At 37.9% G+C, this 57,671-nt stretch carries 62 protein-coding genes and 2 riboswitches (2 of these 64 cut by a window edge); of the genes, 18 read left to right on the plus strand and 44 right to left on the minus strand.

Going from position 1 to position 57,671, the window contains the following annotated elements; genetic code table 11:
* From ACP3VS_RS00315 to ACP3VS_RS00330, 4 genes are all read left to right on the plus strand, one after another.
* Positions 1-673, plus strand: the 3' portion of a protein-coding gene (locus ACP3VS_RS00315) for an ABC transporter permease (protein ID WP_426388282.1). It extends 347 nt beyond the left edge of the window; 673 of the gene's 1,020 nt are visible here — the last part of the coding sequence; its start codon lies beyond the left edge, outside the window; it ends in the stop codon at positions 671-673.
* 160 nt (positions 674-833) lie between these two features.
* Positions 834-1,706 (plus strand): ABC transporter ATP-binding protein, encoded by an 873-nt coding sequence (locus ACP3VS_RS00320; RefSeq protein WP_012293459.1) that lies wholly within the window; start codon positions 834-836, stop codon positions 1,704-1,706.
* 18 nt (positions 1,707-1,724) lie between these two features.
* Positions 1,725-2,426, plus strand: coding sequence for an ABC transporter permease (locus ACP3VS_RS00325; RefSeq protein WP_207889725.1), 702 nt, complete (start codon positions 1,725-1,727; stop codon positions 2,424-2,426).
* A gap of 46 nt (positions 2,427-2,472) precedes the next feature.
* The gene (locus ACP3VS_RS00330; protein ID WP_243432658.1) at positions 2,473-2,976 is read left to right on the plus strand and encodes a response regulator; all 504 of its coding nucleotides are present in this window, start codon (positions 2,473-2,475) and stop codon (positions 2,974-2,976) included.
* 112 nt (positions 2,977-3,088) lie between these two features.
* On the opposite strand, the gene ACP3VS_RS00335 is transcribed toward ACP3VS_RS00330, so the two are convergent.
* Complete coding sequence (locus ACP3VS_RS00335; protein WP_200991018.1) at positions 3,089-3,847, minus strand: DUF4184 family protein; 759 nt, start codon at positions 3,845-3,847, stop codon at positions 3,089-3,091.
* A 314-nt stretch (positions 3,848-4,161) separates the two neighbouring features.
* Positions 4,162-4,605 carry a DUF523 domain-containing protein gene (locus ACP3VS_RS00340; protein ID WP_036167560.1) on the minus strand — a complete coding sequence of 148 codons (444 nt, stop codon included), beginning with the start codon at positions 4,603-4,605 and terminating at the stop codon, positions 4,162-4,164.
* A gap of 200 nt (positions 4,606-4,805) precedes the next feature.
* On the opposite strand from ACP3VS_RS00340, the gene ACP3VS_RS00345 reads away from it, so the two are divergent.
* Positions 4,806-5,288, plus strand: a complete 483-nt coding sequence (locus ACP3VS_RS00345; protein WP_012293454.1) for an NUDIX hydrolase — start codon at positions 4,806-4,808, stop codon at positions 5,286-5,288.
* Positions 5,289-5,333: 45 nt separating this feature from the next.
* On the opposite strand, the gene ACP3VS_RS00350 is transcribed toward ACP3VS_RS00345, so the two are convergent.
* The 3 genes from ACP3VS_RS00350 to ACP3VS_RS00360 all read right to left on the minus strand — a co-directional run bounded on the left by ACP3VS_RS00350 (position 5,334) and on the right by ACP3VS_RS00360 (position 7,972).
* A complete protein-coding gene (locus tag ACP3VS_RS00350; protein WP_031419145.1) occupies positions 5,334-5,849 on the minus strand; it encodes a DUF6886 family protein in 516 nt (171 codons plus the stop codon).
* Between the two features lie 12 nt (positions 5,850-5,861).
* Positions 5,862-6,602: a class I SAM-dependent methyltransferase gene (locus ACP3VS_RS00355; protein WP_012293452.1), complete on the minus strand. Its 741-nt coding sequence runs from the start codon at positions 6,600-6,602 to the stop codon at positions 5,862-5,864.
* Between the two features lie 185 nt (positions 6,603-6,787).
* Positions 6,788-7,972, minus strand: coding sequence for a YbfB/YjiJ family MFS transporter (locus ACP3VS_RS00360; RefSeq protein ID WP_426388283.1), 1,185 nt, complete (start codon positions 7,970-7,972; stop codon positions 6,788-6,790).
* A 113-nt stretch (positions 7,973-8,085) separates the two neighbouring features.
* Between ACP3VS_RS00360 and ACP3VS_RS00365 the strand changes: the two genes are divergently transcribed.
* From ACP3VS_RS00365 to solA, 4 genes are all read left to right on the plus strand, one after another.
* Positions 8,086-8,976: a LysR substrate-binding domain-containing protein gene (locus ACP3VS_RS00365; RefSeq protein WP_426388284.1), complete on the plus strand. Its 891-nt coding sequence runs from the start codon at positions 8,086-8,088 to the stop codon at positions 8,974-8,976.
* A gap of 200 nt (positions 8,977-9,176) precedes the next feature.
* Positions 9,177-10,544 carry a guanine deaminase gene (gene guaD, locus ACP3VS_RS00370; protein ID WP_012293449.1) on the plus strand — a complete coding sequence of 456 codons (1,368 nt, stop codon included), beginning with the start codon at positions 9,177-9,179 and terminating at the stop codon, positions 10,542-10,544.
* Between the two features lie 53 nt (positions 10,545-10,597).
* Positions 10,598-11,950, plus strand: a complete 1,353-nt coding sequence (locus tag ACP3VS_RS00375) for a uracil-xanthine permease family protein (protein ID WP_426388285.1) — start codon at positions 10,598-10,600, stop codon at positions 11,948-11,950.
* A gap of 126 nt (positions 11,951-12,076) precedes the next feature.
* Positions 12,077-13,195, plus strand: a complete 1,119-nt coding sequence (gene solA, locus ACP3VS_RS00380; protein ID WP_036167556.1) for an N-methyl-L-tryptophan oxidase — start codon at positions 12,077-12,079, stop codon at positions 13,193-13,195.
* 223 nt (positions 13,196-13,418) lie between these two features.
* Here solA and ACP3VS_RS00385 read toward each other — a convergent pair whose 3' ends face one another.
* Genes ACP3VS_RS00385 through ACP3VS_RS00400 form a run of 4 tightly spaced genes read right to left on the minus strand, consistent with a single transcriptional unit; the run spans position 13,419 to position 16,942 of the window.
* Positions 13,419-13,982, minus strand: a complete 564-nt coding sequence (locus ACP3VS_RS00385) for a 5' nucleotidase, NT5C type (protein WP_036167555.1) — start codon at positions 13,980-13,982, stop codon at positions 13,419-13,421.
* An 18-nt stretch (positions 13,983-14,000) separates the two neighbouring features.
* Complete coding sequence (locus ACP3VS_RS00390; RefSeq protein ID WP_031419138.1) at positions 14,001-15,086, minus strand: FAD-dependent monooxygenase; 1,086 nt, start codon at positions 15,084-15,086, stop codon at positions 14,001-14,003.
* Entirely contained in the window at positions 15,083-16,195 is a 1,113-nt protein-coding gene (gene ribD, locus ACP3VS_RS00395; RefSeq protein ID WP_031419136.1) for a bifunctional diaminohydroxyphosphoribosylaminopyrimidine deaminase/5-amino-6-(5-phosphoribosylamino)uracil reductase RibD, read from the minus strand. The genes ACP3VS_RS00390 and ribD overlap by 4 nt, the downstream gene beginning before the upstream one ends.
* A 15-nt stretch (positions 16,196-16,210) precedes the next feature.
* Complete coding sequence (locus ACP3VS_RS00400; protein ID WP_012293444.1) at positions 16,211-16,942, minus strand: GTP cyclohydrolase II; 732 nt, start codon at positions 16,940-16,942, stop codon at positions 16,211-16,213.
* 270 nt (positions 16,943-17,212) lie between these two features.
* Between ACP3VS_RS00400 and ACP3VS_RS00405 the strand changes: the two genes are divergently transcribed.
* From ACP3VS_RS00405 to ACP3VS_RS00420, 4 genes are all read left to right on the plus strand, one after another.
* Complete coding sequence (locus ACP3VS_RS00405) at positions 17,213-17,848, plus strand: TrkA C-terminal domain-containing protein (protein ID WP_031419135.1); 636 nt, start codon at positions 17,213-17,215, stop codon at positions 17,846-17,848.
* Between the two features lie 158 nt (positions 17,849-18,006).
* Entirely contained in the window at positions 18,007-19,206 is a 1,200-nt protein-coding gene (locus ACP3VS_RS00410) for a quaternary amine ABC transporter ATP-binding protein (protein WP_012293442.1), read from the plus strand.
* Positions 19,199-20,053 (plus strand): ABC transporter permease, encoded by an 855-nt coding sequence (locus ACP3VS_RS00415; protein WP_008174570.1) that lies wholly within the window; start codon positions 19,199-19,201, stop codon positions 20,051-20,053. The genes ACP3VS_RS00410 and ACP3VS_RS00415 overlap by 8 nt, the downstream gene beginning before the upstream one ends.
* A gap of 68 nt (positions 20,054-20,121) precedes the next feature.
* Complete coding sequence (locus ACP3VS_RS00420) at positions 20,122-21,000, plus strand: glycine betaine ABC transporter substrate-binding protein (protein WP_325881213.1); 879 nt, start codon at positions 20,122-20,124, stop codon at positions 20,998-21,000.
* Between the two features lie 55 nt (positions 21,001-21,055).
* Here ACP3VS_RS00420 and ACP3VS_RS00425 read toward each other — a convergent pair whose 3' ends face one another.
* The 3 genes from ACP3VS_RS00425 to ACP3VS_RS00435 all read right to left on the minus strand — a co-directional run bounded on the left by ACP3VS_RS00425 (position 21,056) and on the right by ACP3VS_RS00435 (position 23,113).
* The gene (locus ACP3VS_RS00425; RefSeq protein WP_012293440.1) at positions 21,056-21,370 is read right to left on the minus strand and encodes a DMT family transporter; all 315 of its coding nucleotides are present in this window, start codon (positions 21,368-21,370) and stop codon (positions 21,056-21,058) included.
* The gene (locus ACP3VS_RS00430) at positions 21,370-21,711 is read right to left on the minus strand and encodes a DMT family transporter (RefSeq protein ID WP_031419133.1); all 342 of its coding nucleotides are present in this window, start codon (positions 21,709-21,711) and stop codon (positions 21,370-21,372) included. Before ACP3VS_RS00430 ends, ACP3VS_RS00425 begins: the two co-directional genes overlap by 1 nt.
* Before the next feature lie 125 nt (positions 21,712-21,836).
* Positions 21,837-21,933, minus strand: a riboswitch (guanidine-I (ykkC/yxkD leader).
* A 31-nt stretch (positions 21,934-21,964) separates the two neighbouring features.
* On the minus strand, positions 21,965-23,113 hold the full coding sequence (locus ACP3VS_RS00435) for a PstS family phosphate ABC transporter substrate-binding protein (protein ID WP_426388286.1): 1,149 nt from the start codon (positions 23,111-23,113) through the stop codon (positions 21,965-21,967).
* Between the two features lie 213 nt (positions 23,114-23,326).
* Here ACP3VS_RS00435 and ACP3VS_RS00440 point away from each other — a divergent pair, with 213 nt between their 5' ends.
* Positions 23,327-23,800, plus strand: a complete 474-nt coding sequence (locus ACP3VS_RS00440; RefSeq protein WP_012293435.1) for a YbaK/EbsC family protein — start codon at positions 23,327-23,329, stop codon at positions 23,798-23,800.
* Between the two features lie 74 nt (positions 23,801-23,874).
* Here ACP3VS_RS00440 and ACP3VS_RS00445 read toward each other — a convergent pair whose 3' ends face one another.
* On the minus strand, positions 23,875-24,924 hold the full coding sequence (locus tag ACP3VS_RS00445) for a DUF418 domain-containing protein (protein ID WP_031419129.1): 1,050 nt from the start codon (positions 24,922-24,924) through the stop codon (positions 23,875-23,877).
* A 183-nt stretch (positions 24,925-25,107) separates the two neighbouring features.
* Here ACP3VS_RS00445 and ACP3VS_RS00450 point away from each other — a divergent pair, with 183 nt between their 5' ends.
* Positions 25,108-25,371 (plus strand): Parvovirus coat protein VP1-like protein, encoded by a 264-nt coding sequence (locus tag ACP3VS_RS00450; protein ID WP_080695175.1) that lies wholly within the window; start codon positions 25,108-25,110, stop codon positions 25,369-25,371.
* Between the two features lie 35 nt (positions 25,372-25,406).
* On the opposite strand, the gene ACP3VS_RS00455 is transcribed toward ACP3VS_RS00450, so the two are convergent.
* A complete protein-coding gene (locus tag ACP3VS_RS00455; protein ID WP_416277535.1) occupies positions 25,407-26,039 on the minus strand; it encodes a GNAT family N-acetyltransferase in 633 nt (210 codons plus the stop codon).
* A gap of 273 nt (positions 26,040-26,312) precedes the next feature.
* On the opposite strand from ACP3VS_RS00455, the gene ACP3VS_RS00460 reads away from it, so the two are divergent.
* A complete protein-coding gene (locus ACP3VS_RS00460) occupies positions 26,313-26,819 on the plus strand; it encodes a GNAT family N-acetyltransferase (protein WP_036215037.1) in 507 nt (168 codons plus the stop codon).
* A gap of 45 nt (positions 26,820-26,864) precedes the next feature.
* Here ACP3VS_RS00460 and ACP3VS_RS00465 read toward each other — a convergent pair whose 3' ends face one another.
* The 18 genes from ACP3VS_RS00465 to ACP3VS_RS00550 form a co-directional block, all read right to left on the minus strand.
* Positions 26,865-27,035: a hypothetical protein gene (locus ACP3VS_RS00465; protein WP_012293431.1), complete on the minus strand. Its 171-nt coding sequence runs from the start codon at positions 27,033-27,035 to the stop codon at positions 26,865-26,867.
* A gap of 9 nt (positions 27,036-27,044) precedes the next feature.
* Positions 27,045-27,350: a pyridoxamine 5'-phosphate oxidase family protein gene (locus ACP3VS_RS00470; protein ID WP_227256916.1), complete on the minus strand. Its 306-nt coding sequence runs from the start codon at positions 27,348-27,350 to the stop codon at positions 27,045-27,047.
* Positions 27,351-27,528: 178 nt separating this feature from the next.
* The gene (locus ACP3VS_RS00475; RefSeq protein ID WP_426388287.1) at positions 27,529-28,392 is read right to left on the minus strand and encodes an AraC family transcriptional regulator; all 864 of its coding nucleotides are present in this window, start codon (positions 28,390-28,392) and stop codon (positions 27,529-27,531) included.
* Positions 28,393-28,995: 603 nt separating this feature from the next.
* Positions 28,996-29,193, minus strand: coding sequence for a hypothetical protein (locus tag ACP3VS_RS00480; protein ID WP_031419126.1), 198 nt, complete (start codon positions 29,191-29,193; stop codon positions 28,996-28,998).
* Between the two features lie 87 nt (positions 29,194-29,280).
* The gene (glnA, locus tag ACP3VS_RS00485) at positions 29,281-30,615 is read right to left on the minus strand and encodes a type I glutamate--ammonia ligase (protein ID WP_031419125.1); all 1,335 of its coding nucleotides are present in this window, start codon (positions 30,613-30,615) and stop codon (positions 29,281-29,283) included.
* Between the two features lie 200 nt (positions 30,616-30,815).
* A complete protein-coding gene (locus ACP3VS_RS00490; protein ID WP_036161017.1) occupies positions 30,816-32,162 on the minus strand; it encodes a sodium-dependent transporter in 1,347 nt (448 codons plus the stop codon).
* Positions 32,163-32,345: 183 nt separating this feature from the next.
* Entirely contained in the window at positions 32,346-32,933 is a 588-nt protein-coding gene (locus ACP3VS_RS00495) for an ECF transporter S component (protein WP_031419122.1), read from the minus strand.
* A 219-nt stretch (positions 32,934-33,152) separates the two neighbouring features.
* Positions 33,153-33,340, minus strand: a riboswitch (FMN riboswitch).
* Positions 33,341-33,493: 153 nt separating this feature from the next.
* A complete protein-coding gene (locus ACP3VS_RS00500) occupies positions 33,494-34,777 on the minus strand; it encodes a hypothetical protein (RefSeq protein ID WP_012293424.1) in 1,284 nt (427 codons plus the stop codon).
* On the minus strand, positions 34,774-35,307 hold the full coding sequence (sigX, locus tag ACP3VS_RS00505; protein WP_031419120.1) for an RNA polymerase sigma factor SigX: 534 nt from the start codon (positions 35,305-35,307) through the stop codon (positions 34,774-34,776). The genes ACP3VS_RS00500 and sigX overlap by 4 nt, the downstream gene beginning before the upstream one ends.
* Before the next feature lie 79 nt (positions 35,308-35,386).
* A complete protein-coding gene (locus ACP3VS_RS00510) occupies positions 35,387-37,162 on the minus strand; it encodes an ATP-binding protein (protein WP_031419119.1) in 1,776 nt (591 codons plus the stop codon).
* On the minus strand, positions 37,155-37,871 hold the full coding sequence (locus tag ACP3VS_RS00515; RefSeq protein WP_004232215.1) for a response regulator transcription factor: 717 nt from the start codon (positions 37,869-37,871) through the stop codon (positions 37,155-37,157). Before ACP3VS_RS00515 ends, ACP3VS_RS00510 begins: the two co-directional genes overlap by 8 nt.
* 115 nt (positions 37,872-37,986) lie before the next feature.
* Positions 37,987-39,168: a c-type cytochrome biogenesis protein CcsB gene (ccsB, locus tag ACP3VS_RS00520; RefSeq protein WP_012293421.1), complete on the minus strand. Its 1,182-nt coding sequence runs from the start codon at positions 39,166-39,168 to the stop codon at positions 37,987-37,989.
* Positions 39,165-40,841, minus strand: a complete 1,677-nt coding sequence (gene resB, locus ACP3VS_RS00525; RefSeq protein WP_426388289.1) for a cytochrome c biogenesis protein ResB — start codon at positions 40,839-40,841, stop codon at positions 39,165-39,167. Before resB ends, ccsB begins: the two co-directional genes overlap by 4 nt.
* A 13-nt stretch (positions 40,842-40,854) precedes the next feature.
* Entirely contained in the window at positions 40,855-41,388 is a 534-nt protein-coding gene (gene resA / locus ACP3VS_RS00530; RefSeq protein ID WP_012293419.1) for a thiol-disulfide oxidoreductase ResA, read from the minus strand.
* A gap of 327 nt (positions 41,389-41,715) precedes the next feature.
* A complete protein-coding gene (locus ACP3VS_RS00535) occupies positions 41,716-42,447 on the minus strand; it encodes a pseudouridine synthase (protein ID WP_012293418.1) in 732 nt (243 codons plus the stop codon).
* 451 nt (positions 42,448-42,898) lie between these two features.
* Complete coding sequence (locus ACP3VS_RS00540; RefSeq protein WP_426388371.1) at positions 42,899-43,945, minus strand: D-alanyl-D-alanine carboxypeptidase family protein; 1,047 nt, start codon at positions 43,943-43,945, stop codon at positions 42,899-42,901.
* Positions 43,946-44,040: 95 nt separating this feature from the next.
* Positions 44,041-44,634, minus strand: a complete 594-nt coding sequence (gene scpB, locus ACP3VS_RS00545) for an SMC-Scp complex subunit ScpB (RefSeq protein WP_031419117.1) — start codon at positions 44,632-44,634, stop codon at positions 44,041-44,043.
* Entirely contained in the window at positions 44,606-45,385 is a 780-nt protein-coding gene (locus ACP3VS_RS00550) for a segregation/condensation protein A (RefSeq protein ID WP_031419115.1), read from the minus strand. Before ACP3VS_RS00550 ends, scpB begins: the two co-directional genes overlap by 29 nt.
* A 55-nt stretch (positions 45,386-45,440) precedes the next feature.
* Here ACP3VS_RS00550 and ACP3VS_RS00555 point away from each other — a divergent pair, with 55 nt between their 5' ends.
* Positions 45,441-45,944, plus strand: a complete 504-nt coding sequence (locus tag ACP3VS_RS00555; protein WP_031419114.1) for a DUF309 domain-containing protein — start codon at positions 45,441-45,443, stop codon at positions 45,942-45,944.
* Positions 45,945-46,228: 284 nt separating this feature from the next.
* Here the strand turns inward: ACP3VS_RS00555 and ACP3VS_RS00560 are convergent, their stop codons facing one another.
* The 12 genes from ACP3VS_RS00560 to ACP3VS_RS00615 form a co-directional block, all read right to left on the minus strand.
* Positions 46,229-46,600, minus strand: a complete 372-nt coding sequence (locus tag ACP3VS_RS00560; RefSeq protein ID WP_099805078.1) for a GNAT family N-acetyltransferase — start codon at positions 46,598-46,600, stop codon at positions 46,229-46,231.
* 199 nt (positions 46,601-46,799) lie between these two features.
* Positions 46,800-48,119, minus strand: a complete 1,320-nt coding sequence (gene lysA / locus ACP3VS_RS00565; RefSeq protein ID WP_031419110.1) for a diaminopimelate decarboxylase — start codon at positions 48,117-48,119, stop codon at positions 46,800-46,802.
* A 223-nt stretch (positions 48,120-48,342) separates the two neighbouring features.
* The gene (locus tag ACP3VS_RS00570; protein ID WP_012293411.1) at positions 48,343-49,791 is read right to left on the minus strand and encodes a spore germination protein; all 1,449 of its coding nucleotides are present in this window, start codon (positions 49,789-49,791) and stop codon (positions 48,343-48,345) included.
* A gap of 15 nt (positions 49,792-49,806) precedes the next feature.
* Complete coding sequence (sigF, locus tag ACP3VS_RS00575; protein ID WP_206700923.1) at positions 49,807-50,550, minus strand: RNA polymerase sporulation sigma factor SigF; 744 nt, start codon at positions 50,548-50,550, stop codon at positions 49,807-49,809.
* Between the two features lie 58 nt (positions 50,551-50,608).
* Entirely contained in the window at positions 50,609-51,049 is a 441-nt protein-coding gene (spoIIAB, locus tag ACP3VS_RS00580) for an anti-sigma F factor (protein ID WP_031419108.1), read from the minus strand.
* On the minus strand, positions 51,042-51,395 hold the full coding sequence (gene spoIIAA, locus ACP3VS_RS00585; protein WP_025114066.1) for an anti-sigma F factor antagonist: 354 nt from the start codon (positions 51,393-51,395) through the stop codon (positions 51,042-51,044). Before spoIIAA ends, spoIIAB begins: the two co-directional genes overlap by 8 nt.
* 272 nt (positions 51,396-51,667) lie before the next feature.
* Positions 51,668-52,918: a thymidine phosphorylase gene (locus ACP3VS_RS00590; RefSeq protein WP_012293408.1), complete on the minus strand. Its 1,251-nt coding sequence runs from the start codon at positions 52,916-52,918 to the stop codon at positions 51,668-51,670.
* Positions 52,919-52,930: 12 nt separating this feature from the next.
* The gene (deoB, locus tag ACP3VS_RS00595) at positions 52,931-54,112 is read right to left on the minus strand and encodes a phosphopentomutase (protein WP_031419107.1); all 1,182 of its coding nucleotides are present in this window, start codon (positions 54,110-54,112) and stop codon (positions 52,931-52,933) included.
* A 92-nt stretch (positions 54,113-54,204) separates the two neighbouring features.
* Entirely contained in the window at positions 54,205-55,107 is a 903-nt protein-coding gene (gene xerD / locus ACP3VS_RS00600) for a site-specific tyrosine recombinase XerD (protein WP_325881203.1), read from the minus strand.
* 171 nt (positions 55,108-55,278) lie between these two features.
* Positions 55,279-55,743 (minus strand): Fur family transcriptional regulator, encoded by a 465-nt coding sequence (locus ACP3VS_RS00605; RefSeq protein ID WP_008174639.1) that lies wholly within the window; start codon positions 55,741-55,743, stop codon positions 55,279-55,281.
* A gap of 122 nt (positions 55,744-55,865) precedes the next feature.
* The gene (locus ACP3VS_RS00610) at positions 55,866-56,378 is read right to left on the minus strand and encodes a hypothetical protein (protein WP_031419104.1); all 513 of its coding nucleotides are present in this window, start codon (positions 56,376-56,378) and stop codon (positions 55,866-55,868) included.
* Between the two features lie 58 nt (positions 56,379-56,436).
* Positions 56,437-56,988 carry an NUDIX domain-containing protein gene (locus tag ACP3VS_RS00615; protein ID WP_012293404.1) on the minus strand — a complete coding sequence of 184 codons (552 nt, stop codon included), beginning with the start codon at positions 56,986-56,988 and terminating at the stop codon, positions 56,437-56,439.
* 75 nt (positions 56,989-57,063) lie between these two features.
* Between ACP3VS_RS00615 and ACP3VS_RS00620 the strand changes: the two genes are divergently transcribed.
* Positions 57,064-57,671, plus strand: partial view of an aldo/keto reductase gene (locus tag ACP3VS_RS00620; RefSeq protein WP_207889720.1) — the 5' portion only. It continues 292 nt past the right edge of the window; 608 of the gene's 900 nt are visible here — the first part of the coding sequence; its start codon is at positions 57,064-57,066; the stop codon falls past the right edge of the window.

Below are 57,671 nucleotides of genomic sequence, written 5' to 3' on the forward strand. Positions count from 1 at the left end.
AATTTTACAGCCATCTCAAGCCTCAACAATGGGAAGCTTGAAAACAGACTATGTGTATGGTGATGAGGAAACTGCCATTTTTGATATTTTTAGTCCCATGCTCATTGGTTTCTTTATCTTTTTCTTTGTTTTTTTAATTACTGGCATTGCCCTGTTAAAGGAGCGCACCTCTGGAACTTTGGAACGATTACTCGCAACACCCATTAAGCGTTCCGAAATTGTAGCAGGTTATATGATTGGCTATGGTCTATTTGCCTTTCTACAAACGATTATTATCGTGTTGTTTGGCATATATGTACTTGATATTGTCCATGTAGGCTCAATCTGGCTTGTTTTACTTATTAATATGGTAGTCGCTCTTGTATCCTTATCATTAGGTGCGCTATTATCGAGCTTTGCCGCTTCTGAATTTCAAATGATGCAATTTATACCATTAATTATTGTTCCACAAGTATTTTTTTCGGGCATTTTCCCACTTAAGAATATGGCTGAATGGCTTCAAAACATCGGCCGAATCATGCCACTTTACTATGCAGCAGACGCATTGAATGGCGTTATGTATAAAGGTTATACTTTCCCTGATATTATCCTGAATCTCAGCATACTTGCTTGTTTCGCTATTGTTTTTATTACGATAAATATTATCAGTTTAAAAAAATATCGTTCGTTATAATGAAACATTAAAAGTTCTGCTTTATTAGTAGAACTTTTTTATTGCGAGTAAATTAATAGCTAAATACAGGAAAAATATCCAATTTTATTGGAGTGAAAGACCAAATTTCTTTATAATAATTTTATAATCATTATTATCCAAAGAATAAAGGTGAGTGAAGATGGCTACTATTTTGGAAATACAAAACGTTTGTAAACAATACAATGGGAAAACAATTTTAGATCATGCATCGTTTTCGATTGCGGCCAATGAAATTATTGCGCTTGTCGGAAAAAACGGTTCTGGAAAAAGCACTTTACTCAAAATTATTGCGGCGTTTATTAAACCAGACAGCGGTAAAATTGTGGCGCATAAAACCTCTCTAAAAGTCGGTTATGTCCCAGAAGTCACCCCTTCAAATATTTTATTTACACCACAAGAATATCTTTATCATATGGGCCGGATTCGAGGTATGCCAAAAAGGCATCTTTTGCAAAAGATAGAAGAATTGCTTGATATGTTTCAATTAAAAGAGTCGCAAAATACAAGGATCGTCCACTTCTCTAAAGGAATGAGGCAAAAGGTAATGATCATGCAAGCCATGCTAGAAGAAACAGATTTATTAATAATGGATGAGCCATTGTCAGGGCTAGACGCCAAAGCACAAAATGATTTCGAACAAATATTGGCTACAGTAAGAGATAAAGGACTAAGCATCATCCTAACTTGCCATGAAACAAAATTACTCGAAAACCTTGTCGATTCAGTTTTGCTTATTCAAAAAAATCAAATTATTCATGCAAAGGAATTGACTAGCTATCCTGTGAATCGACTACTATTTGACATTGCAAGTTTAGCATTACTAGATGAAATTTTACCTTTGATGGATATTCAACAAAAACGACCTTTAGCGAATGGGCATTTCGAAATAGTAGCAATTGTACAGACAAAGGATTCAGATCAAATATTGCTAAAGCTACTACAAAAAAATGCCTCTATTAAATATTTAACTAATGTACATCACAAAAAAGAACAATTTTCTTCTCATTTTTAATAGGAGGTATTGAAAAGGATGAGCAGTTTATTGCGCTATCAATTGATCAATTATTTAAGAACCTATCAATACGTACCACCTTTTACTATTTTTATCCTATGTCTTGTCGTTAACTATACCTTTGTTCCTAATCCTATATTAGATAGCTATTCATTTACATCACTTATTCTATTCTTTTTAATGGGCTGGTTTACTGTTACGTTATTTCATGCAGAGGATGAGGGACAAAAGATGATTACTACTCTTCATGCCAAAAGTCCAACACATTACAATATGGGAGTTTTCATTATTTGTGGTTTAATTGCTTTTAGCTTAAGCTGCGTTTCTGTCTTCTATCCGATTCTAATTGATGCGTTTTTCGAAACACCCAAACCATTACATATAGTATTAGGTTTCTTGTCACACTTTAGTTTATCGATTCTTGCTATTGCACTCACTGCCTTGTTCACAAGAGAACTTGTAAAAAATAAGCAAAATACTTGGTGGGGTGTCATAAGTATCCTAATTATTTCTGTCGTTATCGCTACTTTAAAAAATAATATACAAGCTAGTCTCCTGTGGCTACTACCACCTGTTCATTTTTCACTAGAAATAATGAGTGTAGGTGATCAACTTGATGTAGTCCCTAACGTATTTTACTGGCACTATGCTTGGATAATCATTTACGCGTCCCTTATCATTACTTTATTTTTCTTCCTCGTTAACCGAAGAAGAAAATGATTCTCACTTTTTATGAAGGAGAGATAGTTTCATAAAGAACATCAATATGCTAATTGTGGAGGACGAAAATGATATTGCCAATATTATAAAGGATTACTTAAGCGTTCATCAGTTCCATTCACATATTGTAAGAGCTGCCCATGAAGCTATCCTTTATTTGCAAGAGTCCGCTCCAGATTTCGTAATCCTTGATCTTTCTCTACCCGATTGTGATGGGATCGACATATGCCGTAAAATCCGTGAACATAGTAATGTGGCGATACTCAGTTTGAGTGCTAGAAGGAGTGTTACCGATAAAGTATTGGGGCTAGGATTCAGTGCGGATGATTATATGACTAAACCATTTTCACTAAGTGAGCTAGTGGCAATTACCAATGCCCTAAAGCATACCTCCACTGGAGATACTATAACTATTACTACTTATATCGAGTATCAAACACTCTATATTCAGGGGTGTTTCCGGAAGAAATGCCCTTTATTTTCGAACGTTATTTTAGAGGTCGCCATTCCGAAAGAGAGTCCGCTATTAAAAACGAAGGAGCGGGGCTAGGGGCTATCTATTTGTCTATTATGAAGGAACAACCATGGTTCCATTTCATAGCAAGCACAGGGAAGGCACTACCTTTATTCTCACACTCCCTATCTCGTAAAAGACTCCCATTTTAGGTAGTCTTTTTATCGTTCATCGTACTTTTCCGATATGCTAAACAGAATGAAAGGGTAAGTACGCTACCAAAAAATGAATCGATGATACGGACAACCCATACTCCATAGCTGCTTAAAGGAATGCCATTGATTAACTGCCAAAGACTTACATAAACAAACGTTAATAGTGCTAGTACACTCCAAAAAGCAATTTTTTTCTGAGGAGATACGGCCGACACTTTTTTATGTTTAATCAAAGATGCCCTGTAATACATATATCCCAAAATAAGCGAAATGCCTAACAATGTACTTCCATGTTGTAAAAATTTATATATGGGAATTGGAAAGCCAAATAAAGTAAATGTTTGAGAAAGAAAACGAAGATTGGTCACCATAAGCCCATTTTGATGTGTAAATGAATCCCATATGACATGGGTTAGCATACCTAGTAATGCTGAATAACTAAAAATAATGATTTTCCAAGTTTTAGTCCCTGCCTTTTGATAGCTATTAAAATCCTGTAAAAATTCTGGTAAATGGCTCATGATTGGCTGATGGATAAACCGTTGATAAATCAAGTAGATTACTAGAACGAGTGGAAGATTGAATAAAAAGAACCCTGTAAATGTATGACCAATCTCCCCTATTGGCCGTCCCCTTAAAAAGTATTCGAAATCTGGAGCCATACTACCTAATACCAAGGCAGAAAAATGAATATATTTACTTTTCCGAGAAAAAGGTAGGACCGCCGCTGGATGAGCAAATGTTAATGGCAAAACTTCCATCTCCTTTTATGACATCTTTCAGATTATTACAACGTTTTTTAGTTGAAAAGGTTACTCCGACTGTATGAATTTATTAATAATTTCATAAGGACCTACTAATCATTACATATAACACTAATGAAAATATATTAAAAGGAGGATTACTATGGAAAAAGAAGTATTGATACGAGCCCCAAATGTATGTAAAACCTATTCAACTGGTAGCGAGCAATGCCATGCCATTAAAAATATGAATATTGATATTTATGCTTGGCCCCTACTCATTAGGGGCTCCTTTTATCGATTTCTGGAGGAACCATACTTCACTAAATATTTTCTTCCGATAGCACGACAATATTATTTCTTCGAAGTAAGGCAGTGGTTACGCCTTCCCCAACTATTTTAGTCCCGTTAAACTCGCCATTATAAATCGCTGTACTACCGCAGGATGGGCTATTTTCCTTTAAGACGACCTGAGTCGCCCCCACCTCTAGCGCTTTCTGTAAGGTCGCATACGCTCCCTTCAGATACAGTTCTGTGACATCACGGCCAGACCTTTCAATAACGGTAGCTTTGCCATCAAGAACATCTTCTCCATTTCCGCCCACAATTTCAGCAGGCTCACGAGGTGTTGAAAATCCTCCCATCAGCTCTGGACAAACGGTGACAGCCTTTTTCTCTAACACTAGCTTTTGTACACTATCATCTAGACAGTTCGTACCGTTATAACGAACATTTAATCCTGCTAAACAAGCACTTATTAAAATCACTGCCTCCCTCTCCCTCCATGATGATCGTCTGTATGAATAACATCATTTTAACATGCGTTCCTGGAAAATGACTAAGTGACCTAGCATTTTCTCTGATACAATACTTATCAAAGCTGTTCTAAAATAGGGATTAACCATCTATTTAACTTTCTAAGAAATTGATAGGGAATTTTAAAATAAAGAAGAAGGAGTAGATTTTCGTGGAATTTACGATTTGTTTTCTAAAAAAAGGGGAGCACATCCTATTACTTAATAGAGATTATCCAACTTGGATGGGCGCATGGAATGGTGTAGGTGGTAAAATTGAACAAAATGAAACACCTTTAGCTGGTGCCCTACGAGAAATTAAAGAAGAGACAGGTATTACGGTTGAGGATATTACATATAAAGGTAAAATAACATGGACCGATGGGGTCATTGATTATGGCTGTATGTATGCGTTTATAGCAGAGATTCCTGATTCATTTACATATATTACACCGATAAAGGTTGCAGAGGGCATTCTTGATTGGAAGGAGCTTTCTTGGATTTTCCACCCTGAAAATGTAGGCATTGCGGATTTAAAGTATTATTTGCCTACAATGCTTAATGAACCAACAAACTACGAATACATCTTTACTTATCAAGACAAAAAATTAGTCAATATCTCTTCAACACCCATTGAACAAACATCTAAAATATAATAAATAAGCCTCGTCATTGTAAAAAGTACATGACGAGGCTTGTTCTTATGGTCTTGTCTGGGCTAATCGCATTCGACACATTGACCAACATAACGTTGTATGCTGTATTTCATCATGGATATCCCATAGACTATCTACTGCTCTCAATTCGACATTACGTTCTAGCAATGCACTACATATATCCTCGATTTCAAATAACGCAATAGGAATTTGAGCTGTTTCGCTAACCAAATAGCCAGCATTTTCATCTTGTAACGTAAACCCTTTTCTCTCAAATTCATATAGGTACAGTCTTGTATTTTTCAATACCTCTAACCACTTGCTTTCAATCACTACTACATGAGGAGCTATTGCGAGATAATGCTGTCTGTCCTGCTCTGTAGTTTGACTCCCAGCATGAAAACAAACACGCGGACAATCTCTGGGAGTTAAATAATTAGGCAAGCATCTCTCGTTAATTGCCCATACAAGACCTTTGCTTGCATCTAAATCTGGTCGCTCAGGTATACGAGGATGGAAAATCGTTATCGTAGGGTCTTCGCTAACATGAAATAATCTCACGGACTCTGCTCCTTATTTTTTCAACTTAAATACAATAAAATCAGCACAATGCAAATCTTCCTCAAATTGAGGATACTTCTCTAGCATCTCTTGTGACGGTCTAGGCTCTACAATTTTTTCTATATGAAAGCCAGCTTCCGTAATCGCTTCCACATAGCTTGTTAATGTGCGATGAAACAATACAATAGGTGGGTCAGCAGCTAGTTGTTGATATACGCCTTCATAAAAGTAACGTTGTACCTTCCAATACTGTTGCTCCAGCTGCTCATGTCTAATCCATCCACTATTTGGTGTAACAAAGCATGGATGCAATATTGAAAAAATAAAAGTACTATTCGGCTTTAAAAGGCGATACATCTCACGTATTGTAGCACGATAATCCTCTAAATCTTGAAGAACCATATTCGAAACGATACGATCAAATTGGTTGTCTGCTAAGAAGGCTAAATTTTCACAATTACCATGAAAAAATTGGACCGGCAACTGCTGCGGTGTTCTTTCCATAGCAATGTCTAGCATTTTTTGTGAAAAATCAACAGCCGTTACGATAGCCCCTTTTTTCACTAGTATTCTACTTAAATATCCTTCGCCACACCCCGCATCTAATATATGCTTTCCATCCACCTCTTCCAGTAAAGAAAAGATAGTAGGGTTTAATAGTACTTCGTGATGAATATCACCATACTCATAATAATTAGCCGTATACCTTTCCGCATATTGATTCCAACGTTCAATGGCTTGCTCTGTATTCATGAAAATACCTCATTTCAGTTTTAAATCGTAACGTTACGTCCCTTGTGCACTTGTCTATTTTTTCATATAAAGAAAAAAATTATAGACTTTTATTTAATTTTTTAATATCATGTAGATAGAGGCACGCCTTCTTTAAGTAAATGACTAAAGCCAGAAATCCATATAGGATTTCTGGCTTTTATGCTTTATATAGAAATGGTATGTTCAGCAACTGTTTCCTTTTTAATGGTTAGCCATCTTCCCACTAACATCACTAGTAACGCCAAAAAGACGATGATACCCGCAAAGACTAGTGCAGCCTTATAGCTATTATAAATATCGACCAACTGTCCGGCGACAATCGGTCCAATTATTTGTCCAAACGCATAAAACGTTGTTAGTAATGATACAACAAATCCACTCTGTGTAGGAAAAAGTTGTCGTGCATAGGATGTAGTCAGTGTCACAATACCTACAAAGGTTAGACCGAATAAAAATGATGATAGCAATACACTCCATACGGTTTGTGAAAATACAGGTAACAAGATGCCTATTACTTGAAGTATGTATGCCACAAACAAAATTTTTATCGCTGAAAACTTCTCTAATAAGATCGTCCACACAGGTGCTGATGGGATGGCGGCTAATCCTACAACGACCCAGCTATACGAGGAGTATGCTTGGAGAGAAGGAATATTGTGAATAATATCAACTAAAAATGTACCCGTGATAATATACCCAAGTCCCTCAAGTCCATAGGACAGGATAAGCCATGACATAAAGCCCTTTGTCATTTTCGTATTCGAAGATTTTGCTCCTTTTAAAGTATCCTGAACCTCTAAACCTCTCCATAAAATGGTAGTAATCAGTAAAAAAACAATTGATAGTATGCCTAGTCCTACCCATGTTCCTTGCCATGCAAGTCTCTCTTCAATAAGAGGAACGCATATACCTGAAATGGCAATCCCTAGCCCTATACCACTAAATACATAGCCCGACCATCGGGATAGTGAGTGTTTCGCCAAATAATCCATGACAATACTAGACGTTAGAACAAAAATGAGTCCACCTGTAATACCAGCGATTAATCGAAGAATTAACCATATACTATACACCTCAATCAAGCCCATTAATCCAACTGATAGGACATTAAAAATAACACTTGCCATTAAAATTTGTTTACGCTGACGATGAATAAAGCCCGCCCATAGTGCCCCAATGAAATAGCCAATATAATTACTTGAAGCTAAAAACCCAGCAACTTCTAAAGAAAATCCTACATCCTGTCGCATAAACGGTAGGATCGGCGTAAAAGCAAATCGACTAATCCCCATAGCGATGACGAGTAATAAAATTCCTCCGAAAACAATCCCCATATGTTGGCGATTCATAGTGTCCCCCCTTTTCCCCTATTGTAATTAAAAGGATACCGAGCAAAAATTAATAAATCTAATATATAATGTATATAAAAGCATAAAAATAATTTATAAAAGGTGTGTCTATCATGAATCTACATGCACTGCGGTTATTTACAAAGGTAGCCGAACTCAATAGTGTTTCCAAAGCTACGCAGGCCCTTATGATTAGTCAGCCCGCTGTAACCATTCAAATTCGAAATTTAGAAAAAGAACTAGGTTTAACATTGCTAGAATCAAAAGGTAGAGGTATTACATTAACTCAAAGCGGCACCTTTTTATATAAGCAAGCACAGCGCTTATTTGATTTAGAAATAGATATCGAAAATAAAGTACAACAGTTAAAAAGTACAGGCCATGAGGAATTACAAATTGCTTCCACACATGTACCCTCTCATTTTTTATTACCTAAATTATTGGCTCATTTTAAACAAGTCTACCCAACTACCCATATTCATTTAAAAACAGCTAATTCACAGCAAGTAATAGAAGAGTTACTCCATTATAAAGCAGATTTAGCCTTTATTGTTAAAGAAGATGGTCATCACCCTGATATTCATTATCAATTTCTGATGAATCTAGATTATTGGTTTATTGTGCCATACAATCATTCATTAGCTGGGCAAACGGTTTCTCTTTCAGAACTCATGCAACAGCCCTTTGTCACAAGAGAAGACGGTAGTTCCACAAAGGAATACTTAAATGCATTATGTAAAGTATATAAGATTCCCCCACCTAAAGTAGGACTACAGCTAGATGGAATCAATGAGTCGATTCATGCTATTGCAGCTGGTTTTGGGACGATGCTAGCTCCATCTATTGCTGCATCCAGCTTTATCCAACAGGAACAAATAGCACGAGTGTTTATTAAAGAGATTGACATTCAGCGTCCAATTTATCTTTGTACACGAAAAAATGAACAACACCATTCAGGTTCTTTTAATCACTTTCTTCATATCATTAATGAAACGATTTCTTAAAGAAAAAGCACTCTAGCATCAAAAAAGAGTGCCTTTTTTTGTATCCTTCAGCGTCCGTAAAAGCTCTAAAAATGTAGGCTAAGACTTGATCTCTCTTCTTACCACTCCATATTATTATTCGTTTTTTTATAGACTTAATAGTTTAAATAGCCTATAATAATCCGTGTTATTATCAATAAACGAACATTAAGGTGGTTTTTATGGCTGAATATACGCAAATTTTTAAAGGAACGGCTTTTACTAGTACATCTGCTACTGAAGTTCAGATTTTAAAAGATTATTTATTTTTCATTAATGCAGATGGCATGATTGAAAAAACAGTCTCTCCTGAACATGCTGATTACCAACAACTATTAACTACATACCAACACCATAAACATTTTCATCAATTAGATGAAGGTCAATATTTCTTACCAGGATTTGTCGACTTGCATGTACATGCACCACAATGGGCGCAATCTGGTACAGCTTTAGACATACCACTTTATGATTGGCTGAACACATATACATTCCCTATCGAATCAAAATTTTCGGATTTAGCATTTGCCCAAGAGGTCTACGAAGATTTAGTGAGCACACTCCTTGCTAACGGCACAACAACATCCTTATATTTCGCGACAGTTCATAAAGAGGCTAGTATTCTTTTAGCAAAAATTTGTGCTGAAAAGGGGCAACGAGGATTAGTCGGAAAAGTGGTGATGGATGACCCTGAACAAAATCCTCATTTTTATCGAGATGCTACTACACAAACAGCGCTTGCTGATACAGAAGCATTCATTTTAGCTGTTAAAGATTTAGCAAAGACAACTAAGCAAGGTGTATACCCAGTTGTCACTCCTCGCTTCATTCCAAGCTGTACCGACAATGCTTTAAAGGGCTTAGGGGAATTAGCAGCAAAATACAATACACATATCCAATCTCACTGTAGCGAAAGCGACTGGGAACATGGCTACGTCAAGGAAAGATTCCATAAAAATGATGCTGAGGCTCTCCATGATTTTGGTTTATTAGGCGAAAAATCTGTTATGGCCCATTGTAATTTCCTAAGCGATGATGATGCACGTTTATTTGCTGAGACAGGCACAGCTATCGGTCATTGCCCGATTTCTAATGCCTATTTTGCAAATAGCGTTATTCCTATTGCCCGCTTCCATGCACTTGGTGTTGATATTGGATTAGGTTCAGATATATCAGGTGGATTTTCCCCTAGCCTTTTCGATAATGCAAGACAGGCAGTCATGTCATCGAGAATGCTTGAAGATGGTGTAGATACAGCAATTGTAGCCAACAAACGTGGTGTTCCAAATTCACGTATTACGATTAATGAAGCCTTTTATCTAGCGACAGCTGGTGGCGGGGAAAGCTTAAGTCTTCCAATTGGCCGTTTACAGGAAAATTATACATGGGATGTACAAATCATTGATACAAAGATCCATTCTGCAAAGCTTCCAATTTTCGATAGCCAAGAAGCATTACACGATATTTTCCAAAAAATAATGTATCTTGTTCGTCCAGAGAATATTCGTGAGGTTTGGGTCCAAGGAAATAAAGTTCATTCAAGGGACTAATGATTTACTAACTGTCTATATTAAAAATTTATTCATATGAGGTGCACATCTTCGTGGAAACGCAACATAGCCAACTAACTAATACAACGAAAAAAACAACACAATTAACCGTACTTCCAGATGAAAAAGTCTCGATTGGTCAATCAGCGCTACTAGGTTTACAGCATGTCATGGCAATGGATGTTTACGTTGTCCCATTTTTAATCGCCATGTTAATTGGCTTACAAACTGGTCAAGCCAGTGCATTAATCCAATCAACCTTTATTGCTGCTGGACTTGCAACTATTATACAAACACATTTCTGTATGAAATTACCGATGGCACAAGGTCCTTCCTATGTTCCGTTAGGAGCCATCGTTGGTATTTACGCTGCAAGTGGCAGTGGTGATTTAGGTTGGAGCACAATATTAGGTGCAAGCTTAATTGGGGCCATTTTAGTGATTATTTTAGGTTACACAGGTATCTTCAATAAAATTGTACAGACATTTATTCCGCCCATTGTAGGGGGAACAATTATTTTTGTTGTTGGTTTATCCTTAATGCCTGTCGGTTTAAGCGATAATATTTTTAATGGGGCAGGTGCATCCATTGAACAAAATATTTATTTAGCGTTAATTTCAGCAGTTGTCCTAATCATTTGTGTAATGTTTGGTACAGTCTTCCATCAAAAGGGTCGCCTATTCCGTATTGGCTCCGTTATTATTGCTTTAATAGTCGGTAGTGTTGCTGCAAATATGATGGGAGTTTTAGAGTTATCAGCTGTATCACAAGCAAAATGGTTTAGTATGCCACAAATTCCATTCGCGGATTTCAGCTTTAGCTTTAATATTTCCGCCATTATTACAATGGTCATTATCTATATTGTCTTAATGGCGGAAACAACTGGCACATGGTTTGCCATTAGTAATGTCATCGACAAACCTTTAACGGATAAGCAAATTAATCGCGGTGTTGTTGGTGAAGGGATTGGCTGTTTTATTGCTTCTTTACTAGGTTCTACACCTGTAACTGGTTACTCTACAAATGCAGGGGTTATCTCCATTACAGGAATTGCTAGTCGTCGCGTATTTATTGCTGCGGGTATTTGGTTTATAGTTTTTGGTTTCTCTGGTAAATTAGCCGCACTCATTTCAGCGATTCCCTCGGCTGTCATTGGAGGAGTGTTTGTCATTGTATGCGGCATCATTGCTATTAGTGGTCTGCAGGTAATGAAAAATGAACCTATTGGCGAAAAGGAAATGTATGTGATTGCTATTCCAGTCATTTTAACGTTAGCGTTGACATTATTGCCAGATGATTTCTTGTATTCATTACCGACAACTGTTCAATATTTATTGGGCTCACCAATTGCCACAGCTGCAATTGTAGCCATTGTCCTCAATAAACTATTACCACGCTCAAAATAATCAACCAATTCATGCACAACCCTCTTTTTACATTGGAAGCGGGGGTTGTGCATATTTAATTTTTCAAAAATTTCTGTTTCATTTTCTAACAATCTGTTATACTTGAGCAAAAAAGTAGGGATTATTATGGTATATGATGTCATTATAGTTGGAGCAGGCTCTATGGGGATGGCGGCAGGTTATTATTTAGCAAAGTCTGGGAAAAGTGTTTTAATGCTGGATGCTTTTGATCCCCCTCATGAGGAAGGGAGCCATCATGGAGAGACAAGAATTATTCGATTTGCCTATGGTGAGGGAGCTAGCTATGTACCTTTCGTTAAACGAGCTGGGGAGCTATGGCAGGAGCTCGAATCTTTAGCAGATGAGAACTTATTTTTACAAACTGGGGTAGTAAATATCGGAGAGCCAAATTGCAGCTTTATTCAAAACGTAAAAGCCAGCGCTACCCTTCATGAATTAGCACTCGAACACTATTCAGCAGCTGAAGCCATGAACAAGTGGCCTGGATTATCTTTACCAGCCAATTTGGTAGCATGCTTTGAGCCGACAGCTGGGGTCCTTCGAGTTGAAGCATGTATTAGAGCCTATAAAAAGCTAGCCTTGCAAGCTGGGGCACGCTTACAGATAAAAGAAAAAGTTGTTGGCATCCAAGCGGGAGAAATTGTGCAAGTTCAAACGGCCAATCAAGTCTATGAGGCAAAGCATTTAATTGTCACTGCTGGGGCATGGGCAACTGAGCTACTTCAAACGCTGGACATCGCCCTTCCTGTTACACCAACGCGAAAAACCTTTGCATGGTTTGAAGCGGATGAACAGCTTTATAGTAATGAGGTCTTTCCAGCCTATTGCTTTGAATTCGCTGATTCCTCTTACTATGGCTTCCCAAGCATTGATGGTGCAGGACTAAAGCTAGGTCGACATGATGGCGGCGAAGAAATAAATCCAAATAAACCTCTTCATCCATTCGATGACCATGATCGTGCAGATTTACAACATTTCATTCAGCAATTTATGCCTCAGCATGGAGCATTAAAATACGGGAAAACGTGCAAATATTCCATGACGCCAGACGAAGATTTCATCATCGATTTCTTACCTACTCATCCAAATATGATAATTGCGGCAGGTTTTTCAGGTCATGGCTTTAAATTTAGCAGTGCCGTTGGAGAAGCTCTCGCAGAATTAACATTACATGGTAAATGCAAGCAGGATTTAACACGCTTCCAGCTTAATCGATTTTATTAGTTTTGAATACATGTAGAAAACAATCAATAGCCGGCATTAAATGGATGCTTCATCATAAAAGCAGAGTGGAACGTAAGGCGGCAATTCCAATTGTGGAAATAAGCGACGTTACTTTATTTCATTCTCTATCAATTTAATATTTTATTTTTATTAACCTAAAAAGAACCCCAAACATGTAACTTTATCAATCACTATAATTTGGGGTTCAACCATATTAAAAATCTTACGCTTCAATCAGTGCTAAAAAATCCTGCCAATGATGCAATCTTGGTAACTCAACATGCTGATTATAAGATTGATTTTTTAAAATTACTTTTGTTTGTATATTGTGAAGTGTCTCCAGTACTGCTGGTTTATCATCTACATAAACATCTAAAGCAAGCTCTTTTATAATCGCTACCTTCTCGGCATCTTGCATCCCACAGAAAAAATGGCCCTCTTTTATCGGAAACCCCTGTGCTTCCATCCATTCTTTTGTTTGCTTACAAAATTGCTTAGGCCGAGAGGTAATGTAGTAAATATCATGACCATGATAAGCTAAAGTTTGCAGCATTTTTAATGACCCTTCAAAAGAAGGACAGTTCGTAAAATAAATCTCTTCTAATGAACTACTCCACATCGCTGCGCCCTCTGCATCTGATAAACCAAAAGGCTCATGAATTTCTACTCTTTTTAGCGTATGAAAAATATCAATCGGAATATTTTTCCCCATTTTTTTATTGTAAATGGCAAAGGCATGTGCCCGTAAATCTATCAGTGTATCATCAATGTCAAAACCAAATTTCATTAGATGTGTTACATCCTTTCATGATGCTCTATTTAGAAAATGAGCAGAAAAAGTTTGTTCTCTCTCTATTTGTACTGCTAAAACATCCTCAATAGCTTGCTCTCGCATATGCTGAAAATCTTGAACATTAAAATGAGCTAATGAATCTTTATTTAATAGAGATGCCAAACAATCCGCATCTTTTAGCGCACTGTTCAAGCCAAATGCTCCTGTTGGTGTCATCGTATGAACCGCATCGCCTAAAAGCACAAGACCCTTCGTGCCCCAACAGTTACAATGACAGCTGAAAACATCTAACAGCACAAAATCTTTCCAAGACCGAATGTGCTCCTTTACAGGCTCAGATAATGCAGGGAATTGCATCGTAAGCTGTTGGATAAAAGGTGTAAATGATTGTTTTCGAAGCTGTGGATAGCTCCCTTGTTCAATATTCCATCCAATTTGAATAAAGCCACCAACTTGCGTGAACAATGATAATTGCTTATCTCCAATTAATGCCATTTTAATAGAAGGCTCCCAGCCTGAAGGTGCAGGAATTTTAGCCCATAGCAAATCAAAGCCATGTTTTTGTTTTTGAACATCAATATGTGCCGCCTTACGAATCGTTGAATAGCGTCCATCAGCACCAATTATTAATTGGCTATCGACCTTTATGGTTGTTCCATCTTTTATAGCGATTACGCCTTTATAATAACCCGACGCGTCCTGGATAAGCTCCGTTACCTTCGTATGTAGCAGACAAGTAAAATGAGAAAATAGCAGCGCTTTTTCTAAAATCCCCTTTAATAAATTAGCTTGAGGAACATGAATTCCTAGATGACCTACTATGTCATTAGGAAAAATGGTTTTAAAGGCCTTACCATCTGCGTAATATTCTAGCTTTTCCATGCGTAATAAGCCAAGCGACTCGACTGCTTCGAAAAGTTGATGACTTTTTAAAACAGCCTCGCCTTCTTCATTTAAATGTTCACCACGAAAAGACTTTCCAAGATCCGCATTTTGTTCTAGTAGGATGACAGATAGCCCTTTTTTGACCAGTAAATAAGATAAAAGTGCACCTGCTGGTCCAGCCCCTACTATACAAACATCCGCTTCATAGTTCAATTTTCTTCACCTTGCTTTGGATAAGCAATAATACATAAATCCTCGCCTATCTTATCAAATGAGGCAAATTCAACCTGCCATGCCTCATTCATTAAGGAGGGATTAGAGCCCGCAAAAGGGGTTAATGATAAATTCCCTCCTAGAACCTTTGGCGCTATATAAATCACATATTTGTCAATGGCACCTTGCTGTAAAAATGAAGCATTCACTTTACTACCACCCTCTAGCAAAATATCTGTAATGCCATGCTCATAAAGTCTTGCAAGCATTTCATCAATATTTAGCCCACGTTCGTCCTTCTCTATCGGTAAAACTGTGAGACCTTTATTTATCAATAAATCGATCTTTTCTTGGCTAACATCATTGCTGCAAACAAGAATTGTTGGGGCTTCTTCCGTATTCAACACATTCGCATCTAGTGGTGTACGTAATAGACTATCCATAATGATACGTGTTGGATTTTTTCCGTAGCCCTCGCTTAATCTTGTTGTTAATGATGGATTGTCAGCGATAACTGTACCAACACCAACTAGAATACCATCTACCTCATGGCGAATACGGTGGACGTCCTCACGTGCAGCCTTACCTGTTACCCATTTAGAATGACCTGTATGCGTAGCAATTTTCCCATCTACAGTCATCGCAAATTTTGAAATAATAAACGGTCTTTTAGTGAGCATGTTATGGATAAAGCGTTCATTTAAACGACGTGCTTGTTGCTCCAAAACACCTACCTCCACTGTTATACCTGCATCACGCAACAATTGAATGCCACGACCTGCTACAGTAGGATTAGGGTCTTGCATCGCAACCACAACTCGACTAACGCCAGAATCCTTCACTAGATTCGCACAAGGAGGCGTTTTACCAAAATGTGAACAAGGTTCAAGCGTAACGTATAGTGTAGCATTCTGTGCATGTTCTCCAGCCATACGAAAAGCATGAACTTCTGCATGTGGTTCGCCTGCTTTTCTGTGTAAACCAGTGCCTACAATAATGTCATTTTTGACAATTACCGCCCCGACAAGTGGATTAGGGTTTGTATTACCTTTTGCACTAGCTGCTAGGTCTAGAGCTAGTTGCATGTATTTTTCGTCTTTAGTAGTCATGGTCGCCACCTCCACTTATTGTTTTTCTCGTAAATGTCCAGATTTTTCAACCTTCGTTTCCAAATAAAAACGATTCGTTTCCGTTAAGCCACCCCATAAAGGAACATGCCCTTCTGCCGCCAAGCCACGAGCCTGTAAAGCAGCCAATTTTTTAGGATTATTTGTAATAAGTGTCACAGGTTTTGCGCGTAGTGTTGCTAATACCGCAAGTGCTTCTTCATATGAACGAGTATCGTCAGGGAAGCCAAGTGCATGGTTTGCTTCTACTGTATCTAGCCCTTCTTCTTGTAATAAATAAGCGAGTGATTTCGAGAATAATCCAATGCCTCGCCCTTCATGATCGGCTAAATAAAAAATAGCTCCACAGCCGTGCTCTACAATCATTTTCATAGATTCATGCAATTGATAGCCACAATCACAGCGCTGACTGCCAAATATGTCACCAGTGTGACAAATACTATGCATGCGGATTAAAGCATCCTCTGAATGGGTAAAATCACCATATACAAGAACTGATGATTGCTGTAAGAAAGCCAAATTGGCTGTAGCTAAGCTATCAATGATTTCTTCTTTTGATACATTCACATCTACTGTAAGCCAGTTATACCACTGAAAAGTAGCAGAAAAGTCACCTTGTTGAACGGGCAAATTGACAGGACCAACTAGGCAAATATTTTCTGTATTCGTGTGCTTTATAACTGTCATTTTATCTTTCACTATGTCCATAATTTTAGTAGTAATTGTCATATTAATCTCCAACCTTCTATAGGAAACAGTTGGTTAAACCACCAACTGAGCACATGTATTTTCACACCACTTACATAACGTAACTTAGTTTATAATAATAACTGAAAAGTGTCAAACAACGGCTACTATCCTATTATTTTTAATAGTAGATACAAAAATTTTAGCATTACTTTTTCATCATATACTACTAGCTTATGGAGATGCTATTTTTTCTGTGCAGGCTAGTCTATAATAAGCTGTGGTACCTGTAATGACGAAAGGAAGTTTAAAATGAACTTAGAAAAAACTGTTCAACTAAAGCAGCCAAAATATCAACAAATTGCTATCGACCTTGCCTCCAAGATCGTCGAAAGAAAATACCGCATCGGCGATAAAATATATGCTAGATCATCTCTTGCAAGTCAATATAATGTGTCTGCTGAGACTGCTAGAAGAGCAATCGCTGTTTTACAAGACTTAGAAATTGTAGAGGCAACGAAAGGTAGCGGTGTCATCATTAAGTCGTATGAAAAAGCAGCTCATTTTGTCCGACAGTTTCATGACGTTCAATCGATTCATGAAATACAAAGTGAGCTTCTGACAAGTATTCAAAAGCAACAGCATGAATTAATAAATTTACAAGACAAAGCAAAGCAGCTAATTAGTCGTACGGAGCATTTCCGTTCAGTAAATCCATTTATCCCTTATCAATTAGAAATGACTGCGGAAAGTCCATGCATTCATCAAACTGTACAAGCCTTAAATTTTTGGCAAAATACATCAAGTACCATCGTCGGTATTCGTCGTGGTAATGAATTATTACTATCACCTGGCCCTTATGTATCATTCGAAGAAGGCGACATTATTTATTTTGTGGGAAATGACGAAAGCTTCGCTAGAGTACAAGGCTTTTTATATCCCAATTAAAAACCGTTTAAGCGCTGATATCACAGCGTTTAAGCGGTTTTTTTCTTATTGGTCGGTTTGACAAAAGTAACAACCCTTTGTTACAGTAAGGTTGTTACTTGTTTATTTTTGGGTATCACTATCCTCATATAGTAATAATCTACGAAAGGAGTGCTTCTATGGAAAAATTAAAAGTAGAACACGTATCGAAAGTGTTTGGCAAACATATTCCCCAAGCACTAGAACTCGTCAAGCAACAAAAAAGTAAGACTGATATCTTAAAAGAAACAGGTGCAACTGTTGGTGTATACGATGCCAGCTTTACAGTAAACGAGGGAGAAATCTTCGTTATCATGGGATTATCAGGAAGCGGTAAATCTACATTAATACGGCTCTTAAACCGCCTTATTGAACCAACGAGCGGAAATATATATATCGATGGAGAAAATATTTCTAAAATGGGTAAAGAAAGTTTACGGACTGTAAGAAGAAATAAAATGAGTATGGTTTTCCAAAACTTCGGTTTATTCCCCCATCGTACATTACTTCAAAACACCGAATATGGCCTTGAAATCCGAGGCATTTCAAAGGAAGAACGCCAAGCAAAAGCAGAGCAGGCTCTTGAAAATGCTGGATTACTCGCTTACAAAGATCAGTATCCAAGTCAATTATCAGGTGGTATGCAGCAACGTGTTGGATTAGCGCGTGCTCTTGCCAATGATCCTGAAATTTTATTAATGGATGAAGCTTTTTCAGCATTAGATCCATTGATTCGAAAAGAAATGCAAGATGAGCTACTTGATCTACAACAAAAGGTCAAAAAAACAATTTTATTTATCACGCATGATTTGAATGAAGCATTACGCATTGGGGATCGCATCGCTATTATGAAGGATGGCTCTATCATTCAGATTGGTACGGGAGAAGAAATATTAACCAACCCAGCAAATGATTATGTCAAAACATTCGTGGAAGATGTGGACCGTTCTAAAGTATTGACGGCTGAAAATGTCATGGTGCGACCAGTGTATGTCAACGTAGATTTAGATGGCCCTAAAGTAGCGCTAAAACGCATGCGACAAGAAGCGGTTAGTTTACTAATGGCGGTCGACAAAAACCGACATTTACAAGGCTTTATTACAGCAGACGACGCATTAGCTTCAGCAAAGAAGCAAGAGCAAACCGTTCACTCCATTGTGCAATCAGAAGTGTTAACAGTTCCACCAGATATGCTATTACAGGATATATTAGGGATGATTTATAATTCACCTACTCCTATTGCCGTTGTAAAAGATGGTCGCTTGCTTGGTGTGCTGATTAGAGGCGTTGTCATCCAAGCACTTTCAACGAGTGATGAGGAGGCGGATGTACATGAATAATTTTTTAGATAATATTCCAACAATACCACTAGCTCCATGGGTAGAATCAGCTATGGACTGGTTGACGAGTAATTTTTCAGCGTTCTTTAACTCGATTCAGCAATTTGGAAAACTACTCATGAATCAGGTCACTGATTTGTTAAATAGTATCCCAGCCATTATTTTAATATTACTTGTCGTTGTTTTTGCCTTTTATGCAACTGGTAAAAAATTCGGACTTGCCTCATTTTCATTAATAGGCTTGTTGTTTATCTATAATCAAGGTCTTTGGACAAATCTGATGGAAACAACCACGCTCGTTATCTTTTCAAGTATTATTTCCATCATCATTGGTATTCCACTTGGGATTCTAATGTCGAAGTCTACAATCGCTGAAAGTATTATTAAACCAATACTCGATTTCATGCAAACAATGCCTGGCTTTGTCTACCTCATCCCAGCCGTTGCCTTTTTCGGCATCGGAATTGTACCTGGTGTCTTCGCATCAGTTATCTTTGCTTTACCTCCAACGGTACGTATGACAAACCTTGGTATTCGTCAGGTACCTAAAGAATTAGTGGAAGCCGCAGACTCTTACGGTAGTACAGCTAGTCAAAAACTATTTAAAGTAGAAATCCCACTTGCTAAATCAACGATTATGGCAGGTATTAACCAAACTGTCATGCTGTCCCTTTCTATGGTAGTCATCGCCTCGATGATTGGTGCTCCAGGTTTAGGACGTGAGGTCTTAACAGCCCTTCAACGTACACAGGTTGGGAATGGTTTCGTTGCAGGTTTAGGTTTAGTTATTTTTGCCATTATTATTGACCGTTTAACACAAAGCTTTAATAAAAAGAAAGCCTTATAAAATTAGTTTATTTTCTTGCCAAGAAGGCAGTTTAATAGATATAAATGATGGACAGAAAGGGAGATTAGATGAAACTGAAAACATTATCGAAATTAGGAATGGCCTTAGGTTTAGGCTTCATGCTCGCTGCATGTAGCGGAGAAGACTCTGGTTCTGGAAAAAATAGTGATTCTAAGGAGGTAAACTTAGCCTATGTAGAGTGGGATACTGAAATCGCCTCCACAAATGTAGTGGGGCAAGTCCTTGAAGATTTAGGCTATGATGTGACATTAACTCCTTTGGATAATGCCATTATGTGGGAAGCAGTTTCTAAAGGCGAGGCAGACGGCATGGTCGCTGCATGGTTACCACATACACATGAATCACAGTATGAAAAATATAAAGATAAATTAGATGAGCTTGGCGAAAACCTTGCTGGCGCCAAAATCGGCTTAGTTGTACCAAGCTATATGAAAGCAAACTCTATTGAAGATTTAACAGATGAAGCTGATCGAACAATTACTGGTATTGAGCCTGGAGCTGGTATAACAGCAGCAACAGAAAAAGCATTAAATGAATATGATAATTTAGCAGATTGGAATTTTGTTACTTCTTCGTCTGGTGCAATGACTACTTCTTTAGCTAAGGCTTTGAAAGATAAGGAAGAAATTATTGTTACGGGTTGGTCACCACACTGGAAATTTGCTAAATATGATCTTAAATATTTAGAAGATCCAAAAGGTGTTTACGGTGGCGAAGAAACCATTAATACTTTTGTTCGTAAAGGGTTAAAAGAGGATTTACCAGAAGTGTATTTAGTGTTAGACAACTTTCACTGGACAGCTGAAGATTTAGAAAGCGTTATGCTAGAAGTTATGGATGGTAAAGATCCAAAAGACGCTGCTAAGGAATGGATTGAAGCAAATCCAGAAAAAGTAGCTGAATGGACAAAAGATGTAAAAAAATAATGTAAACAAATGCACTTCCTTTGTTTCAACGGGAAGTGCATTTGTTATGCTTCTTTTATGACAAAATTTTCAACATGACGGCTGCTCCTAAAACAAGCACTATACAAACAATTCTTCTCCAATCCTTTGATTCATTAAAGAAGAACATTCCTAGCAAGGCTCCTCCAGCCGCACCAATTCCTGTCCAAATTGCATAAGCAGTACCCATCGGTAAGGTTTCCATAGCATACGCAAGTCCTGCAAAGCTTAATGTAAATGCAAATATTAATAATCCTAAGTTTTTTTTATTCTTTTCGTTATTATATTTACTAATCATATAGACACCCATCATCTCACATAGGCCTGCCATTATTAATGCCATCCATGCCATTATTCAGTCACCTCTTTTTCCTTCGGCTCTCCTGTCACAAGCTTTAAGCCTACAACCCCTGCCAATAAAACAACAATACATAGTATTTTTGCTAGCTTCCACGGCTCTCCAAACAGTAAACTATCCGCGCATACTGTGCCGGCTGTCCCCAAACCTACAAAAATCGCATATACCGTACCAACTGGTAAGTGCTCTCCCGCTTTAATTAGTAAATAAAAACTAACATAGATTGCAATTACAGTGCCTATCCATTCCCACACACCCGAAGCATGCTTTAAACCAATGACCCAGCCTACTTCAAAGCAAGCAGCGATAATGACACTTACCCAATGCTTATTCATAAAAAATCCCTCCATCTTATCAGACACGACGAATCACTTGTTGATGACTATCCTTCCTCAGCTTTCGCCAAAACACCTGATTTTAGCCAAACAAAAAAGCCCAGAAGAAACTGTCCTTCAACAGTATCTCCCAGGCTTTTATCCTTCCGTGTCACAAAATCAATTTGTGGTTTTCTCTCGGACCAGACTAGCATCTGCTACGGAACCCTAGAAAACTTTACAATATTTTATTAACCTTAGTATAGCAAACTATTTAATACTTTTCCACTGGAACATAACCGACTTTGGCTACTAATGCTTGACCTTCATCGGTAAGTATCCAATCGATTAGCTTTTGAACATTTTCATTCTCCCCCCCAGCAGTGACCGCATACAACTCAGAGACTAAAGGATAGGTCCCATTTCGAATGTTCTCTTTAGTTGGGGCTATACCATCAATGGATAGTAATTTGATTTTTTTATTACGAACCATCTCTGTCGAATAGTATCTAAACGTAAAGCCCATCGCATTTTTATAATTTCGATATTGAGATACTTCATGGATAATTCCACCCATTCCTGAGGCAATATTTTCAGAGGGTGCCTCCATAATTGGCTTATTATCCATTAAATTTTCTAATGCTATTTGGCTTCCGCTATCCGCTGGACGTTGGAAAGCACGGATGGCTTCATCCTCACCGCCAACATCACGCCAGTTGGTAATTTCACCAGCATATATTTTCTTCACCTGATCCAATGTTACATTATCCACATTGTTTTTATGATGGACGAAAAAAACAAATGCCTCTCGCCCAATCGGTGTCATATTAAACGTAAGTCCTTCTTTTTCTGCTTGCCATTCTTGCTTAATAGATGGTGCTGCCACAAAAATTAAATCCACATTTCCCGCTATTAAATTTTGATAGGCTTCTGGTGTACGGTTAACTTGGACCCTACTCTTATATGGCTGATAGTCTCCCTTAGGATAAGTAGCCTCAACAAAGGCTGCATATAAAGGATACATAGCTGTGGCTCCATCTAATCGTGGTAATGACCCTGTCAATTGTAATGAGACTTTTTCGTCAGGCTTTACCACTTGATTGTCCTGCGTAAATGGTTGATAAGCAGATATATCAATTTCTGCATCAACAGTAGGAATACTCAGCTTATAATAATGTTGAATAGGAGGAATTAAAGCAAATATTATTGTCACACCCAATGCACCCATTACCCATCTCTTTTTCTTTTTTGTATTCATCCAATTAAATATTCCACAAACAAACAATACAAATACACAAACTGGAACCGTATAAACTAGTTGCAGAAAGTGCATATGACCACTCAATATGACAATAAGTACTACCATTAATGTCACTACTGATAAACCAATCATAACGCTCACAATTTGTAAGAATTTAATCAAGCCGCAACCCTCCAGTGTAATTTTACACTTTCAAATTAATCGTACTAAATAAAGCAGATATTCGCAACATTATATTCTGAAAATTATGTTAAAATTAAATTTATCTTGATTCGACATCTGCTTGAAACAAGATAGAGCTTTTGGTGGTTATCCTACATTTAGTAGGGGAAAATTCGCCAAGGCACAACTGGACGGATTAGGAGGATTGTACATATGGCAATAGAAAAAGCACGGAATCATTTAGCCCAATGGCATGTGGAACACAAAATACAAGAATTAGAAGAGAGCTCTGCCACCGTTGAATTAGCAGCACTGGCACTTGGCTGTGAGCCTGCCCGCATAGCAAAATCTTTATCCTTTCTTGTCAATGATAGCGCTATACTAATTGTGGCAGCCGGAGATGCAAAAATCGATAATGCCAAATATAAAGCAGTTTTTGGAACAAAGGCAAAGATGCTAGGTAAAGATAATGTCGAAGCTATGATAGGTCACGATGTCGGTGGAGTTTGTCCCTTTGGCGTTAATGAAGGAGTTGTTATTTATTTAGATGAATCCCTTAAACGGTTTACAACGGTATTTCCTGCATGTGGTAGTAGCAATTCTGCGATAGAGGTCACGATTTCCGAGCTAGAAACCTATACACCGTATGAAGAATGGATTGATGTCTGTAAGGGCTGGAAGGATTAGACAAATAAAAATCGGTAAGACTTTTCAACAGTCTCACCGATTTTTGTTATTTCCCTTATTAATTTATAGAGCTTTTACGATGTCTTTGTCGAAATCTTTTTACCATATGTCATATAGCGCCATACTTTTTCAAATGGTCCAATTGAAAAGAATTTGAACCAAATCATACTAAAGATAATTTGGATGGCAAAAATAATACATGCGATTACTACAATATCTGATGGTGAAACGACTTCTAAGCCCATTAGTGAGATAATTGCCGTGCCAATAAAGCTTTGGGCTAAATAGTTGGTAAATGCCATTTGTCCCACTCGTCCAATCGGCTGAAGCATTTTCACAATAGGACGATTTTCCAAAATTATAAATAAACAAGCTAAATAAAAATATGTTGTCGGAACTACTCCTAAACCAATAATAGATTGTAGCTGTTGGTCATCTGCTTGTGATGCAAACCATATCCACAATGAAAAACCAATAAAGAATGGGCCTGTAACAAAAAGCAGCCATTTTATTTTTTGAATATGTCCCCCAATATGACCAATCCAACCAGCTTTTGCTACTAAAAATCCGCTTAAAAACATGATGAATATAGCGATAGCATCATTGCCTAAAAGTCCTGAAATAGTGGACATTACAGCATGAGTCGGCATATACATTTGACCTAATATAGCAAGAATATGAAGTGTGATGATTGTAAAAAGCCATTTACAAATTGTTGAAATTTTCGCAGAGTAAAATGGTAGCAATAAAAATCCAATGACTGCATAAATGGCTAAAATCGAACCCCAAAACAAGAAAATATGAATGATACCGATTATCAATAATGCAAATAAACGTCTTGCAAAGCGCCATTTTGGTTTATCCCCACGTGCTTCTGCCCGGGAAGCAAAAATATAAAAGCCAACACCGAATAGGAAGGAAAAGATTGAAAAGAATTTCTTTTCAATAAAAATATCAATAAGTGAATCGATCACTCCATTGATGCCACTATAATCAGGTATAGGTCCGCCTTCTATAATGACCTGATAGGCGCCTACATTAATAAATAAAATTCCAAATAATGCTAATCCTCGAATAATATCCAAGGAAAGAATTCGTTCTTTTTTTGTAACGGATGGATTCATGTTCAACTAACTCCTTATCTTTTATGCTATAGCTAGCATAACTCTTCATCCTTACAGCTATTTTTTTTAAAGCTTACAGGAACCTTACAAATCAAAAGATTAACTTAATAGTTTTTTATCCGATTCTCTCGAAAAAAATAACATACTTTATAGTAAGAACATAGCAGAAGAGAGGTTTCTCCCATGAAAAGAAATCGTAAATTTGGTTTTTGTTATCCTGGCTATCGATACTGCGGACCTGGTTGCTCGGGACCAGGTGAGCCCACGAATGCGGTGGATAGCTGCTGTAAACTACATGATGAATGTTATGATCGTTACGGTAGCATAAGATATTGTGATGAACTGTTTCAGCAATGCCTCAGACCTCACATGCATACACCCAATAAGATGGCGAGAGATGCTAGACTATTTTATCAAGTATTCGAACTACGCAATCGTTTCTTTTAACAACGAAGCTCACGGTGTTTTGAAAACAACGTGGGCTATTTTTTTGTATAAATCGCATATTTTAGTGGATCGGTAAAGCCCAGCTTCGTACCTAAGTAAATGGATGCTTTATTTGTAACATCACAATCCCAACAAGGTTTTAGCTCGTTGGCCAAACAATGATTGATAAATGTTGTCGCCATCAAACTAGCCAATCCCTGACCTCTAAAATTCGAATCTGTCATAATATCAATTTCCGCATATTCGTTTGATGTAAAAATAGAGACAGCTTCACTAATGATTTGCTCTTTATGTAATAAACAAAAACCAAATCCATTTGTCAGGAAATTAGCTGTAGAATCCCAATATTCATCATAGTAAGCATGGGTGAACTCCATCGCTTTTTTTATATGATGTCGAGTAATTGACATCACCTCAAAATTCGATACTTTTTGCTCATCTCTACCATCATACAAGCTTTTATTAAATGTAAATGTATAGCGTTCTAGTTTTCTTAGCTGTCCTTTTAGCAGTTGTTCAATTTTAGTATTCCATTGCTCTGAATATGAAAATAAGGTAAAACGCTCCCCTTGCTTTATAGATTGCTCGAGACAGGCGGAAAGCTGACAATCAATTTCACTAGTAGTTGAATTACCATATACAAAATAAATTCCTGATTTTGTATGTATTAATAGCGTTTGAAATAAAGTTGTATTTGTATAAACTGTTCATTCTATTAATTGATCGAGAACACTATAAACAAATGTTGGAGCCCTTTTAATATTTCGTTTAATGCTCGGATAATGATTAACTGTAACTTTTATCACGATGTTTCCCCCTTTTTATTGGCATTATGTACCTTATCTTCTATAATAAAATATAGATCTATTTGAAGGGACTGAATTATGCACAGATAGCAATATTTTTCATCCAACATCATTAAAATCTTGGAGGTAAAAGTATTGATTGAATGTATGAACACGGAAAGATTATTATTACGAAAAGTAGCTAATGCTGACGCTAAAAGTTTATGGTCGATTTGGTCAGATCCTTCTGTGACGAAATTTATGAATATCTCAAGCTTTACACACGAAGAACAGGCGCTAGACATGATTGAATTACTAAATCAATTAGCTAATGAACATCGTGCCATTCGCTATTCCATCATTGAATTGACAAGTAATCATATCATTGGCTCCTGTGGATTTAATAACGTGGATTACGATAATGCTACCGCAGAAATTGGCTATGACTTGGCGAAGACTCATTGGGGCAAAGGCTACGCCACAGAAGGTATCATCGCTTTAATCCATGTAGCTTTTACACATTTGGACATGTCGACAATTATAGCAAAGGTCGATGCGGCGAATATCAATTCCATCAGAGTCTTACAGAAATTGAATTTTATTTTGCAGGGCTACGATAGCACTGAAAAAAATTTACAAGTATATGTACTATGTAAAGAGTAATATAAAAAGCTAAGAATGGTTATCTAATCATTCTTAGCTTTTTGCTTAGTGATACATGCCGTGATTAATTTTCCCCGTTAACTTTTCTATTTGTACTTTGAATAATTCTATTTTAGGCATAATTGGATAGCCCTCTTTTTCAAATATCCATTCAGGATTACCATACTTCTCTAAAAGCGCATCAAAGAACCATTCCTTCTTTGACTCCTCTTCCATTCTTACAACTTATCCAAATAGCACTACACTTTGGTAGACAAGTGCAGATTGGTAAGAATATTTTTTCCCTGGGTGTAAATCGCCCATTTCACTTACTTCTATACTGATTTTAGGGTTTTGTTTAATATTGGACCAAAAATGGCTTTCTAGAATATTACCAATATGCAAATAAAGTTTTCCTTCATACACATAAACAAATAGAATTACATAAGGATATCCTTCCTCATCAACTGTCGCAACATACGCGACTTTCCCCATCTTCCAAAATTGCCGTGCTTCATTTTTAGAAATTTCTACACGTTTGTTTTGAATCATATCTCTTATCGTTAACCCCCTCATCAAAATATAGTACGATAAAAATAAAAACGTTAATCTCAAAACATATATTTCATTTACATCTTTATGGTATCTAAAAAAAGAATAGTTTTCCTTTCGCGCATAAGTAAAGCCAAGAATGCACTCGTTTAGCATTCTTGGCTTTATTACTTTAACGCTATTTAATTGGAATCCAAATTTCTGAGTATGAATCGGGGCTATACGCATCCTCTTCTGGGTACACTTCAAGCTCAGCCGTTCCTGCTGGCTCATATGGATTGGAGGGGAACCACTCTGAATATATTTGTTTCCACGTATTTTGCATAGCATCTGGCATTGGCCCGTGCACCTCAAACACAACCCACTTTGATGCAGGTACTTCCATCGTTAATAGATCCTCTCCCACATCACCTACATGATTTGTAGCAATCCAGTAATCAATGAAGCCCTGTTGTCCTTGGTTTGTATTTGGTACACAAACACCTAATACTCCATTGATGTTGCCATTATTTAATTGATATAGCTGATGATCGAAGCCACTCTCATTGATTTCCTGCCAAAACAATGGAATTTCCCGAGTGTTTTCTCCGTCATGGCAATTGTACGTTCTTTTCACCCCAACAACTTGAAACTTATCTTTTTCTACGATTTTATACTTCATTGGTTCTGCTCCCTTCAAGCTTACCTGAATCACCAGGCGATTGTATGATTTTAGTGGTCCTTGCCTCTTTCTCGCTTCACTCGGCGTTACATAATGCTGTTTACGAAACGCTTTTGTAAAAGCTTCAGGAGTTTCATAGCCATACTTGTAGGCGAGATCGATTATTTTTTGATCTGTATCCATTAATTCCTGAGCCGCTAATGTTAATCTCCTCCGTCGTAGATAATCCGCAATGGACATATCCGTTAAAATCGCAAACGTTCGCTGAAAATGGAAGACAGATGAATTAACCTCCTGTGCAATCTGTTCAATCGTTATGTTTTCTAATAAATGATCTTCCATAAAATTAATGGCTTTTTGAATCGACTCAATCCAACTCATTGCTCTCACTCCCTGATACCATCTTAAAATAGTTAATGCTTTCCAGCCTGTCTTTTTATGCTAACTTTGGACAGGTATGTGTAGAAGCAGTTTTTCATCACTAACACTCCTTCTATTTTCGTTACTTTACATACGATTTTCGCTCTTTCTCCACTAAAATCCATTGTACTAACTATCGAAAAACAACCATTATATTTATAATAACGGACAAGGCCTTTATTGTCCTTAAATCAAGGAGTGTCATCATCGTATCTTACCAAATGAGGAAGAAAAGACTTAGGCTATGCCTTCAGATGAAAAGGGGGCAATGGGAAATTTCCAAGCATGTTGTAATCATGAAGTATACGAAGAATTAGGCTACAGGTAGTATCGATGATAAATCTAATGCAGCTGTAGAAGTCTGTTACTTTGAAGCCATCATAATTGGCGGACAAATGACCCTTCTTAATCTTTGAATAAATTAATGTATGATATTGCATGGAAATCTAAAGATGAGGTCGCACTACTACCATTAACATTCCTAAAAGATCGACCATTTCTCTTATGTTTATGTCAATAAAAAAAGTCACGCCTCTCGACATGACCGATTTTTTTCATATAAAATTATTGGCTGTTCTCTTCTTGATGCTGATAAATAATTAAGGCAGAATGGATGACCGTCTGTTCGCCGATATAGAGGGTATTGTACTTGATATCAAGTATGAAAAAGTAACTCAAATCTAATAAAGCCCGATTAATATCATGTTCAAATTGCACAATATCGTTGTTTTGGATTGTCACAACTTGAGTCGTTTGTGTCATTGCCCACACCCCTTTTCTTTCATGATAGTTCAAAAGGGTATCAAAGTCAGTAAAAAAATATTGGAGCAAAATAAGCTCCAATATTTTTTAGTACATCGTTAAATATTCCTCACGCTCCCAGTTATGGACCCGTGTACGGTATTTATCCCATTCTATTTCTTTGGCTCTATTAAACTTTTCATAAATATGATCACCTAGAGCTTCTCGTACAACTGCATCCATTTCTAATTCAATTAATGCGTGTTCCAATGAAGATGGTAGACTATCAATACCATTTAATTCACGCTCTGGACCTGTCATTTTATAAATATTTCGATCTACCGCTGCTGGAGGCGTTAAATCTTTCCGTATGCCGTCAAGTCCAGATGCTAAGATTACAGCCATTGCTAAATAAGGATTTGCTGCAGGATCAACTGAACGTAACTCAATACGTGTTGATAATCCTCGAGCTGCTGGAATACGAATAAGTGGCGAACGGTTTTGAGCAGACCATGCAACATAGCATGGGGCCTCATAGCCTGGAACTAATCGTTTATAAGAATTAACCAGTGGATTCGTGATAGCAGTAAAGCCATGTACATGCTGGATAATACCTGCCATAAAGCTACGAGCTGTTGCGCTTAATTGAAGTTCTGCGTGTTCGTCATAGAAGGCATTTTTATCCCCTTCAAATAACGATAGGTTAAAATGCATGCCAGAGCCGTTAACTCCAAATAGTGGCTTAGGCATAAATGTTGCATGTAGCCCATGCTGTGCAGCAATCGTTTTTACGACTAATTTAAATGTTTGAATATTATCGCATGCTTCGATGGCGCTAGCATATTTAAAGTCAATTTCATGCTGTCCAGGTGCAACTTCATGGTGAGAAGCTTCAATTTCAAAGCCCATCCCCTCCAGTTCTAAAACAATATCACGGCGACAATTCTCCCCTAAATCTGTCGGAGCTAAGTCAAAATATCCTCCGCTGTCATTTAGTTCAAGTGTCGGATGCCCTTTTTCATCCAGCTTGAAAAGGAAAAATTCTGGCTCTGGTCCCAAGTTAAAGGAAGTGAAGCCTAACTCCTCCATTTCCTTTAAAACGCGCTTCAAATTAGATCGTGGATCCCCTTCAAAAGGTGTTCCATCTGGTCTTGCAATATCGCAAATAAAGCGTGCCACCTTACCTTTTTCAGCTGTCCAAGGAAAAATTACAAATGTATTAAAGTCTGGTCTTAAATACATATCTGATTCCTCTATACGTACAAAACCTTCAATCGAAGAACCATCAAACATGACTTTATTGTCTAATGCCTTTTCTAATTGGCTCACAGGTATCTCTACATTTTTAATCGTACCTAATATATCAGTAAATTGTAGGCGAATAAACTTCACATTTTCTTCCTTCACTCGGCGTATAATACCTTCTTTTGTATAATGTTTCATTTTCCACCACTCCAATGTAAATTTAATTAACACAACTTTTTTATGACTGTTTTAAAAATACATTATTTTTTAAAATTTAGCAACATTCATGTAAGGTTTTATAACATCGTTTTTTTAGAATATATTCATCTTGATTTTCGATACATAAAAAAAGGTATACCCATTAACTAAATGGATACACCTAATTTATATTTTATTTTTTAATATTGTAAAAGCATATTAACGAACACTACCAGAATGACAACAGGTACTATAATCAACATCAACAACCTGTAGGCTGAATAATATCCCTGTCCCATATGACTTCCCATTAACAGTTCTCTTCTTACAAATTCCTTATCCACTACATAGGCAATAAAAATAGCAATAAACAAGTTCCCCAATGGTAGCATTAAGTTTGATACTAAAAAGTCAGTTGCATCAAATATGTTCTTTCCAAAAACCGATACATCAGCTAACAAGCTAGAGGAAAGGGATGCTGGAATGGCTGCGAGAAATACGACTACACCAAGACACGAAGTCCATACAAGACGTGTTTTTTGACTATTTTCCATCAATGCCGCTACAATAATCTCGTATAAACTAAACGAAGACGTTAATGTGGCAAATAAGAACAATAATAAAAACATCGCTAAAAATACTTCCCCAAACGGCATCTGGCTAAATGCTGTTGGTAGCACCATAAATAATAAGCCCGGCCCAGCTGCCGGCTCTAAATCAAAAGCAAAAACAACCGGGAAAATGGCTAGTCCGGCTAAAAATGAAACCAGTACCGTCAGCATAACTACGGAGCCTGCCGAATTCGGAAGACTTACATCTTTTTTGAGGTAGGAACTGTATGTAACAAGACAAGAAAATCCTACTGCTAATCCAAAAAATGATTGCCCCAAAGCTTCTAATATAGATTTCCCTGTAATATTCGAGAAATCAGGCCATAAAAAGAATTTTATCCCTTCCATGGCGCCATCTAATGTGACAGCACGTATCACAAGGACAATGAACATAATAAAGAGCAATGGCATCATCCATTTATTTGCCTTTTCAATACCATTTTGGACTCCTAATGAAATAACAAGTACATTTGCTAATGTAAACAAAGCTAAACCTACAAGCGTAATCCAAGGTGTACCAATTATTTTTCCAAATAGCTCTGCAGGATCAATAGCTGGGTCAATGACAGCACCTGTTAATCCTAGCCCACTATAAATAAAAATCCAGCCCCCGACAACGCTATAAAATGTTAGTAATAAAAAACATCCGAGAACACCCATTCGGCCAATCCATGCCCACCCCTGCTTTGTAGGAGCAATTTTTTTATAGGCAGTGATTGCCTCAGACTGCGTACCTCGCCCTAATATATATTCAGATAATAGCATCGGGAGCCCAATTAATAATGTAAATAGCACAAATATTAAGAAAAACGCGCCTCCACCACTTTGCCCAGTTACATACGGGAGCTTCCAAATCGCTCCTAGTCCAATTGCAGCACCCGCTGATGCTAAAATAAATCCTAACTTACTAGACCACTGTCCTTTTTTTCCACTCATCTCTTCAAACTCCTCAAACATTCTAAACTCATCTCTAATTCTACATGAAAATAGAGTTCTCGACTAGGTATTACTAAAAAAGAACTAGTGATATCTCGACAACCTATTACCTTTTTCTATTTTCCTTCCACCATTTCATCTCAAAAAAAAACCTCGAGTTCTTCACTCGAGGTTTAGTACAATTTATTTTGTTATATACATAGAACGCTGGCGGTCAATCCATTTACGCATTGTTGTAAATAATAACGCCATAATACCCGTTAATAAAATTCCTTTGACAATATTAAATGGTAAAATACCAGCGACAATCATTTTATATAGTGAATCACCTACAACAGGCTCCATTCCTAAAAAGTAAGTGTACATTGGTAAAAATACAGCATAGTTTAAAATACTCATTCCTACTGCCATCACAACTGTTCCCGTTGCTAAACCTCCAACAAGACCAGCAATTGTTTTAAAGCGATTAAAAATAAAGCTTACTGGCAATATAAATAAAATACCTGTTACAAAATTAGCCATATGCCCTACGGGAACGCCTGTTGGAGTGCCTGAGAAAATCCAATCCAACACATTTTTAAACAACTCTACTAAAATACCAGCTACAGGTCCCATCGTGATTGCTGCAAGTAAGGCAGGCATATCACTGAAATCCACTTCTAAAAATGCTGGGAATGGTGGAATTGGGAAATTAAAAAGCATTAATAAAAACGAAATACTGCTCAGCATGCCAATCGTAATAAACGATTGAAGTTTGACATTTTTCTTCATAGAAAGCTCTCTCCTCTTTGCTGATTCAATCTCGCAAGAAGAAAGGTGACGATCTTTCAATTGTTTCATGAAAAAACCCTTATGCGTTTAATAAAGCATAAGGGAGAAAGGCATAACGAATAAACGTCCTCATCAACTAATTTTTGAGCACCGTTAAATAAGCCATACAAAAAAGCGCTCGGTCATAGTTTATTTCATGACAATGAATGACGATCGTACCTTCATCTTCTCCCATCCAGACTTTAACTGTCGGCCTTGGAATTCCACCAAGTCAGCCATGCGAAAATTCGCACAGGTCGCGGGCTGAAGAGTTAAAAATAAATCAATCGAGCTAATGAATAAATTCACTAGCGATTTACCACTCTATTACCGCCGGTCGGGATTTTCACCCTGCCCCGAAGATGAATCATATTATTTTATACTACAGCTTTACTATAATGAATTATGAAGTAAAAGTAAATAGTTCTGCTCAAAAAAATCCGATTAAATTGCTATGTTTTATAAACAGTAAAGGCATTCCCGCTATATGGGAATGCCTCTCTTTTTTATTCTTCCTTCGACTATGGTAAAAATTGTTTATTTGGTCCCACTGGCTTTGGTAAATAACCCTTCAAATCAAACCCTTCCCAGCTTTCTTGCACAACATTATCTAAAAGTAGCTGCTGATTAAAGCTAGCAGCAGTCAACATCATGGCCTCAATTAATTGAGTTGCTCGTATTGGCTCCATAGATGTTAAATCAAGCGGAATATCAAAGGTAACAACTACACCTTCCTCTTGTTCTTTGACTGTGTATGTCACATTTTCAGGCACAACGGATGTATAGACATCATCATTTTTATTTTTCATCTGTGTAAGTGCTTCTGTAACTGTCTCAAAAGTTTGACGGAAATCTGGCGATAAATATTCTGCACCATTAGTATCTTGGTACAAGTAATAATTATAACGCTTGGCATTAGTTAAAGACATCGCTTGATTTGGCTCACCTTCTTGAGAAAACTCATAGGGTGTTCCATCTTCATTTTGTATTTCTACTTCGGAATATTCAGAGTCCGAGAAGGTATCTTCCATTGTGCCTTTGTATTCATTAACTGTAGCAGAGGCAACATCATAGTCATTTTCCTTTGGCAAGACATGGATGAGCTTATCATCCTTCTCCTTCAGCTCACCTTTATAAGGATGATACTCTGTAAACCCTTTAGCCTCCTCGTCAATTTGCGGAGCATACTTTTCATACATCCGTAAGGTAGAAGGCTTCTCTCCTCCAAAATCAGTAGCCACACGTTCATTTGGGATAACATACGTCATAGGAACACTTTCCGCATCGCGTCCTGCCAAACCAATACGGAAAACGACAGCATCCTTTACATCCTCCTCGTAGACAGAGGTACGTAAAGATAAAATGCGCTCATGCTCCGCGACAATACTTTTGGAATCCAGCATTTCATCCTGCGTTGCCGCTTCCTTTGCCGCTGAATCCTCTTGCATCGTAGAATACTGAGCTGTTTCAGGCATACTCGCTTGATCTTTTTGTTCACCTTGATTATTCTTCCATACTGTGCCAACGAGTATTGTTAGCACAAAGACTGCGGCTACACTCATAAAAATCTGCATATTACGTACCTTCGATTTTGTCGCAGGCTTTTTAATGATAGGATCTTCCTGTTGAGATGGTTCATCTTCTATAGGTTCTTGCATAGCTTCTTGAAGGTGGATATTATCTTGCAAGCGAGCATCTGCCATTAACCGATTTAATATATCTTCTTTCGAACGGTGGTCAGAAAGCTTAGGGGCATTGTTCAGTACATGTTCAAGCTGCTCATCATCAAATGGCTTATGTGTCATTGCCGTTTCGCCTCCTGTTCTCTGATCGGCTGTAGCTGTTGCCTTAAAAATTTAATGGCTCGATGCTGGGTTGTTTTTACCTTTGCTTCTGTCCAATCAAGTATTTGCGCCGTTTCTGCTATCGATAAATCCTGGAAATAACGCATAATAATGACCATTTTTTGGTCGCCAGTACAGTTTTCTAATACTGACGCTACTTGCATAAATTCATCACTGGCCTGTAGCATTTCCTCCGGTGATGGTGTGTTTGAATGGAGCTGTTCCGTTTCCCAGTCAAAGAAATCAAGCGAATGCTTCTGACGAACAGCTTGCTTTCTAAAATGATCAATCGCAACATTTTTGGCTATTGCAAAAAGCCATGTTTTCTCACTACTATTGCCTGCAAATTGATCATATGAGCGCAATACTCTTACATAAACCTCATGCGCTAAATCCTCAGCAAGTGTACGGTTTTTTACTAGATAGATTAGAAACTGGAACACGTCTTGATGATAGGCATCGTAAAGTCGATGGAACACGGAGTCATTCAATGCACTCCACCCCCGTTCTATATTATTTGTCGTCTTACTTTCGCAGAAGTTACAGCCAACTAATAACAAAACCCTGTTATTAATCGAACGGTAAATAAAATGTGAAGGTTGTACCTTCCTTAAGCACACTATCTACCATAATATTTCCTGAGTGTGCCTTTACAATATTTCGTGCAATGGCTAAGCCAAGTCCCGTACCACCCTTAGATCGAGTACGTGCCTTATCCGCTTTATAAAAGCGTTCAAAGACATAAGGTAAATCATCTTGAGGAATACCATGTCCTGTATCTTGAACAGAAATTTTAGCAAATGTTGGCTCCTTTTCTACTTTTACCGTGACAGACCCCTCATCTGTATGTCTTAATGCATTGTCGACTAAATTCGTGAGTACTTGCTCGATACGATCCTCATCTATATTAATCATAGCGTCGTCATTAAATTCACTATCGAATAGTAGATGAACATGCTTCTCTTTTGCCACCTGTGCAAATTTTTGAGTAATACGTTCAAATGTAGAATTAATCGGTAATTCATCTTTATAGAGCGTCATATGCCCCGATTCCATGCGTGCTAAATCTAATAAATCAGTGACAAGGCGACCCATTCGTTTGGATTCATCATAAATAATTTTTGTAATTTCATTACGTTCTTCCTGATCTTGAATAAAATCATCATCCATCAATGCTTCAGAATAACCTTGAAGCATGGCGATAGGAGTACGCAATTCATGAGAGACGTTCGCAATAAAATCAGATCTAAGTTTTTCTAGGCGATGTTGTTCTGTCATATCACGAATAACCGCGACTGCCCCTCGAATGATTTCTCCACTATAAAGAGGGCTAATTGTAAAAGTATAATAATTTCCATCCATTTCAATTTCCTCTTCTAGCTTATCCTCAAACATGAGTACATGGTCCAGCATATGATAAAGCTCTGGCGGTATTGGTTTAGCACTTTGTGAGCCTTTATTTACAAACCATTTTTGCATTAGACGTTCTGCTGGTGGATTACTTAATAATATTGTACGGTCACGATTAAACGTAATCACTGCATCTGTCATGGATGTCAAAATATTTGATAGCTGTTCATTTTCTTGATTGATAACCTCTAAATTATGCTTTAATTGACGACCCATTTGGTTGAAGGCAACTGCCAGCTGTCCAATTTCATCATTTTGAGTGGTAGGCATTTTTGCTTCAAAATTCCCCTTTGCAATTTCAAATGCCAGTTCACGCATTTTTCTAAGTGGTGAAGTTATACGAGAAGACAAGAAGAACGCAAAAAATGTCGTCAAGACAAATGCTATGAAAGCTGCCAAAAAGACAATTTTCGTCGTTTCCTTGGACGTTTTATGTAGAGCATCGGGGCTCTGATAGATGAAAACTGCTCCATGTACAGCATTTTCTACATTCAAGGGGAAGCCTAGCACTACATAAGATTCCATTTTCTCTGGATCTGTAGAGGAGGGCATCATCATTTCTTTAATAATGGGTTCGTCTGATTGAAAGACTTCACGGAAAGATTTATTCGCCAAAATGGTATCTTGAATTTTCTTTTTATTGACACCCTCTTGCATGGCAAAGGATACCTCTACATGGCTAATTGCAATTAGTGCATTGGTGCCTTTAGGTAAAATATCTTTTAATAGTTCCGAAGTCGATTCAGCTGTTTCATTGTCATCCACTATACTTGCCACAGTGGCAGCCGTTTGACGTAAAGATATTTCTGCTTGCTGCATGTGGTAGTTTTGAAGAAATTCAAGCATTAATACCGTGAAAACAAATAATACAAATGAAACGAGAAGCAATATGGTTACCCATAGCTTCCCGACAACACTATTCCATATTCTATTCATTGACAACCTCAAATTTATAACCAACGCCCCAAACTGTCACAATCATTTTAGCAGCGTTTTCAGAAACACGGTTGAGCTTTTCGCGTAAACGTTTTACGTGTGTGTCAACTGTACGTAAATCACCAAAGAAATCATAATGCCAAACTTCTTTTAGTAGTTGTTCACGGTCAAATACTTTGTCTGGCGATTTCGCTAAGAAGTAAAGTAATTCATACTCTTTTGGTGTTAAATTAACCTCAATGCCCTCAGCCGTTACACGGTGTGCATCATGATCGATCATCAAATGCTGGAACACCACTAAATCTTTTGAAGAGGATGCATTTGTCGTAGGTGAGAATGCCTGTGAACGACGTAAAATAGCCTTCACACGTAACACAACCTCACGAGGACTAAATGGTTTTACAATATAATCATCTGCTCCTAGTTCGAAGCCTTGAACACGATTAGCTTCCTCACCTTTAGCAGTTAATAAAATAATAGGTGTTGCTGCTCGTTCACGAATTTCTGCACACACTTCTAGCCCATCTTTTTCAGGCATCATAATATCAAGTAAAATACAGTGATATTCTTTTTCTAAAGATTTTTCGATCGCTTGTTCACCATTTTCTGCCTCGTCAACAAGGTAACCTTCTCGCTCCAGATACATTTTTAATAAGCGGCGAATACGATCCTCGTCATCTACTACTAATACTGAAATATTTTCTGACACTTTCACGATCCCTCTCTTCCAATCTTTCTCTAACTTCTATTGTACATGGTGTGACACATATTGAAAAGAAAAGAAAGCCTCTTCGCTACAGCGAAAAGGCTTGTTGTTTCACAGGTTATGCGTAGGAGTGTAAACCTGCAAGAATTAAGTTAACAGCAATTAAGTTAAATAAAATAATGCCGAAACCAATTAATGCTAACCAAGCAGATTTTTGACCTTCCCAGCCTTTTGATAAACGTAAATGTAGGAATGCCGCATAGAATAACCATGTAATAAGAGCCCATACTTCCTTAGGATCCCAACCCCAGAAGCGACTCCAAGCAATTTGCGCCCAAATCATCGCAAAGATTAAAGCGCCTAGGGTGAATACAGGGAAACCAATTAGCACTGAACGATAACCAATTTCATCAAGTAATTGTAAGTTAACACGCTTCACAAGTGGTTGGAAAATAGCACTTATTCGACGACGTGCAATTAAGCGAATTAATAAATAAAATACTGACCCTACTAATAATGACCAGAAGACAGTTGTTAATTTCTTCGCATTAATTAATGCTGGCATTTCTACGATTGGTGACATGCCATGCTCTTCAACCACCTCATACTCATTCATACCGAATACAGGTGGTAAATTGTAAATAATTTTACGCGTAGTTCCTTCTTTATCCACATAATTGTAGCTAGATTCATAATCCATTGCACTGAATGTAGATGTCACAGCGACAAACCCAACAACTACTACAAGACAGTACATAACGGCTTCTAACCAAAATCGCTGTTTAGAAGGCTTCGTTAAATCTACAACCTTTAATAAGTAAATAAGTCCAGCCACAGCACTGATCGCTAAAATAGATTGCCCTAATGCCGCTGTAATTACGTGAATTGTTAACCAATGGCTTTGTAATGAGGGCACTAATGGACTTACTTCTTTCGGGAACATCGAAGCATAAGCGATAATTAAAAGTGCTACTGGTAATGCTACTAATCCAAGTGCAGATAAACGATAAATAAAGTAAATTAAAATAAACGCACCAACAATGAACATACCAAAGGCAGTTGTAAATTCAAACATATTACTTACTGGCGCATGTCCAGTATAAATCCATCGTGTAATAAAGTAGGCAAGCTGTGATACAAATCCAATAATTGTTACCACAATGGCAAGCTTACCCCATTTACCCGTGTTTTTACCCGTAGCATTCCCTTGCTTAATGGAACCACCAAATAATAACGTCGCAACTAAATAAGCAATAAAAGCTACAAATAACAGGTTTCCACTTATGTCAATCAAACTCATAAGGTGTTGTCACCTTCCTTTTCTTTAATGCCACCATCCGTGGACTCTTCGCCAGCCTCTTCTTTCTCTAACTGATCTTTGTACGGAGGCAATGCAGCAAATGCTGTAACAGCATCTAAATCCTTCTTCATGCTGAACATATTTTTATTAACATGGGCAGCCATTAAAACACGGCCATCCGGCTCAACTTGAAGCCATAAACGACGGTGATTCCAGTATGATCCAATTACGACACCAATCATAAAGATAACTCCACCAACAAATAAGATAGGAATTGTACTATCTTTACGGACCGTAATACCTGACATATCACGCATCTCAGCAGCAGCAAATTTCATTCTATATTTATTTTCGCCCAGTGGTTCTAGTGGTGGCTGCATAATTTCCACAAAACTTACTTCGCCTTCTGGTGTTTCTGGCGTAGTCATTTTAAATAAAAATGCCGGATTATTTGGAATCGATGTTTTTGTTTGAGGTTCTCCATTTTCAAAGCCATCAAAATCTGGTGTATAAACTAGAATTTGCACGGAAGACCCATTACCTAAATCATATTCTTTTTTAGGATTTGTTAAATCAATTTCCACTTTACCAAGTGATTTTTCACTCGCCTTATTAATTAATTCAAAATTCATTTGCTTTAATTCATTCAGACGATAATCCATTTGATAAAGAGCGAAGCCATCTTCTTTTAATGGGTGATTGACACGAATCGAATAATCTTTAACTTTTTCTAAATTTTCCGTATCGCCAGGGATTGCATCTTTAGGCTGTTTGTAAAGCGTAATATCAGTTTGGAAGTTTTTAGCAACCACGTTAACACCCTGTTTTACTTGCTCTCCTTGAGGTTCATTATCGTGAGTTTCTAAAATAAAATCTTTGTTTTCAATGAAATAACCGTCCATGCCAGTAATAGCACGTGTCTCTCCCTCGCGGACCCATATTGATTCATCAACATAAAATCCTGGGATAAGACGTAACATAACCCCACTTAAGAAGATAATGAGACCGACATGGTTTATGTACGGACCGTAACGAGAAAAGCGACCTTTTTCAGCTAAGAGAGCGCTACCATCTCGACGAACAGAGTATCTCATTTCAGTCATTTTTTGAGCCACTTTATCAAGCGTCTCCTCTGCGTCAGCCTTTATTTGACCTTCACCAATAATACGTTGACGCTTCATAAAGCTTTCATGTCTTTTAACACGCTGATTCTTTAGTGATTTATAGAGTGGGATCCCTCGGTCTAGACTCGCTACAATAATTGATACAGCTAGCATACCAACTAAAATTTGGAACCACCATGAACTGTATAAATCTGAGAGTCCTAGCGTGTAATAAATTTTACCAAACGTACCATATACGTCAGCGTAATAAGCTCCCTTCTCTATATCAGAGGCTTTTACATAAAACTCTTGTGGTAGTAATGTTCCGATTGAAGCAGCAATTAATGTGATAATAATTAAAGATATACCAACTTTAACACTAGAGAAGAAATTCCAAATTTTGTCGATAATCGATTTATTATACGTTTTAGAACGAATGGCAGTACCGTCATAACGCATATCAACAACTTTATTTTGCTTCTCTTCTTCCGTTAAAGGACGACCACATTTCTCACAGAGCTTCGTGCCGTAAGGGTTACTATGACCACAAGCACAAATGATTTTTTCCATCGTCATTTACTCCTTATTTCGGCTTCACTAATTCCATGTACGAAGCAATATTTGCATCTGTCATTTCACCAGTAATAATTTTTACGACTTTTCCTTCTGGATCAATTAACACTGTAGCAGGTAGTTGACCTACGTTATAAGCAGTCATAACACTTTTTGTTTTATCAATAACTACCGGGAAAGACAATTTATATCGATCGACAAAATTCTGTACTTCAAAATCCGTTTGAGCGATATTAACCGCTAAAGTTTGTACACCTTGATCTTTAAATATTTGATACTGTCTATCCATCGCAGGCATTTCCTTTTCGCATGGCTTACACCAAGTTCCCCAGAAATTTAAAAATACCCCTTGTCCTTTATAATCCGACAATTTATGTTTTTCACCGTCTAAATCTACTAACGTGAAGTCAGGTGCTTCTGAGCCAACTGCTACTAACTCTACTTTTTCCTTTGTTGCTGTTCCATAAACCGTGTACCCGATTGCCAATGCTAATACTGCTAAAATGACCGTTCGTAGTACGAGACGCTTTTTCTTTTTCTCCAAGTTAATAAACCCCCTATCATTTACGACTTTGCGTAAACATTGTAGACATGAAGCTTTTTCCATTATAAAGACTTTAGCATAGAACTTTTTCAATTTATAAACGTCTTTACGTATGTAAAAACATCTATGAAAATTGTACGTCAACGATGTGTTAAGCTCTTCTGGCTAAAATGTAACTAGGCGTACTATTCTCACCTATTATAGCAAAATGATACAAAAACACTTAGCTATTAATTATGAATGATTTATGAACGATTTCACCAAAAAGAAAGTGAAAATAGTTTTTATTCCTTTTAAAGTATCCTCACTTTCTTCTGGCAAGTTCTTTTAATCCAGTTTCCCTGTTTCTGCTAACACACGCAATTGCTTGACTTCATGCTTAGACAATTCACGGAATTCACCTGGTGCAAGTCCGTATAAATCTAAAAAGGCAAATCGTTCACGTTTTAATTTGACAACTGGTGTACCAATAGCTTCAAACATACGTCGAACTTGGCGATTACGGCCTTCATGAATCGTAATTTCGCAAATTGCCTTGCCAGCATTTTCGTCAAAGGATGTCATACTTACTTTGGCTGGTGCTGTCTTTCCATCCTCTAATTTAATACCACGTTGAAGCTTTTTCAGACCTTCAATTGTTGGAATGCCTTTGACACGTGCGATATACGTTTTGTCAATTTTAAATTTTGGATGCGTTAACATATAGGAAAATTCTCCATCATTTGTTAATAGCAATAATCCAGATGTATCATAATCAAGACGACCTACTGGGAAAATACGTTGCGGAATATGATGAAATAAATCTGTGACAGTTTTGCGTCCTTTATCATCTGTCACGGCCGAAATAGTGCCACGTGGTTTATAAAGTAAGAAATAAACTTTATCTTCTTTTTCAAGCTTTACGCCTTCCACTTCAATTGTATCTGAGTTAGACACCTTTGTGCCTAATTCACGGACAACTATACCGTTCACTTTTACTTTACCTTCTACTATCAATTGCTCTGCTTTTCGCCTCGAAGCAACACCCGCATAAGCAATGACTTTCTGTAATCTTTCCATTTCTTCACCTCTAGTTTTCTTTCACATTAACAATTTCGTTGAAAATCGATTTCTCGTTCAATTGAATAGGGTTAATTTTCCCGCTAATCTGTGAAAATTATGTCATACTTTAGCGCAATATTAAAGAAAAACAAATTTCACAATCATTGTTGGAGTATTCGTAATAATTTTTCTTTAGCACATTTAGCAATAGTAGGAATAAAAATTTTATTTTACCCTTCTAGTAGTATACTCTTTTTACCAGTAAGCAAATCGTTTTTAAAAAAATGTTTATATGCTCTGTTTGCACTCTTATTTTGAACGTAATCAAGAGTAATTTTATATTTTTCCATTGCTACCCCAAGTTGCTAAGCTTTGATTAGATTAATTTTAAGGAAATAGATATTCTCGCATCATATATCCTTATTCAGTTCAACCGCTTATATAACAAAAAAATCAGCAAATCGTTTTTTCAACGATCCGCTGATTCAACTTTTACTGGTATTGCATAAATACGTTCTTCACCTAAAAAGATTGATAAGACAGCTTCCTGACGTTTTCTTGAAACGTGTAAAACTTGCCGCACTTGCTCTTTTTCCTCTTTATTTAATTGCAGGCGAACAGGCTCTTCTAATCGAATAGCCAATTTTTTATTAACGTTGTATTTGCCCTTCTTCACCACTGTTTCAAGATCGTAATCTCTCCACACTTGATTAGAAAAGCTTCGATGAACATTCCAATCATCCGATTCATTTAACGTGACAACAATACAGGTTTGCCCATCCTTTTGAAAGGCTGTTGCAAGCGTACGACCAGCTACCTTTGTAAAACCTGTTTTACCTGCATAGGCAACTCCAGTAGCAGATTTTAAAGAACTCACAGGTTGTTCTGTTTCATCATCAATTTCCGCAGCCATCCCTGAGCCTTCTCTTAATAGTCGATGCTTATTCTCCCATAGCATTCCGTTAACTGTATTCGCTTTATAAAGAACCGTTGAGGCAATTTTCTCAAATGTTTTATTTTGTAAAGCGACTCTTAGCATCTCAGCAGTATCTCTTGCAGAAGATAAATGCTCTTCATGATGTAAGCCAGAGGGGTTCATAAAAAACGTATTGGTAAGACCCGCAATAACGGCTCTTTCATTCATTAATTTGACAAAGCCTTCAACAGAACCCCCTACATGCTCTGCTAAAGCTGTCGCAGCATCATTGCCTGAACGAAGCATTAAACCATATAATAACGTTTCTACGGTTACCGTTTCGCCTGCCTGCAAATAAATAGAACTTCCCTCAGCCATGGCAGCCTTTGGTGAGATGACAACTTCCTCTTGCAAATCACTATTTTCGATAGCCACAAGTGCCGTCCAAATTTTCGTTAAGCTAGCAATTGGTAGCCGTTCATTACTATTTGAACCTATTAACACGCGACCTGTCTCTCCATCTAAGACCGCATAGCCACTTCCTCCTCTCGCAAAGCTTGATTGAGGAAGTATTACCATTAACACAATGATCATCAACATTATTAATCGAAATAACCGAAGCAACGAGCCACTCCTTATTCAATATGATAGGAAAGTATAGATTTATGTTGGTCGTTATGCATTATTCCTATACATTACTTTGCACCATTAAAAGCTTCTTGGAATTTGGTCATAAATAAATCGGTTTCTTGCTCAGTTTCTGCAAACTCCTCCTCTGGCAGAGGTGGCATTTCCTCTACACTGTTTAAACCAAAATAGTGTAAAAATTCTTTAGTTGTTCCATATAGGATAGCACGTCCAGTTCCTTCTGAACGCCCTACCTCTTTAATCAACCCTCTTGATACTAAAGTCTGTATAGGTCTTTCACATTTTACACCTCGTAAATCTTCTATAGCTACCCTAGTAATTGGTTGTTTATAGGCTACAATCGCTAAAACCTCAAGAGAAGCCTGGGATAAGGATTGTGCAGTTGGATTTTCTACCAATTTTTGAATAGTATCTGCTAAATCTGATTTTGTAATAAGCTGAAAAACGCCTGCCATTTCTTTCACAGTTATTCCTCTAGCTAAATCTTCCTCATAGACTTTTCGCAAGGCATCCATTGCCTGTACTATCATCTCATCTTGTTCACCTAACAGCTGAGAAAGTTGTTTAATTGTTAAGCCATCATCTCCGACAACGAACAATAAGGCTTCAATTCTACTCTGTAACATCAATGTTTTCGTCATTTTCCCATTCCTCCTTCTGTAAGGTAACTGTTAATTCTTCAAAGTTACCATCTTGCTCTACGATGACGACCTGACGTTTCATCAATTCAAGAAGGGATACAAACGTCAAAATAAGTGTCGGCTTATCTTCATAGGGAAAAAGCTCGAAAAATGATGCACGTCCACCTGTTAATCGCAAAGAATCTACAACCGAACGCATTTGATCCTTCACTGACCGTTCTTGCCTCGTTACTGTCGTTTTAAGCGGTTTCTTTAATTTCTTTCGACGCATCAATTTTTGAAATGCTCCAAGCATATCATAAATATTCACATTCAAATCAAACAAAGCCATTTGTTCGTCCGATGCTAAGCCGGTTAAATCAGCAGGTGGCCTTGTAAATACCTGCGCTCGATCTGTTTCAAGCTCTTGCAAATTGCTGGCAGCTTCCTTATATTTCTTATACTCGATTAATCGTTGCACCAGTTCCTCACGCGGGTCTGGGCCATCAACTTCCAATTCGGCATCTTCCATTTCGCCCTCATGAATAGGTAATAGCATTCGGCTTTTAATCGCTAGCAGTGTTGCGGCCATTACTAAATATTCGCTTGCTTCATTTAACTCCAATACTTGCATGGCATGTATATGGTCGATATATTGTTGTGTGATTTCAGCCATTGGGATATCATAGATATCAATTTCCAACCTGTGAATTAAATGCAATAATAGATCAAGAGGCCCTGAAAAGGCATCTAATTTTACTTCGTAAGACATAATTTTACCACCCTGAGATTCTATGTTCTTATAGTATAGTGGAAAGGAGTTCAAAATGCATCCACAGCATCATACTTTATTTATCGATTACTGCGCTTATTTTAATGGCAATCAGGATTTTTTTGAATGCCATGAAGTGCTTGAGGAATATTGGAAGGAAATCGCGCCTGGTGATAAAATGCACCCATTGGTTGGCTATGTACAACTTGCAACAGGCTTATACCATTGGCGGCGTGGTAATGATACTGGCGCTATACGAATTTTAGAAAAAGCACTTTATAATTTTCAACAAAATGAAGATCATATCTTTTTCCATGAAATTAGTTACTATCAACTCCTGACAGAAATAAAAAATTGTCTTGCCGCGATTCAAACAGGCAAGTCCTTTCATGCATTCCAGCTCCCCCTTTCACCTAAGTTGCTGGAATTAACAATAGCCCGTATACAAATTTTACCCTATAGTAACTCAAACTATCTTCTTCATAAGCATATGCTAAGAGATCGCTCACATATACTTGCAGAGCGACAAGAAAGTAAACAAAGAAAAGGTAGACGTTAATTTCCACTACGTGCACCGCTGGCGAAGATGTGCTGATTTCATCGCTTCCTTAGCTTCGTGACATCCTGAATTTCGATTCCCTCGCTTTTTCCGCAGGAGTCGGCTTTGTTTCAATCAACGAAACTTTTTGGATGCTAAACGCTGATAACCCAAGTACTATTCAAGGGATGAGACGTAGTCATTTAGAGTCGTTATCTCTACAGTAATTTACCAATTGAGAATGGCAAAAGCCATCGAGAGTGTGAATGCTCGATGGCTTTTGTCTACAGTATGTGCAGACGATGTTACTCGTCTGCTTTTTTTTCGATGCAATTGATACATTTTTGAACTAATTGACGTGTTTCATCTGTCGCGCGTACATTTTCATATTGACCTAGCACTCCTATTTCCTGAAGCATTTCCTTCGCAACACCCTCGCCTCTATAGGAAGGCACAACAGATACATGTTGGATCGTAGCAGTATTATTCTCATCTGTTACCAGCCCAACAATGCCAACGTATTCATCATTTTTTTTCCATAAGTATAAAACCCAGTTATCATCATTTTCATAGGAGTGGATGGTCTCGGTAAGCTTTTTTACGTCTTTTTCGTTCGGCATAAACGAAAGTAGCCCCATTGCTATTTTCTCTAAAGCTTTTTTATATCGAATTAACATATTTGTCTATTCCCTCTTTTTCTAGCTGTACATAATCTTTGACTATCCTACACGATTTGTACTTTTACCGCAAGCCAATTTCTGTCTTACGAACCAGGTCCGAGAATTCCTTTAGACGCCAACACCCAATAGACAATACCCCACAACACAATAAAAGTTGAAATGGATGCTAGTAATACCCATTTATTCTTTCTCAAATTTACTCACCCTTTTTTAAAGTTAGCGGGAGATCGTTTTGCACAATATCTTCATAACTTTCGCGGCGAATAGCTAATTGATGCTGTCCATTCTCTACAAATACAACAGCAGGTCTAGGAACACGGTTATAGTTACTTGCCATAGAATAACCATATGCACCTGTACAGAAAATGGCTAAAACATCACCTGAAGCTGCGTCTTGTAGTTTAGCATCAATAATTAATTTATCGCCAGATTCACATAATTTACCAGCAACAGTATAAATTTCATTTTTCGGTTCATTCGCTTTACTTGCAATGATTGCCTCATACTTAGCGTCATATAATGCTGGGCGGATGTTATCACTCATCCCACCATCAACTGCAATATATTTTCGCACATCTGGTACTGTTTTTTGTGATCCGATTGTATAAAGAGATGTTCCTGCATCACCGACAAGTGATCGACCTGGTTCAATCCAAATTTCTGGCATTTTTAGTCCAAGTACAGTTGCTTTGTTTTTCACTACTGTAATCATGTCCTCTACATATACTTGCGGTTCAAGCGGTGCATCTTCTTCAGTATAACGAATACCAAAGCCCCCACCTAAGTTTAACACAGTACATGTAAATCCGTGAGCCTTGTTCCAATCAGAAATTTTGTCAATCAATTTTTCTCCTGCTAACCCAAAGCCAGCAGTGTCAAAAATTTGTGAGCCGATGTGACAATGTAAGCCTAATAGCTCTAAGAATTCATGGTTAAATGTTTGTTGGAATGCCTCATCCGCTTGACCATTGTTTAAGTCAAAACCAAATTTTGAATCAGCTTGACCTGTCGTAATGAAATCATGCGTATGTGCTTCAACCCCTGGTGTAACACGTAGTAATATACGCATTTTTTGTTGGCGACGTTCAGATATTTCTTTCAAAAGCTGAATCTCATAGAAATTATCTACAACAATACAACCGATTTTGGAGTCAAAAGCTAGCTCTAATTCTGCAATGCTTTTATTATTGCCATGGAAATGAATGCGCTCAGCTGGAAAACCTGCTTTTATAGCTGTAAATAATTCTCCACCTGATACAACATCCAAAGATAGGTTTTCTTCTGCTGCTAATTGATACACAGCTACACATGCAAATGCCTTTGAAGCATAAGCTACTTCTGCTTTTACGCCTAGTTTTTTAAACGTATCGATAAAGCTGCGAGCACGCTTCCGAATAAGTGCAGTATCATACACAAAAAGTGGTGTACCGTACTCTTTGGCAAGCTCTAGTGTGTCTACCTGTCCAATTGTTAAATGACCATTCTCAGAAATCGCTTGTGTTCCATATAAATGCATGTGCATCTCTCCCTTTTCACTTCGTTCCATTCTGTCACTTTTACAGAAATATGGTAGGATCTACCCTATGGTAATAAAGTAGTCCCACCAAAAATTAATTTCATCCAGCTTCAAGTGGCCTATGTATAAAACCTCCCTTTTGCTGAATGAAAATAATTTTTGCAAAAATCACAAAATACTATATGTGAACTTTATCACATGAAAAAATCGAGTGCAACGGCTCCTATGATCTTTTTCGCTGTTTGGAAGCAACTACATAAGGTCTTAATGCATCTGCCGTCATTGGGAAACGAATAAGAACACGTAGCATCGCCATTGGGAAGAATGGGACAAGCGGCCAAAAATATGGTGCCTGCATTGGTCGTAATGAACATAAATACGTAAACACTAAGAATATGCCAATGAATAAACCATTAACGCCCCAAATACCTACCATAATCAATAAGAACAGCCTAAATATTTTTATGGAGATACTTAGCTCATAGGACGGGATAATAAAGATGAGAATAGCTGCAACCGCTGTATAGAGTACAACCTCTGCTGAGAATAGTCCCACATCAATCGCGATTTGACCAATAATTACCCCCGCAACCAAGCCCATCGCAGTAGACAGCGGTGTTGGGGTATGAATGGCGGCCATCCTCAAAAATTCAATACCAATATCTGCAATAAGTATTTGCAGTAATAAGGGTACATGCGATTTCTCCTGGGTCCCTAAAAAAGAAAGAGCCTCTGGCAGCAATGATTCATTTGTTGCAAATACATACCACAAAGGTAATAAAAGTAAACCCATAATAGCGCCGAAATACCGCATAAAACGTACAAATGTTCCAACTAATGGCGCCTGTCTATATTCCTCCGCATGCTGCAGTAAATGGAAAATTGTAATTGGCACAAGAATAACAGATGGTGAAGTATCTACCATTATGGCGATATGCCCTTCCAGTAAATGCGCCGCAGCAATATCTGGCCTTTCCGTGTAACGAACAAACGGAACTGGATGGAATTTTTGCTTAAACAGCCATTCTTCTAATGATTTATCAGCCATTGTTAAACCATCGTGGTTAATCTGGTCAAGGCGCTGTCGTAATTTTTCGAGCATATCTTCATTGGCAATATCCTTCATATACGCTATTGCGACGTCGGTTTGGCCGATTTTGGATATTTTATGTAGCTCGAAACGTAAATTACTATTGCGAATACGCCTACGAATTAAAGCCGTATTTTGAGATATTCCTTCTGTAAAACCATCCCTTGAGCCACGTATTACCTTTTCATTGTCGGGCTCCTCAGGGGAACGTCCTGGATAGTTTCTGAGCTCGGCAATGTAGCAATAGCCACTTTTAGTAATAAAGGTCACTTGCCCGCTTAAAATGGCTAATAAATAAGCTTTACGCTCGGTTTCCTCTGAACGTCCGTGAAAGTTAAAATAGGACTCAAAATACTCCTTCTCATCCTCCACATCGATGTCATAGTCCTCATCAGGGAGCATGTTTGAAAGTAATTGTGTTAGGGCTTCGCCATCCACAAGGCCACTAATATAGGCGCAAAGAACCGGCAAATCTTTGACAAATAAATGCTTAATCCCAACGTCAAATGATTCGCCGTCACCAAATTGCTCCTTAAGAAAATCTTCGGCTTCTTCTAAGCTGCTAAATAATTTATTTGTCATGCTGTCACCATTTTCTTAGATGTCTTTTTTTATTACTTCTTGCTCCACAGTTGCGCTTGTAGCCATCCAGCTTTTTAATTGAGCTAGAATTTTTTTCTCCAAACGGGATACTTGCACCTGTGATATGCCTAGCCTATTTGCAATTTCAGTTTGCGTGCAATCTGAAAAATACCGTAAATAAATGATAGACTGTTCTCTCGGTTCAAGCCTTGTAAGCACTTCTTTAAGGGGGATATAATCAAATGGTTGCTCGGATTTTTCATCCTTCATTTGATCCATCAATGTGATGGAATCTCCTTCACTTTCATACAATTGCTCATGTAGAGAGGCTGGATCTCTCAATGCATCTGATGCTGTCACAATTTCCTCGGTTGTCACACCAAGTACTTGAGCCAGCTCCTGAATCGTTGGCGGATGTTCATTCCTTTTAATAAATTCGTCTGTAGCATGTCGGATTTTAAAGTTCAGCTCCCGAATAGAGCGACTCACCTTCACCATGCCATCATCCCTTAAAAAGCGTTGAATCTCACCAATAATCATAGGTACTGCATAGGTTGAAAATTTAACATCATACGATAAATCGAACTTATCTACTGATTTCATGAGTCCTATGCAGCCTATCTGGAATAAATCCTCGAGCTCAACACCTCTCGTTGTAAAACGTTGAACAATGGACCATACAAGCCTCGTATTGCCTTCTACCATTCGTTTACGAGCCTCATGATCGCCCTGCTGTGCGCGTGCTATTAAATCACGCATTTCCTCCTGAGACAAAAGCTTTTCGGACGACTGTTCTAACGGCTTCACGATGATACCCTCACATTACCGCTGTCCGAACTGTGTAAAATTTCTTCGTAAATGTTACAGTTGTTCCTTCTCGCCACTTGGACATGACTGTTAGCTGATCAGAAAAACTGTCCATAATCGTAAAGCCCATACCTGAGCGCTCCATTACACTTTTTGTTGTAAATAACGGCTCCATTGCTTGACTCACATCTTCAATTCCTATCCCTTTATCCATTACAGACACCGTTACAACGTCATCTTCACGTTTAGCATGAACAGTGACAACACCCTTGCCATCCTCTTCATAGCCATGAATAATGGCATTGGAAACTGCTTCTGAGACAACTGTTTTAAATTCAGACAGCTCATCAATAGTTGGGTCTAATTGAGCAATAAAGCCTGTGACCGCAACACGGGCTAAGGCTTCATTTTCACTAAGTGCTAAAAAAGTTAATGTCATTTCGTTATCCATTTACAATCCCCCTTACGCGATCAATCGCTTGTTCCTCTGTTGCATCCATCATCCAAGGCCCTAAACCTGAAAATTGAAAAACTTTTCGCATGGTTGGCGATGGATTCAATAAAATAGTTCGCCCAGCAACTGCCTCTAACTCACGCATACGACCAAGCACTAAACCTACTCCCGAACTATCCATAAAAGATAGCCCTTCTAAGTTCCAAATGATGGTCGTCACAGTGCCTTGGAAAATTGCTGCAGAAATTTTCGCTCGAATTTGCTCTACTGCATGATGATCGAGCTCCCCAAATAAACGTATAACGACTGTCTCTCTTGTGACCATTTCTAATTGAAAATGCATGAACATCGCCTCCTCCTCGTGCAATTCCACATTTAATACGCTGAATCCTTGCGGTTGACAGAACTAGTGCAAAGTCTTCTGAAATAGTGTCAAATCGACATACTTATAGCTTTTTAGGTTTACGTGCAGTATGGGATAAGTGAACGTGTTTTAAACAAGCGGCAGTTATCTCAATATGAAATTTATACGAAATGTAAACATTTCATAGGTTTAATGGTGGAACAACAAAAAAACGAGAACCCTCGTCTGTGAGAGCTCTCGCAAAAGAAATTTTATACAATTGTATAGGCTTGCTGTATTTTAAGAATTGTATCTTGATTGATTTGGTTATTGGCATATAAATAAGCAATAATATCCCCATTTTTTACACGATCGCCTTTTTTAGCTACCAGTTGAATGCCTGCATCGTAATCAAGCGTGGATTCCTTTGTTAAACGTCCAGCACCTAGACTAACACTAGCTTCACCAACTAAAAGGGCATTAATCGTTTCCACAGTACCTTCCGTCACTGCCGCAACTGAAACTTTATGGGCCGTTTCATTTTGTACAATATCTGATACGTCCCCACCTTGTGCAACAATAAACTCCTCAAATTTCGCAGCCGCAGAACCATCTGCTAGTACGCGCTTAACTGCGGCAGTTGCTTCTGCTTCATCAACACCTGCGGCAACTTGATACATTAAAGAAGCAATGACTACACATTCATCTAGTAAATCCTCATGTGTTTCTTCCATACGACCACTTAATAATGCATAGGCTTCTAATACCTCAAGCTTATTACCAATCATTTTACCAAGAGGATTATCCATATCACTAATATGGGCAACGACTCTGCGTCCAAGTTTTTCCCCAATCGCTGTCATTGTATCAGCTAATCGCTGTGCTTCTTCTTGCGTTTTCATAAACGCACCTGAACCACATTTAACATCTAGCACAATACCATCTGCACCACTAGCGATTTTTTTGCTCATAATAGATGCAGCAATTAATGGGATCGAATCCACCGTGCCTGTCACATCTCTTAATGCATACAACTTTTTGTCGGCTGGTACAAGATTACCTGTTTGCCCAGCAACTGCAATTTTATGTCGATTGACATTATCAATGAATTCTTGTGAGGAAAGCTCTGTTTTGAAGCCTTGGATGGACTCTAACTTATCGATTGTACCACCTGTAATGCCTAGACCTTTACCACTAAACTTAGCTACCGGAATTCCTAGAGATGCAATTATAGGTGTGACTACAAGTGTGACTTTATCACCAACGCCACCTGTTGAGTGTTTATCAATTTTAAAACCCTCAATAGACGTTAAATCAATGACATCCCCTGATTCAATCATTGCTTTTGTTAAATAAAACGTTTCATCATCAGACATTCCTAGAAGTCGAATTGCCATTAAGAGTGAGCTTGCTTGATAATCAGGAATGGAACCTGCCGTATAGCCATCAACAAAATACTGAATGTCAGCTTGTGAGAGCTCTAATCCTTGTTTTTTCTTTTCAAACAATTGCACCATATTCATTCGAAAAACCCCCTATTTCAATTCTTGTAAGAAACTTTTACCAAATGCTGGTGCTTCTACTTGGAAGTTCTCAGCCACTGTAGCTGCAATATCTGCAAAAGTTTCACGAAGCTCTAGTTCAGCACCACCATTAAAACGTGGAGAATAGACAATTAACGGTACATACTCGCGTGTATGATCTGTACCGTGGAAAGTTGGATCATTTCCGTGGTCTGCTGTAATAATTAATAAGTCATCCTCTGACATTGCACTCGTAACTTCTGTCAGTCGCGCGTCGAATTCTTCCAATGCCTGTCCGTAGCCTAGTGGATCACGACGGTGTCCAAAATTAGCATCAAAGTCTACTAAGTTTAGGAAGCTCATTCCATGGAAATCACGGCGGACAACTTCAGCAAATTTGTCCATTCCATCCGTATTATTTTTAGTACGTACAGCATCTGTGACACCTTCACCATTGAAAATATCAGAGATTTTACCAATTGCAATTACATCTAAGCCCGCGTCCTTTAAGACATTCATCGTTGTACGACCAAATGGCTTCAGCGCATAGTCATGTCGATTTGAAGTACGGGAGAAGTCCCCTGGCGTACCTATAAATGGACGTGCGATTACACGACCGACTAAATACTCGGGCTGTAATGTTAATTCACGCGCAATTTCACAGATTTTATATAATTCCTCTAATGGTATAATTTCCTCGTGTGCAGCAATTTGTAATACCGGATCAGCTGATGTATAGACAATAATTGCTCCAGTTTCCATATGCTCTTTACCGAAATCTTCTATAACCTGCGTACCACTCGCTGGTTGATTGCAGAGTACTTTACGACCCGTACGTTTTTCTAGCTCAGCAATCAACTCTGCAGGAAATCCATCAGGATACACCTTAAAGGGCTTATCAATATTTAACCCCATAATTTCCCAATGCCCTGTCATCGTATCTTTCCCAACAGAAGCTTCTTGCATTTTCCCATAGTATGCTTTCGGCTCGTTTGTCGCTTGCATTCCTTGCAGCGGCTCAATATTTGCCAAACCCATTGACTCCATTACTGGCATTGTAAGCCCATTCATTTTTTCAGCGATGTGTCCTAATGTATGTGCTCCTACATCGCCAAAATTTGCAGCATCTGGCGCTTCACCAATACCTACAGAGTCCATTACAACGACATGGATTTTGTTAAACGGTTTATTCATCATTATTGCCTCCAATCTCATGATTCTATTTTACCAAAAAAATGCGAAAAATAAAGGTCAGACATCCGACCGAAAAAAATTTTCTGAAATTTTTAAGCACGTGGATGAAATTGCTTATATACTTCCGATAATCTTGTTTTACTAATATGTGTATAAATTTGCGTTGTTGAAATATCTGCATGACCTAGCATCTCTTGTACAGCACGTAAATCAGCCCCATTTTCGACTAAATGAGTAGCAAAAGAGTGACGCAATGTATGTGGTGTTAACTCATGTTGGATGCCTGCCTTTAAAGCATGCTCCTTCATTAATTTCCAACAACCTTGTCTTGTTAAACGTTTCCCTCTTTGATTAATAAAAAACGCATCAGTTTTTGGATATTTTCCCTGTAATTGACCACGAGCATTATTTAAATAGGTACTTATGGCTGATAAAGCACTTTTGCCAAGTGGAATGATTCTTTCTTTTCCACCCTTCCCAAATACGCGAACAAATCCCATTGTTAAATGAATGTCTGCTAAATCTAAGGCTATAAGCTCACTGATTCGCATACCCGAACCATATAATAGTTCCAGCATCGCTAAATCACGGATACCTTGTGGCTTACTTCTATTCGGCGCAGTCAATAAGGCTTCGATTTCCTCTATAGATAAAATTTTCGGTAATTTTTGCTCAATTGTTGGCATTTCTAAATGGACCGTTGGATCTGATTCAGCACGCTTTTCTCGTAGTAAAAATTGGTGAAAACTACGAATAGATGAAATATGGCGAGCAATCGTACGGCTTGTCTTCCCCTGTACGCGTAGTTGCTCTAAATGTCGTAGTATGGTCGTTCTTTCTATATGGTTAAAATTAGCCATACCCTCTGCATTTTGCAAAAAATTTACATAGCTTTCTAAATCTCGGCGATAGGATGCTAATGTATTAACAGATAATTGCCGTTCCACTTGGATAAAATGGATATAATCCTCTACTGCGTATTGAAATTCATTCATCACAACGCCCCCTCACTGTCAATTATTTTCTATTTTAGCATGGCTATTAGAAATGTGCTAAAGCCCCCTCCATTCGACATAAACCAACGATAATAAGGATGATTATTTCATAAAAAAACAAAAAACTGCCCGATTTAATCTATACTAGAGATTAAAACAGACAGCTTTTCGTTAATTTTCTTCATTCGATTCGTCGTTTTTATCATGACAGCGCCAGCATATGCCGTGGAAAGTTAGTCGGTGATCCTTTATGATAAAGTTCCAACGCTTTTCAACAACGGCTTCCACATCTTCAAGTAAATCTTCTTGAATTTCATCAACAGCTCCACATTCAATGCAAACTAGATGATGGTGGAAATGGGCAGCTCCCTCTTGGCGTAGGTCATAGCGCGACACGCCATCGCCAAAGTTGATTTTGTCGACAATTTTGAGCTCAGTTAATAATTCTAACGTTCTATAAACAGTCGCTAGACCAATCTCTGGTGCTTTTTCTTTTACTAAAAGATATACATCCTCAGCACTTAGGTGGTCTTCTTCGTGCTCAAGCAAGACAGCAACTGTTGCTTCTCGCTGCGGCGTCAGCTTGTAACTAGCACTATGCAACTGTTTTTTTATACGATCAATTCGGCTCTCCATGTGACGCCCCCCTAAACTCTTTCCATTATACCAAAGGAGTAAATCCTATTACAAGATAGTGAATAGATTTCTAACACGCTTTTACTTTTTTATCTGATCACAATCTCTGTCTATTAAATCCATCATTTTAACACATATGAAACAACAATAAACTCAGCAACTATTATGATGAAAAATGCGATAAAATTCAACAAAATTGTCCGACCAGATACTTGTTTCCCGATTTTTCGCTTTGACCAAGCGGGTACAAGTAAATTGCATAGGACTAGCAACAATATACAATAGATAAGCTGAAATGGAAACCACCAAATCGTATAAAGCCAAAAAGCTTCAAGTTTTTGTAATAAAAATACAGAACTAAAGCCAAAAAAAGTTGCACGCATGGCTACAGTTACACGTACTAAAATTTTTAACACACTGTGAGTTGCTAGTATTAATACAAGACCTATGGAAATGGCAACAGGAAGCACTAAATGAAAAATCGAATGCCTGTCCCCATCAGCTAAACGAGGTTCTATAAATAAAATAAACGGTTCCGCTTTCGATCCACCAAAAATATGAAAGAAAATAACGCCACAAACAAAGCTAACTGCAATGATGGAAGCGTGATAAAATATAGACACCGTACGAGACATAAACATGCTCCTTTTCTATCAAGGTTTGTACAGCTTATGCTCGTCCGTCTCTATTATGCTAAAGATTATTTTCTAAATAGGTAGCAAGCCAAAGTACAGCAAATGCAGTTTTAGCATCAAAAATACGTCGATCCCCCACCATTGATTGTGCTTCTTCCAACGAAACTTCTAAAAGTTCGACAAACTCATCCTCATCTAACGCTGCTTTATTGTCGATGATATACAAATCCTTCGCTACATATAGATGAATGATCTCGTCTGCAAACCCCGGTGACGTTGCAAATGTTTGTAAGTATGTAAGGCTATGCGCGCCGTAGCCTGTCTCTTCCTCTAATTCACGGCGAGCTGTCATCGCTGGTTCTTCACCAGGTTCAAGTTTCCCCGCTGGAATTTCAACAATAGAACGTTCAAGTGCCTTTCGATATTGCTCCACTAACACTAATTTACCCTCATCCGTCACAGCAATTACCGCAACCGCTCCAGGATGCTTGATAATTTCACGCTTTGCAACCTGACCATTTGGTAATATGACATCATCAACCTGTAGCTTTACAATTTTTCCGTCATAGATGGGTGTCGTTTTTGTCGTTTTTTCCTCAAACTTTTTCATAGACGATAACCTCGCTTGTCCTTCAGATATGTTCATTGTACCATTACAAGTAGAGAAATCGAAGGAGGTCGTTTCATGAAAAAGAGGCAGCTAGGCACTAGTGAAATATTCATTTCAGAAATTAGTTTAGGAGGCATGTCACTTTCCACAGATAAAAAGCAAGCAGCAACTATTGTCGATATGGCATTAGATGCGGGCATAAATTATTTTGACACTGCCGATTTATATGATTTTGGTACGAATGAGGAGATCCTAGGTGCGGCATTAGGGAAACGTCGTCAAGAGATTATCCTTGCCACAAAAGTAGGTAATCGCTGGACTGAAGGTGCAGAAGGCTGGCAATGGGATGCTTCGCCATCCTATATAAGACAAGCTATTCATGCTAGTTTGAAACGATTAGGAACGGACTACATTGATGTTTATCAGTTACACGGTGGTACAATCGGAGATGATTGGGATGGGATTATCGACACTTTTGAGCGCTTGAAAAAAGAAGGACTTATTCGAGAATATGGCATTTCTTCGATTCGTCCAAACGTTTTGCAACGTTTTTTACCTGCAAGTTCAGCTAAAAGCGTCATGATGCAATATAGTGCTTTAGATCGCCGCCCCGAGGAGTGGTTTGACTTTATTGCGAACCAAGGCGCTTCTGTTGTAACACGTGGCACAGTGGCTAAGGGCTT

The sequence above is a fragment of the Lysinibacillus sp. VIII_CA genome, from assembly GCF_049943995.1.
Taxonomy (GTDB): domain Bacteria; phylum Bacillota; class Bacilli; order Bacillales_A; family Planococcaceae; genus Lysinibacillus; species Lysinibacillus pinottii.

What these genes read in the sequence shown, in the direction of transcription:
- ACP3VS_RS00320 (WP_012293459.1), top strand. Translation starts at nt 834, where the DNA reads ATGGCTACTATTTTGGAAATACAAAACGTTTGTAAACAATACAATGGG.
- ACP3VS_RS00325 (WP_207889725.1), top strand. Translation starts at nt 1,725, where the DNA reads ATGAGCAGTTTATTGCGCTATCAATTGATCAATTATTTAAGAACCTAT.
- ACP3VS_RS00330 (WP_243432658.1), top strand. Translation starts at nt 2,473, where the DNA reads ATGCTAATTGTGGAGGACGAAAATGATATTGCCAATATTATAAAGGAT.
- ACP3VS_RS00355 (WP_012293452.1), bottom strand. Translation starts at nt 6,602, where the DNA reads ATGAATACAGAGCAAGCCATTGAACGTTGGAATCAATATGCGGAAAGG.
- ACP3VS_RS00360 (WP_426388283.1), bottom strand. Translation starts at nt 7,972, where the DNA reads ATGAATCGCCAACATATGGGGATTGTTTTCGGAGGAATTTTATTACTC.
- ACP3VS_RS00365 (WP_426388284.1), top strand. Translation starts at nt 8,086, where the DNA reads ATGAATCTACATGCACTGCGGTTATTTACAAAGGTAGCCGAACTCAAT.
- guaD (WP_012293449.1), top strand. Translation starts at nt 9,177, where the DNA reads ATGGCTGAATATACGCAAATTTTTAAAGGAACGGCTTTTACTAGTACA.
- solA (WP_036167556.1), top strand. Translation starts at nt 12,077, where the DNA reads ATGGTATATGATGTCATTATAGTTGGAGCAGGCTCTATGGGGATGGCG.
- ACP3VS_RS00385 (WP_036167555.1), bottom strand. Translation starts at nt 13,982, where the DNA reads ATGAAATTTGGTTTTGACATTGATGATACACTGATAGATTTACGGGCA.
- ribD (WP_031419136.1), bottom strand. Translation starts at nt 16,195, where the DNA reads ATGACTACTAAAGACGAAAAATACATGCAACTAGCTCTAGACCTAGCA.
- ACP3VS_RS00400 (WP_012293444.1), bottom strand. Translation starts at nt 16,942, where the DNA reads ATGACAATTACTACTAAAATTATGGACATAGTGAAAGATAAAATGACA.
- ACP3VS_RS00405 (WP_031419135.1), top strand. Translation starts at nt 17,213, where the DNA reads ATGAACTTAGAAAAAACTGTTCAACTAAAGCAGCCAAAATATCAACAA.
- ACP3VS_RS00410 (WP_012293442.1), top strand. Translation starts at nt 18,007, where the DNA reads ATGGAAAAATTAAAAGTAGAACACGTATCGAAAGTGTTTGGCAAACAT.
- ACP3VS_RS00415 (WP_008174570.1), top strand. Translation starts at nt 19,199, where the DNA reads ATGAATAATTTTTTAGATAATATTCCAACAATACCACTAGCTCCATGG.
- ACP3VS_RS00420 (WP_325881213.1), top strand. Translation starts at nt 20,122, where the DNA reads ATGAAACTGAAAACATTATCGAAATTAGGAATGGCCTTAGGTTTAGGC.
- ACP3VS_RS00425 (WP_012293440.1), bottom strand. Translation starts at nt 21,370, where the DNA reads ATGGCATGGATGGCATTAATAATGGCAGGCCTATGTGAGATGATGGGT.
- ACP3VS_RS00430 (WP_031419133.1), bottom strand. Translation starts at nt 21,711, where the DNA reads ATGAATAAGCATTGGGTAAGTGTCATTATCGCTGCTTGCTTTGAAGTA.
- ACP3VS_RS00440 (WP_012293435.1), top strand. Translation starts at nt 23,327, where the DNA reads ATGGCAATAGAAAAAGCACGGAATCATTTAGCCCAATGGCATGTGGAA.
- ACP3VS_RS00445 (WP_031419129.1), bottom strand. Translation starts at nt 24,924, where the DNA reads ATGAATCCATCCGTTACAAAAAAAGAACGAATTCTTTCCTTGGATATT.
- ACP3VS_RS00450 (WP_080695175.1), top strand. Translation starts at nt 25,108, where the DNA reads ATGAAAAGAAATCGTAAATTTGGTTTTTGTTATCCTGGCTATCGATAC.
- ACP3VS_RS00465 (WP_012293431.1), bottom strand. Translation starts at nt 27,035, where the DNA reads ATGGAAGAGGAGTCAAAGAAGGAATGGTTCTTTGATGCGCTTTTAGAG.
- ACP3VS_RS00470 (WP_227256916.1), bottom strand. Translation starts at nt 27,350, where the DNA reads ATGATTCAAAACAAACGTGTAGAAATTTCTAAAAATGAAGCACGGCAA.
- ACP3VS_RS00475 (WP_426388287.1), bottom strand. Translation starts at nt 28,392, where the DNA reads ATGAGTTGGATTGAGTCGATTCAAAAAGCCATTAATTTTATGGAAGAT.
- ACP3VS_RS00480 (WP_031419126.1), bottom strand. Translation starts at nt 29,193, where the DNA reads ATGACACAAACGACTCAAGTTGTGACAATCCAAAACAACGATATTGTG.
- glnA (WP_031419125.1), bottom strand. Translation starts at nt 30,615, where the DNA reads ATGAAACATTATACAAAAGAAGGTATTATACGCCGAGTGAAGGAAGAA.
- ACP3VS_RS00490 (WP_036161017.1), bottom strand. Translation starts at nt 32,162, where the DNA reads ATGAGTGGAAAAAAAGGACAGTGGTCTAGTAAGTTAGGATTTATTTTA.
- ACP3VS_RS00495 (WP_031419122.1), bottom strand. Translation starts at nt 32,933, where the DNA reads ATGAAGAAAAATGTCAAACTTCAATCGTTTATTACGATTGGCATGCTG.
- ACP3VS_RS00500 (WP_012293424.1), bottom strand. Translation starts at nt 34,777, where the DNA reads ATGACACATAAGCCATTTGATGATGAGCAGCTTGAACATGTACTGAAC.
- ACP3VS_RS00510 (WP_031419119.1), bottom strand. Translation starts at nt 37,162, where the DNA reads ATGAATAGAATATGGAATAGTGTTGTCGGGAAGCTATGGGTAACCATA.
- ccsB (WP_012293421.1), bottom strand. Translation starts at nt 39,168, where the DNA reads ATGAGTTTGATTGACATAAGTGGAAACCTGTTATTTGTAGCTTTTATT.
- resB (WP_426388289.1), bottom strand. Translation starts at nt 40,841, where the DNA reads ATGGAAAAAATCATTTGTGCTTGTGGTCATAGTAACCCTTACGGCACG.
- ACP3VS_RS00535 (WP_012293418.1), bottom strand. Translation starts at nt 42,447, where the DNA reads ATGGAAAGATTACAGAAAGTCATTGCTTATGCGGGTGTTGCTTCGAGG.
- ACP3VS_RS00540 (WP_426388371.1), bottom strand. Translation starts at nt 43,945, where the DNA reads ATGTTGATGATCATTGTGTTAATGGTAATACTTCCTCAATCAAGCTTT.
- scpB (WP_031419117.1), bottom strand. Translation starts at nt 44,634, where the DNA reads ATGACGAAAACATTGATGTTACAGAGTAGAATTGAAGCCTTATTGTTC.
- ACP3VS_RS00550 (WP_031419115.1), bottom strand. Translation starts at nt 45,385, where the DNA reads ATGTCTTACGAAGTAAAATTAGATGCCTTTTCAGGGCCTCTTGATCTA.
- ACP3VS_RS00555 (WP_031419114.1), top strand. Translation starts at nt 45,441, where the DNA reads ATGCATCCACAGCATCATACTTTATTTATCGATTACTGCGCTTATTTT.
- ACP3VS_RS00560 (WP_099805078.1), bottom strand. Translation starts at nt 46,600, where the DNA reads ATGTTAATTCGATATAAAAAAGCTTTAGAGAAAATAGCAATGGGGCTA.
- lysA (WP_031419110.1), bottom strand. Translation starts at nt 48,119, where the DNA reads ATGCATTTATATGGAACACAAGCGATTTCTGAGAATGGTCATTTAACA.
- ACP3VS_RS00570 (WP_012293411.1), bottom strand. Translation starts at nt 49,791, where the DNA reads ATGACAAATAAATTATTTAGCAGCTTAGAAGAAGCCGAAGATTTTCTT.
- sigF (WP_206700923.1), bottom strand. Translation starts at nt 50,550, where the DNA reads ATGCGTGATTTAATAGCACGCGCACAGCAGGGCGATCATGAGGCTCGT.
- spoIIAB (WP_031419108.1), bottom strand. Translation starts at nt 51,049, where the DNA reads ATGGATAACGAAATGACATTAACTTTTTTAGCACTTAGTGAAAATGAA.
- spoIIAA (WP_025114066.1), bottom strand. Translation starts at nt 51,395, where the DNA reads ATGCATTTTCAATTAGAAATGGTCACAAGAGAGACAGTCGTTATACGT.
- ACP3VS_RS00590 (WP_012293408.1), bottom strand. Translation starts at nt 52,918, where the DNA reads ATGAATATGGTGCAATTGTTTGAAAAGAAAAAACAAGGATTAGAGCTC.
- deoB (WP_031419107.1), bottom strand. Translation starts at nt 54,112, where the DNA reads ATGAATAAACCGTTTAACAAAATCCATGTCGTTGTAATGGACTCTGTA.
- xerD (WP_325881203.1), bottom strand. Translation starts at nt 55,107, where the DNA reads ATGAATGAATTTCAATACGCAGTAGAGGATTATATCCATTTTATCCAA.
- ACP3VS_RS00605 (WP_008174639.1), bottom strand. Translation starts at nt 55,743, where the DNA reads ATGGAGAGCCGAATTGATCGTATAAAAAAACAGTTGCATAGTGCTAGT.
- ACP3VS_RS00610 (WP_031419104.1), bottom strand. Translation starts at nt 56,378, where the DNA reads ATGTCTCGTACGGTGTCTATATTTTATCACGCTTCCATCATTGCAGTT.
- ACP3VS_RS00615 (WP_012293404.1), bottom strand. Translation starts at nt 56,988, where the DNA reads ATGAAAAAGTTTGAGGAAAAAACGACAAAAACGACACCCATCTATGAC.